Below are 54,443 nucleotides of genomic sequence, written 5' to 3'. Positions count from 1 at the left end.
ATGGTGCCGCAGCGCCGGGGTCAGGAAGGCCACCGTCTCCAGCGCCGTGTCGCGCAGCACCGGCACGCCGAGCCGGGCAAGGAAGCCGCGCCAGTCGCGCAGCAGGTCGTCGTAATGCACCACGGCGCGCGGCAGCCCTCGGCTGCCCTGTTCGGCGGCCACCACATGCGACAGCCATAGCAGCAGCGCCTGTGCCTTCGGCATCTGCTGCCGGGCCTCCAGGGACCGCACGACCTCCAGCGGGTTGCGCACCGGCAGCAGGGCGAGTGGCGCGGCGCCGAAGCGTTCCAGCGCCGGGCGCCACACATCCAGCAGGCGGCAGATGCGCGGGTCCTTCAGCACGAAGGGATCCGTGCCGGGGAATTCGGTGCCGAGCAGGGCCAGCGCCTCGGCGATGAAGGCCTCCCGCTCCGCATCCGGCAGCAGGCCGGGGGGCAACGGGCGCGGGTCGTCGTAGCGGCTGCCGGCGGCGGCCAGGATGCGGTCATCCAGCGCGGCGACGGCCGCCGATTCCCAGAAGCCGCGCGGATTGTCCGGCGCCGGCTGCATCACCCTGGCGGGCAGGGTGAGGCCGTGCAGCGACAGCACGCGAGTCAGGGCGGAGGTGCCGGAACGGTGCATGCCCAGCACGAGCACGGCCGGTCGGCGGGTGGGGGAGGCATCTTGCATCGCCCCCTACATGCCACGGCGCCACCCCCTGCTGCAAAGCAACCTGCTGCAAGGCTAATGGGGCGGCGTGGCTTGACGTCGGGCGCCAGGGGCTGCGCCATGCCTGCCCAACTTTGCCGGACACCCGAGATGACGCCATCTGCCGCCACCCGCCCCCTGCATGTCCTGGTCCTCGGCGGGGACGGCATAGGGCCGGAGGTCACTGCCCAGGCGCTACGCGTGCTGCGCCACATGCAGGCGAAATACGCCTTGCCGATGCAGATCGAGGAACAGCCCTATGGCAACGCCACCTGGCGCGCCACCGGCAGTCTGATGCCGGCGGCCACCCATGCCGCGGTGGATCGCACCGATGCCGTTCTGTTCGGCGCGGTGGACAGCCTGGACCGCGCCGGCATGCCGGCCGAGGAACGCGCCCGCGGCAGCCTGCTGTCGCTGCGCCGCCGCCTCGGCCTTTTCGCGAATCTGCGCCCGGTGCGGACGGAGCGCGCGCTGGACGAGGTCTCCCCCTTCAAGCCGCGGACGCTCGCCGGGGTGGATCTGGTCTTCGTGCGGGAGCTTTCGGGCGGCGTCTATTACGGCGAGCCGCGCGGGATCGAACGCGATGCGGATGGCAGGCGGCGCGGCATCAACACGCATATCTATGACGAGGACCAGATCATCCGCGCCGCCCGCTTCGCCTTCGCCCTGGCACGCGGCCGGCGTGGCGTGCTGACCAGCGTTGACAAGGCCAATGTGATGGAGGCCGGTGCGCTGTGGCGCCAGGTGGTGACGGCGCTGCACCACGACGAGTTCCGCGACGTGAAGCTGGACCACATGCTGGCCGATACCTGCGGCCTGATGCTGAACCGGGACCCGAAGCGCTTCGACGTGATCCTGACCGACAACCTGTTCGGCGACGTGCTGTCGGACGCCGCCGCGGGAATGGCCGGCAGCCTCGGCATGCTGCCCAGCGGCAGCCTTTCCGTCCCGAAACCGGATGGAAGGCGGCGGGCGCTGTATGAGCCGGTGCATGGCTCGGCACCGGATATCGCGGGCAAGGGGGTGGCCAACCCGCTCGCCGCCATCCTGTCCGTGGCGCTGCTGCTGCGCTGGTCGGCGGGCGTCGAGGCGGCGGCGCGGGAGGTGGAGGCGGCGGTGACCGCGGCGCTGGATGCCGGCGCACGGTCTGCCGATATCGCATTGGCGGGCGAACCGGCGCTCGGCACGGAAGCGATGGGCGACGCGGTGCTGGCCAGGCTTTAGCAGGTTTGCAAAAGCCCTCCCCCCCCTGCGGGTGGAGAGGGCTTCCAGCGCCTACCCCGGCTTGGCGAGGCCCGTCGCCTCGTCATGTCCACCCTGGCCGGTCAGTGCCGCCCAGGCCCGGAAACGCGGGCTGGCGGGCAGGGTGCCGTCGGCGATCAGGCCGCGCCAGTGGCCACAGGCCTCGACGAAGCGCGGCACGCTGCCGGGGAACATCGCCAGGCTGATCGCCTCCGCCATCGCCTCCTCCTCCACCCCATCGGCATAGGCGGCCTGGAGGTGCCAGCCGAAGGGGCGCCAGCGGGCGCGGCAGACCTGCACTGCGAGCCCCGCCAGGTGCACCAGCCGGATCGGCGCGGCGGGGGCCACGATGCGCAGCGTCGCCACATAGCTTGCCTGCGGGTCGAAGGGGGCCAGCTGGCGGCCCCAGTCGCGCGCGGCGAAGTCGAAGGCTTCCGCGCCGATGGCCAGGGCCGCCGCCGCGAAGGTGGCCCCGATCATCTCGTCGGTGCCGCCGGCGGCGCGGAACTTGGCGATGTGGTGCGTCGCCAGCGCCTCATCCGTCGCGGCCAGCACCGCCATCCAGACGAATTCGCGGTCGTGATGGCTCAGCACCCGGTCATCGAGCGCGAGGGCCGTATAGGCCGCGTCGTAGCCGGCCAGCAATTTGGGAAAAGCCAGCGCCATCAGCCCGTGATGCGGCAGCAGGTAGCCGCGCTTGGCCTTCACCTCGGCCAGGCGGGCTTCCAGCTCCGCCGTCGTCTCGCCGCTCATTCGACGCGGATATTCGCGCTGCGGGCGATGTCGGCCCAGCGGGTGACTTCGCTCGACACCATCTCGCTGTACTCGGCCGGGCTCATCCGGTTGGGCGGCGCGCCGAGCTGGGCCAGGCGCTCGATCATCGCCGGCGTATTGAGGCCGGCGACCACGGCACGGTTGATTTCGGCGGCCTGCTCCGCCGGCATCCCGGCGGGGCCGGACAGGCCGAACCAGTTGGTGGCGACCAGCGTCGGGAAGCCCGCCTCCACCACCGTCGGCACGTTCGGCCACCGGGTCGCACGCTCCGGCAGCGTGATGGCCAGCAGGCGCAGCCGGTCGTTGTTGCCGATATCCGGCACCGCCGCGATCAGCCCCTCCACCTGGCCGCCGATGACATCCGTGGTGGCCGGCGCGCTGCCGCGATAGGGCACATGGGTGATGTCCACCCCGGCGGCGCGCTTCAGCAGTTCCAGCTTCACATGGGAGGAGGTGCCGATGCCGGTGGAGCCGAAGCGCACCGCGCCGGCCTGCGCCTTCGCCCGCGCGACGAGGTCCGCCATGGTGCGGATCGGCCCGTCGGCCGCCACGGCGATGGCCGACGGAACGGCCGCGACCAGCGCGATGTGGCGGAAATCCGTGACCGGGTTGTAGGGCACGCTGCGGTTCACCGCCGGGCCGATCGCCTGGCTGGCGATGTTGGACAGCAGGATAGTGCCCTCCGCCGGGCCGCGCGCCACGGAATCCGACCCGATGGCACCGCCCGCGCCGGCCCGGTTCTCCACCACCACGGGGCTGCCCAGCCCCGCCTCGATCTCGCGCGCCGCCAGCCGGCCCAGCAGGTCGGCGGTGCCGCCAGCGGGGAAGGGCACCACCAGCCGCAGCGGGCGGCGGGCGGATTGGGCACAGGCGGGGGCGGCCAGGGCCAGGGCGGCGGCAAGGGCTGGGGCGGCAAGCAGGGTGCGGCGATGCATGGCGGGGATCTCCAACTTGTATCCCACACCTTAACGCACGCGGTCCGTTCGGCCAGAGGGGGCGGTGTGCTGGCATGAAACACCTGCCGGAGGCGCCCATTCAGAAAGATAACTCTCCTTTTCGCTTGCCTCGTGAAAAAATTCGCGTCTAGATTTGCCTCAGAAGAGGACAATCCGCACGCCCATGACCTTCATCCGCACCCGCCCCGCACGTGAGACCATGCTTGCCGGCGTCGCCGCCGCGGCCCGCATGCCCCTGGTGGACCGGCCGCAGGCGGTGGGCGCCGCGCTCCAGGCCTTCGCGGCGGACCCAGCGTTGCTGGAGGGCCTCGCCTGTCCCTGCTGCCCGGACCGTTATGTGCGCCACCTGCTGCACAGCGACCCGGAGGGTGGCTATGCGGTGGTCGCGCTGGTCTGGCGCCCCGGGCAGATGTCCCCCGTGCATGGCCACAAGGCCTGGTGCGCCTTCGCCGTGCACCAGGGCACGCTGACGGAAACCTGGTACAGCCCGGCCGAGGCGGCGGAGGATGGCCCGCAACCCCACGCCACGCATCTGCTGCGCCCGGGCGAGGGCAGCCATGGCGCGGCGGACCCGCTGCTGATCCACCGCCTGGCCAACCTCTCCTGCCGCACCGCCATTTCCATCCACTGCTACGGCATCGGCTATGACCGCTTCGGGCAGGATCTGAACGAGATCCACGCCGCCTGACGCCAGGCGCCCCCCTGGGAAGTCGCGCCGCGGCGGCGTAGGGTCGCGCGGTGAATCCTGTCCCCTCGCGCGCGTGAGCCTTCCGGGCCGCAACATCGTCATCGGCCTGCTGTTCGGCCTCGCCGCGGCGCTCATCTGGGGCGGACAGGCGGTGGTCGCGCGCAGCGGTACCGTGGCGGGCTATTCGCCGCTGGACCTGGCCGTGCTGCGCTACAGCGCCGCCGCGCTGGTGCTGCTGCCCTTCGCCTGGCGGGCACGTCGCGTGCTGGCCGAAATCGGTCTGCCGAAGCTGCTGGGCCTGGTCGCCACCGGCGGCGCGGCCAATGCGCTGCTATTCGGCTGGGGGCTGGTGCATGCGCCGGCCAGCCATGGTGGCACCATCGCGCCGATCACCTCCGCCGTCATGGGCGCCGTCATCGCGATTCCGCTGCTGGGCGAATGGCCGACGCGCGGACGGGCGATCGCGCTCGGCTTCATCGTCTCCGGCATCCTGATGATCGGCTGGGACGGCATCGGTGGCAGCCATCCGGGGGCCTGGCGCGGCGACCTCATCCTGATGTGCGCCGGCTCGGTCTGGGGCGCCTTCACGGTGCTGCTGCGGCGCTGGCGGATTCCGGCGCTGGCCGGCAATGCCGCCATGTGCGTGCTGTCGGCCCTGGTGCTGCTGCCGCCCTGGCTGCTGCTGGGCGGCGGCGTGGTGCCGGAGATGCCCTGGCAGACCAACCTGCTGCAGGGCTTCGCGCAGGGCGTGCTCTCCTCCGCCATCGCGACCACGCTGTATGCCCGCGCCGGGGAGATGATGGGCGCGACGCGCACCGCCTGCCTGACCACCATGGTGCCGGTGGCCGCGGTGCTGCTGTCCGTGCTGATCCTGAACGAGCCACTGGGCTTGGCCAAGCTGGCCGGGGTGATGGTGGCCGTGGGGGCAATGCTGGTCGCGGTGCTGGTCACCGGACGGCGGAGCTGAAGCAGGGCATCTTCACGCCCTGCGGCTTCGCAAGGCGATCGAAAATGCATGCACATGGATGGATGGAGCCGTTTCGCCGTCTTCGCTTGCGGTGAAGCGGCTCTAGCTCGCGCCATCCTCCCGCGCCCAGCGTGGCATGCCGCAGCCGCCGAGGGCGGCCATGCGATCCTTGGCCAGCAGCTTCTCCCGGCTCAGCCGGCGGATCAGCGCCGTATCGGGCGCGGATCGCGCCTGTTCCACCGCGATCAGCCGCTCCAGGTCGGAAAGCCTCTCGACCAGACGCAGCTTCAGCGCACCACCCGACGCGCTGCTTACACCCTCCATGACGCCCTCGACCTCCGCTTTCCGTCGCTGCGCGGGGGCGCGGCGGTTGGGAGGCCCGACATCGCGGTGACCGGGGGGACACCGCCAGAGGGACCCGGGCCTCTTACTGGAGCGTGGTCCCGGTTCTTGACGATTTCAAGACAAAAGCCGGTCGCGAAGCCGTCATCAGCGCCGAGCCAGCGCCGCCGCCACCAGCGATTTCAGTGCCAGATCCGGAACCGCATCGAAGCGCGGCGCGGCGGCGCCCAGGAAATGCGCCGCGTTCATCCGCACCCAGCCATTGCTGGCCAGCAGGGCGGGCTGGCGCGGCAGCTGGTCGACATAGGCGTAGTCGCCGATACGTCCCGCCAGGGGCACCGCCTCATCCTGGTTCAGCCGCGGCGCCATGCTGGCCAGCGCTGCGAGGTCGGCGTTGCCGCGAAACACCGGTCCGTCGAAGCGCAGGAAGGCGTCGAAATCCAGCCGCCGCACGGGCCCGCCCGGCAGGCCGGTGCCGAAGCCGGTATGGCCGAGCAGCCCGGCCCGGCTGCCGGTGGCGCGCGCCAGCGCGGCGCAGGCGGCGCGCGCGGCCTGCGGCAGGGGCAGGGGGGCGGGCAGGTGGAACAGCACCTCCGCATCCTCCGGCGCCAGATGGTCGGACGTGACCTGCCGCACCAGGGCGGCATGGGCGGCATCCTCCGCCTGGCCCGGCTCCACCGCCACTTCCCGCACCTTGATCTGCGGCGTGGGACCGCCGAGGCCCAGCCCGACCACGGTCAGCGCGCGGTTCCAGGATCCGCAATGCAGGTAGCGCGTGGCGCCTTCCGCATGGGCGAAGCGCAGATGCTCATGCCCGCCCACCAGCAGCGTGCCGCCGGGCAGCAGCGGCAGGATGGCACGATCCGCGGCGACGCCGGCATGGCTCAGCAGCACCCGCGCCTCGGCCTCCGCGAACAGGCCGTGCAGGCGTTCGCGCGCCCAGGCCACCGGCTCCGGCATGTCGATCAGCGCGCGGGCGGGGGCGCGGTAGGTGGCGGCCGCGTCGGTGGCCAGGCCGACGACACGCAACCGCCGCTTGTCCGGCAGGCGAAAGCCGGCGGAGACTTCCGCGAAGGGCAGGCCGGTGCGCCAGTCGCGCAGGTTGGAGACGACGCGCAGATCCAGCGCACGGGCGCGCGCCACCACCTCCGCCAAATCGTCGATCAGCGCCGTCTCGTGGTTGCCGATGTTCAGCACCACCGGCGCGCGACGGCGCAGCGCGGCGAGGAAGGCCCAATCCGCCGCCCCGTCGCTGCGAAGCGCGACCGCATTGCCCCGCTCGAACACATCGCCATTCAGCAGGATGAAGGCCGGCACGCCGCGATTCGCCGCCAGCACGGCATCCATGGCGCCGAGCATGGCGGCGGCACGTTCCATGGCGGAGTGCAGGTCGCTGAGGACCAGCAGCAGCGCGTCCGCGCCGGTCAGTGCCGTGTCGGCGCGGGCCGCAGGCGGCGCGACGAGGCCCGCCGGCAGGGCGAGCACGGCGCGGCGCGGCACGCGCGGCCCCTGCATCAGCCGGCCACCGCGTCCAGCGTGGTCTGCTCCACCTTCATGTCCACGCCGCGCACGCCGGAGATGGTCTCCGCCAGCACCTTCAGCCCGCGCAGCACCGCGTCGTTGCGGCAATAGCCGTGGAAGGACACCACGCCATCCTTCACATCGAAGAAGATGGCGAAGGCGTCGATCCAGGGCTGCTCCTTCATCGCCTTCGCCAGCGCGCGGCGGATGCGTTCATCCGGCGCATCCGCCACCAGCTCCTCCTTCGGCTGCAGCAGCGCGCGGATCAGGTCGGCGCGGGAGACGATGCCGACGAGGCGCCCGTCGCGCAGCACGGGGATGCGGCGGATGGCGCGTTCCTCCATCGCCTTGGCCAGCGTTTCCACCGGCGTATCCTCCGTTGCCGTCACGGCGCCGCGGGTCATCGCATCGCCGGCGGTCTGGCCATGGGCGCGGGCGAAGCGGTCGGCCTGCGCGCTGGCCGATTGGAACAGGCCGGCGATCCAGGATTGCGGCGCATCGGCCGGCGCGGCCAGGCGGCGCAGCAGGTCGCCTTCCGTCAGCATGCCGAGCAGCCTGCCCTCCGCATCCACCACCGGTGCGCCGGAGAAGCCGCGTTCCGCCATGGCCCGCGCCGCCACCGCGATCGGCGTGCCGGGCTGGAAGGTGACGGGCTCAGGGGTCATCAGGTCGCGTGCGCGCATGGTGTTCTCCTTGCTTGGCCATTCCGGGGCTTGGCCCTTCCGGGCTGGCGGAGAGGTGGCGCAGGCGGGGGCGAAAGTGAAGAGGTTTTCACCTTGCCCGTGTGGCAGCCCAGCTCGTGGTGACATGTGCGCAGGGTTGCGCCGCGCCTTCCGCGCGCAGCATGACCTCCCCATAGGACAGGGTCCGCCCGCGCTTGATGACGCGCGCCTCCGCCAGCACGGCGGTGGCCGGTGGCGGGCGCAGGAAGGTGATGGCGAGGCTCGCCGTCAGGCTCTCATCCCGCCCTTCCGTCAGCGACAGCAGCGCCACCCACATCGCCACATCCGCCAGCCCCATCAGCGCGGGGCCGGAGACGGTGCCACCCGGCCGCAGCAGATCATCCTTCGCCGGCAGCCGCAGCGTGGCGAGGCCCTCGCCATAGGACAGCACCTCGATCCCCCAGGCCCCGGCGAGCGGCACGCCTTCGCGCACCCGGACCTGCATCGCTTCGATATTCATCGGCCGGCGACCACGCGGCCGAGGCAGGGGTTCCGGCCGATCCAGTAGCAGAGCTCCGCGGGGCGGGAGATGCCGTAGAGCGCCAGGTCGCAGCGCAGCCCGGGCGCGAGTGCGCCACGGTCGGCAAGCCCCAGGGCGGCGGCGGCATGGGTGGTGACGCCGGCCAGCGCCTCCGCCACCGTCAGGCGGAACAGGGTGCAGCCCATGTTCAGCATCAGCAGCAGCGATGGCGCGGGGCAGGAGCCGGGGTTGAGATCGGTTGCCAGCGCCATCCGCAGCCCGGCCGCACGCATCGCGGCGACGTCGGGGAAGTGGGTTTCGCGGATGAAGTAGAAGGCGCCAGGCAGCAGCACGCCGACGGTGCCGGCGCGCGCCATGGCGGCGATGCCCTCGGGGCTGGCATATTCGATGTGGTCGGCGGAGAGCGCGCCGTAGCGCGCGGCGAGCGCGGCGCCGCCATCGTCGCGCAGCTGGTCGGCATGCAGTTTGGTTCGCAGCCCGGCTCGCTGCGCGGCGTCGAAGACCCAGGCGGTCTGCTCGGCGGTGAAGCCGATGGCGCTGTCGGTGAAGGCGTCCACCGCATCGGCCAGGTTTTCGGCCGCGATGGCGGGCACGATGTCCTCGGCGACATGGCGTGCGTAGTCGGCGGTGCGGCCGGCATAGTCCGGCGGCGTCGCATGGGCGGCGAGCAGGCTGGTCTGCAACGACACATCGCGCAGCCCGGGCAGGCGGCGGGCGGCGCGCAGCATGCGGGCTTCCGTCGCGAGGTCCAGGCCGTAGCCGGACTTCACCTCGATGGTGGTGACGCCCTCGGCCAGAAGCTGGTCGAGGCGGGGCAGGGCGGCGTTCACCAGCGCGTCCTCGGAGGCGTCGCGCGTGGCGCGGACGGTGGAGAGGATTCCGCCGCCGGCCTTGGCGATGGCCTCGTAGCTCGCGCCCTCCAGCCGCATCTCGAATTCGCGGGCGCGGTCGCCGGCGAAGACCAGGTGGGTGTGGCAATCGATCAGCCCGGGCAGGATCCAGGCGCCGTCGCAGGCCCGCGTCTCAGCCGCCTGGCCGGGTAGGTCGGCGCGCCGGCCGACCCAGGCGATGCGCCCGTCCTTGGCCGCGATGGCGCCATCCTCGATCGCCCCGAGCGGATCGCCATCGCGCGGCACCATGGTGCAGAGATTCGCATCCAGCCAGACGCGGTCGAAGATCATGCGGGCAGCTCCACCAGACGGGCGAAGGCGCCACCCTGCACCAGCAGCCGAACCGCTTCCATATCGGGGGCCATGAAGCGGTCCGCATCCCAGGGCGCTGCCACGCCGCGCACCAGGGCCTGTGCGGCTTGCAGAGGTGCGGAGGTCGTCAGCGGCCGATGGAACTCCAGCCCCTGCGCGGCACACAGCAACTCGATGGACAGGATGGAGGAGAGGTTCTCCGCCATCTCCATAAGGCGCAGCGCCGCGCCGGTGGCCATGCTGACATGGTCTTCCTGGTTCGCGCTGGTCGGCAGGCTGTCCACGCTGCGCGGCGTGGCGAGCGCGCGGTTTTCCGCCGCCAACGCGGCGGCGGTGACCTGGGCGATCATGAAGCCGGAATGCAGCCCACCCTCCGCCACCAGGAAGGCCGGCAGGCCGGACAGCACCGGGTCCACCAGCAGGGCGATGCGGCGCTCGCTGATGGCGCCGAGCTCGGCCAAGGCGAGGGCGATGGTATCGGCGGCGAAGGCCACCGGCTCCGCATGGAAATTGCCGCCGGAGAGGATGTCGCCATCCGCCATCACCAGCGGGTTGTCGGTCACGGCATTCGCCTCCCGCTGCAGCACCGTGGCGGCATGGTCGAGCAGGTCGAGGCAGGCGCCGGCCACCTGCGGCTGGCAGCGCAGCGAATAGGGGTCCTGCACGCGGGTATCACCCTCCCGGTGGCTGTCGCGGATGGCGCTGCCCGCCATCAGCCCGCGCAGCGCGGCGGCGCAGCGGATCTGCCCGGGCTGTCCGCGCAGCGCATGGATGCGCGCATCGAAGGGCGTGTCGGAGCCGCGCGCCGCATCGACGCTGAGCGCGCCGGCCACCAGCGATGTGTGCAGCAGACTTTGGGCCGCGAAGAGGCCACTCAGCGCGATGGCGGTGGAGACCTGCGTGCCGTTCAGCAGCGCCAGCCCCTCCTTCGGCCCGAGGGTGAGCGGCGCGATGCCTGCCTCCGCACCCGGCCGGCGCGCGCCATTCACGAAGACTTCGCCCTCGCCAACCAGCACCAGCGCAAGATGCGCCAGCGGCGCCAGGTCGCCGGAAGCGCCGACCGAGCCTTTCGCGGGAATCACCGGCAGCGCATCCGCCGCCAGCAATTGCAGCAGCGCCTCCACCACCGCCACCCGCACGCCGGATGCGCCGCGCGACAGCGACAGCGCCTTCAGCGCCAGCACCAGCCGCACCACCGGCGCGGGCAGCGGTGCGCCGGTACCGGCGGCGTGGCTGCGCAGCAGGTTGAGCTGGAGCTGCGCCAGTTTCTCGGGCGCGATGCGGGTGGAGGCCAATTTGCCGAAGCCGGTGTTGACGCCATAGATCGGGCCATCCTCGGCCAGCCTTGCGGCCAGCACCGCGGCGCCCTGTTCGGTGGCGGCACGCCAGCCTTCCGGCATGGCCAGGGGCGCGCCCGCCATCACGGCGCGCAGGGCGGGCAGGGCGATCATCGCAGGATGCCCGGCAGGTCGAGGCCCTTTTCGCGCGCGCAATCCAGCGCGATGTCGTAGCCCGCATCGGCATGGCGCATCACGCCCGTCGCCGGGTCGTTCCACAGCACGCGGGCCAGGCGCCGCGCGGCGGCTTCCGTGCCATCGGCCACGATCACCATGCCGGCATGTTGCGAAAACCCCATGCCGACGCCGCCGCCATGATGCAGCGAAACCCAGGTGGCGCCGGAGGCCGTGTTCAGCAGCGCATTCAGCAGGGGCCAGTCGGAGACGGCATCCGATCCATCGCGCATCGCCTCCGTCTCCCGGTTCGGCGAGGCCACGCTGCCGGAATCGAGGTGGTCGCGGCCGATGACGATGGGGCCGATCTCGCCGCGCGCCACCATCTCATTGAAGGCGAGGCCGAGCCGGTCCCGCTGCCCGAGCCCCACCCAGCAGATGCGCGCTGGCAGGCCCTGGAAGGCGATGCTCTGCTGCGCCATGTCGAGCCAGTTGTGCAGATGCCGATCCTCCGGGATCAGCTCCTTCACCTTCGCGTCGGTGCGCCGGATGTCCTCCGGATCGCCCGACAGCGCCGCCCAGCGGAACGGCCCGACGCCGCGGCAGAAGAGCGGCCGGATATAGGCCGGCACGAAGCCGGGGAAGTCGAAGGCATTGGCCAGGCCTTCCTCCTTCGCCATCTGCCGGATGTTGTTGCCGTAATCCATCACCACGGCGCCGCGCGCCTTGAAGTCGAGCATCGCCTGGACATGGGCCACCATGGAATGCTTCGCCGCGGCCGCGACGGCGGCGGGATCGCTTTCCCGCATCGCGGCCCATTGGCCCAGCGACCAGCCGGCGGGCAGGTAGCCATTGGCCGGATCATGCGCGCTGGTCTGGTCCGTGACGATATCCGGCACCACGCCGCGCCGCACCAATTCGGGAAACACCTCCGCCGCATTGCCGAGCAGGCCGACGCTGATGGCGCGCTTCTCCGCGCAGGCCTCGCGGATCATCGCGAGCGCCTGGTCAAGGTCGTCGGCCTTGTGGTCGAGGTACTTCGTCTCCAGCCGCTTCTCGATGGAGGAAGGCTGGCACTCCACCGCCAGCACGCAGGCGCCGGCAAAGACGCCCGCCAGCGGCTGCGCCCCGCCCATACCGCCGAGGCCACCGGTCAGGATCCAGCGCCCCGCGAGATCCCCGCCGAAATGCTGGCGGCCGGCCTCGGCAAAGGTCTCGTAGGTGCCCTGCACGATCCCCTGGCTGCCGATATAGATCCAGGACCCGGCGGTCATCTGGCCGTACATCATCAGCCCCTTGCGATCGAGCTCGGAGAAATGCTCCCAGCTCGCCCAGCGCGGCACCAGATTGGAATTGGCGATCAGCACGCGCGGCGCGTCGGCATGGGTGCGGAAGACGCCGACAGGTTTGCCGGACTGGACCAGCAATGTCTGGTCCTCCTCCAGCCGCTTCAGCGTGGCGACGATGCGCTCATAGCTGTCCCAATCCCGCGCGGCGCGGCCGATGCCGCCATAGACGACGAGCTCACCCGGCTTCTCCGCCACCTCGTCATCGAGGTTGTTCATCAGCATCCGCATCGCCGCTTCCGTGGTCCAGTGGCGGCAGCTGAGCTCCAGCCCGCGCGGGCTGCGGATGTGGGGGGCGTTGCGGTGGCGCGGATCGGTCATGCGGGGCTCTCCGGTGCTGTCGCCAGCATTGCGGCTGCGCTGGATTATGTCTAGACATAATCGTATGACCCGCCACGCCGCCATCCGCGCCCAGATCGAGGCGCGCATCCTGTCCGGTGCCCTTCGCCCCGGCGACCGCCTGCCATCGGAGGCGGAGCTGGTGGCGGAACATGGCGTGGCGCGGATGACGGCGAGCCGCGCGCTGGCGGATCTTGTCGCCGCCGGCCTGGTGGTGCGCCGCCGCAAGGCCGGCAGCTTCGTGGCGGAGCCGCGGGCGGAGGAAACGCTGCTCGGCATCCCCGATCTGCGCGCCACCATCGGCCCCGGCCACCGCCATGCCGTGCTGTCCCGCACGATGCGCGCCGCGACGGCGGAGGACCGCGCCCGTCTCGGCACGCTGCCGCGCGGTGCGAAAGTGCTGGCGCTGGCGGTGCGGCACGAGGCGGGCGGCCTGGCCGCGGCGCTGGAGGATCGCCTCATCAGCCTGCACTCCGTGCCGGAAGCGCGGGCCGAATCCTTCGCCACCACGCCGCCCGGGTCCTGGCTGCTGGACCGCGTGCCCTGGACGGAGGCCGAGCACCGCATCCAGGCGCTGGCCGCCGATGCCGGAACCGCCTCCCTGCTCGGCATCGCGGAGGGCGCGCCTTGCCTGGTGCTGGACCGCCGCAGCTGGCGCGGCGAGGAATCAGTGACCGCCGTGCGCCTGACCTATCCCGGCGATCGCCACGCCTTCACCGGACGGTCCCGACCATTGCGCGAGAACTCGCAACAGGGCATGCGGGAGGCATGATGCGATCCTTCCTCGCCACCGCCGCGCTGCTGCCGCAAGGCTGGGCGCGGGACGTGCTGATCGAGGCCGATGCCGCCGGCTTCATCACCGCCGTCACACCGGATGCCACGCCGCACGGCAGCACCCGCCGCCTGTCCGGCGCCGTGCTGCCGGGCGTGCCGAACCTGCACTCCCACGCCTTCCAGCGCGCCATGGCCGGCGGCGCGGAACGCCGCAGCCCGCAAGGCCAGGACAGCTTCTGGACCTGGCGGGAGACGATGTACCGCTTCGTCGGCCGCTTCGCGCCGGAGGATGCGGAAGCCGTCGCCGCGCAGCTGCATGTCGAGCTACTGGAGCACGGTTTCACGGGCCTCTGCGAGTTCCACTACCTGCACCACCAGCCGGATGGCACCCCCTATGCCGACCGGGCCGAGATGGCGCGGCGCAACATTGCGGCGGCGCGGCGCAGCGGCATCGGGCTGACCATGCTGCCCAGCCTGTACCGCCATGGCGGCATCTTCGGCCTGGCACCGCATGCGGGCCAGCGGCGCTTCCTGAACGATCTGGACGGCTTCCTCGCCATCGTGGAGGCCACCCGCGCCGCGATCGGCGACGACCCGCAGATGGCGCTCGGCCTCGCCCCGCATTCGCTGCGCGCGGTGACGCCCGAGATGCTGCGCGCGATCCAGGATTTCGCTGGCCCGATTCATATCCATGCCGCGGAGCAGCCGAAGGAAGTGGCCGAATGCCTGGCCGCCACCGGCGCACGCCCGGTGCGCTGGCTGCTGGACCATGCGCCGCTGGATGCGCGCTGGGTGCTGATCCATGCGACGCATATGGACACCTCCGAGATCGAGGGCCTGGCCCGCTCCGGCGCCGTCGCCGGGCTCTGCCCGAGCACGGAGGCCTCGCTCGGCGACGGCACCTTCGCGCTGCCGGGCTACCTGGCCGCCGGCGGGCGCTTCGGCATCGGCACGGACAGCCATGTCGGCACTGCGCCGCGCGAGGAGCTGCGCCAGCTGGAGACCAGCCAGCGCCTGCGGGACAACGCCAGGTCCGTCGCCACGGCGGACCAGAACCCGCACCCCGGTCGCACGCTGCTCGACGCCGTGCTCGCCGGTGGCGCCCAGGCCTGCGGGCGGCCGATCGGCGCCATCGCGCCGGGGATGCGCGCGGATCTCGTGGAGCTCGACACGCAGCACCCGACCCTGCTGGGGCGGGAGGGTGATGCGCTGCTCGATGCCTGGGTGTTCAGCGGCCAGTCCAATCCGGTGAAGACGGTGGCGGTGGGTGGCCGCGTGGTGGTGGAGGCCGGACGCCACCTCCAGGCCATGGCGATCCGGGACGAATTCGGCGCGGCGATGCGGAGATTGATGGCATGAGCGGGCAATTGGCGGGGCAGGTCGCCATCATCACCGGCGGCAGCCGCGGCATCGGCCGCGCCATCGCGCTGCTCTTCGCGCGGGAGGGTGCGGACATCGCCTTCTGCCACCTGGATGACGCGGAAGGCGCCGCCCCCGTCGTCGCGCAGATCGAGGCACTGGGCCGCCGCGCCCTCGCGGCCTCCGTCGATGTGGCGGATCTTCCCGCCCTGCGCGGCTTCATCGCGGATGCGGAGGCGCAGCTCGGACCCTGCGACATCCTGGTGAACAATGCCGGGCTGAACCTGCGCGGCGCGATCACCGAGGTGACGGAGGAGATGTTCGACCGGGTGATGAATGTCCACGTCAAGGCCAGCTTCTTCGCGGCGCAGGCCGTGTGGGACGGCATGGCGGCGCGCGGCCGCGGGCGCATCATCACCACGGCCAGCCAGCTCGGGCTGAAGGGCGCGCCGAATATCGTGCCCTATTGCATGGCCAAGGCCGCGCTGATCGGCTTCACCCGCGCGCTGGGGCATGAGGGGGCGCCGAAGGGCATCCTGGTGAACGCCATCGCGCCCGGGCCGGTCGCGACCGACCTGACCGCGCAGCTCGGTGCCGACTGGGCCGCGCGCATCGGCGAGAAACTGCCGATCGGCCGCGTCGGCCAGCCGGAGGAGATTGCCGCGGCGGCGCTGCTGCTGGCCTCATCCCCCGGCGGCGATTTTTTCGTCGGCGCGACGCTGTCGCCCAATGGCGGGGACATCATGCACTGACATGGCACGCCTCATCACCCTGAGCGCGGCGCAGGCCGCGACCGCCGTCGAATGGGCCGCCGCCGAGGGCTGGAACCCCGGCCTCGCGGACCTGCCCTGCTTCCTGACGCAGGACCCCGGCCTGTTCCTGGCCATGGAGGAGGATGGTGCGCTGCTCAGCCTGATCTCCGCCACGCGCTACGGCGCCGATTTCGGCTTCATCGGCTTCTACATCGCACGGCCGGACCTGCGCGGGCAGGGGCATGGCATGGCGGTGTGGCGCGCCGCCATGGCGCAGCTGGAAGGCCGGCTGGTCGGGCTGGATGGGGTGGTGGCGCAGCAGGACAACTACCGCAAATCCGGCTTCGTACTGGCCTGGAACACCATCCGCTTCGGCGGCGTGCCGATCCGCCCGCCCGTGCCGGCGCAGGGCATCCGGCCGGCCGCGGAGGTGCCCTTCGCCGCCCTGGCCGCGCTGGACCGCAGCGTCTTCCCGGCAGAGCGGGAGGCCTATCTCCGTGCCTGGATCGCCCAGCCCGGCCACATCGCCCTGGCCCATGTCACGGATGGCAGCGTCACCGGCTTCGGCGTGATCCGCCCGGCGCGGGAGGGGCACAAGATCGGCCCGCTCGTCGCCGAGACGCCGGAGGTCGCAGAGGCCCTGGCCGCCGCGCTGCTGGCGCGGGTGCCGGAAGGCCCGGTGTTCCTGGATGTGCCGGAGCCGCACCGGGCCGCCGTGGCCTTGGCGGAAAACCTCGGCCTGACGCCGGGCTTCGAGGCGGCGCGCATGTACACCGGCCCCGCCCCGCAGATCCGGGCTGAGCGGCTGTTCGGCGGGATGAGCCTGGAGCTGGGCTGACGCCTCAGGCGGCGCGCGGCGTGCCGCCGGCGCGCGCGGCCTCCAGCATCAGCATCTCGCCCAGGTTCTCATGCGTCAGCACGCCGATCAGGCGGCCCATCGCATCCACCACGCCGATCGGGCCGGCGGCGTCCTGCATCACCCGCAGCGCATCCTCCAGCGGCGCGCGGTGCGGCACCACCGGCACCTCCCGCCGCATCGCCTCCAGCACCGGCGCATCCGGGCCGTCCTTTTGCAAGGCGCGCACCAGGTCGCTGCGGGTCAGGATGCCGCGCAGGCGGCCGCCGCCATCCACCACGGGGAAATCGGTCTGCGCCGTGCGGATCAACAGCTCCGCCGCATCGGCGATGCGCGCCGTCACCGGCAGGCTCTCGAAGCGGCTGATCATCGCATCCTCCGCCATCATGCCGCGCGACAGCTCACGCAGTTGCACCGCCTGCGCCTCCGCCTGCGCGCCGAGCCAGACGAACAGCGCCACGAACACCATCAGCGGCGCGCCGTTCAGCAGCCCGATCAGCCCCAGCACGAAGGCCAGCGCCTGGCCGATCTGGGAGGCGATCTCCGTCGCGCGCCGGCTGCCGAGCCGCATGGCCAGCAGCGCCCGCAGCACGCGGCCGCCATCCATCGGGAAGGCCGGCAGCAGGTTGAACACCACCAGCGTGACATTCACCCAGAACAGCCGCGCCAGCATGCCATGCGCCGGGTTCTCCAGCCCGGCCATCGCCTCCACCGGCGGCAGTCCGCCGAGGGCCAGGAACAGCAGCAGGGCGATCACCACATTCACCGCCGGCCCGGCCAGTGCCACCACCAGCTCCTCGGAGGGCTTTTCCGGGATGCGTTCCAGCCGGGCGACGCCGCCGATCGGCAGCAGCGTGATATCGGGCGTTCGCACGCCATAGCGGCGGGCCGCGATGACATGGCCGAATTCATGCAGCAGCACGCAGCCGAACAGCAGGCTGATGAAGGCCACCCCCTCCACCGCCGCCGCCATGCCGCCCTGCAACCCATGCGCCACGCCGATCCAGGCGAGCAGCAGCAGGAAGGTCAGGTGCAGCCGTATCTCGGTACCGGCGATGCGGCCGAGCGGGATGGACCAGGACAAGGGCTTTACTCCTGCGGCGTGGGGCGCAGCCGGCTGACCTCGAAACCCTGCATCGCGGCGGTGATGACCGCCTCAGCATAGTCACCCGGCGCCAGCTCCGGCCGGCGGGCCAGGACCCAGAGATAGTCCCGCCCGGGCGCCCCCACCACCGCCCAGCGATAGGAAGGATCGAGCCCCAGCACCCAGTAGTCGCCATAGAAGGGCCAGAAGAAGGTCACGCGCAGCTTCGCATTGCCGCTCTCCGGCACGACATGGGCGGTGCCCTCCGCCACGCGCGGCGCGCCATCCGCGCCGCGGCAGCGATTGACCACGCCGATCGTGCCATCCGGCCGCGGCGTGTAGGTGGCGGTGGTGTGGGTGCAGATGCGCCCGCCGCCATCCTGGAAGCTGTTGGGAAAGCGCGCGATCTCGAACCAGGTGCCGGCATAGCGCGCCAGGTCCACCTGGGGCACGGTCGCCACCGGGGCCCGCGCCGGGGTGGTGGCGCAGGCATTGACCAGCAACAGGACCGGGGCCAGCAGCGCCAGCAGCAGAAGGCGCCTCATGCCACCCACTCCGAACCCGGCACAACGCCCGGCGGCAGCGCCGCCACATGGTCGAAGATGGCGCCCGCGGTGGTGATCCAGACGGCATCCCGATGCTGGGCGATCTCGGCCAGCGCCCGGCGCAGATGCCGCATGCGGTGCGGCTGGCCGATGATATAGGGATGCAGGGCGATGCCCATGACCTGCGCCATGCCGTCCCGCACCTGGTGCAGTCTTTCGTGGAAATCATCCAGGATCAGGTCCGCGAAATCCGCCGCGCCATCCTTGCGGCCGGCGATGGCGGGGATGTCGTTCACCTCCTGCGGGTAGGGCATGGCGAGCAGGCGGCCGGCGCGGGTGCTCATCCAGATCGGCGCGTCATCGGCGCACCAGTTCATGGAATAGGTGTAGCCGGCCTCCACCAGCAGGTCCGGCGTTGCGCGGCTTTCGGCGATCCAGGGGCTGAGCCAGCCGCGAGGCGGGGTGCCCTCATGCCGGGTGATGGCAGCGGTCGACTCGGCGATCAGCTTCGCCTCATCGGCCTCAGGCAGGATCGACTGGCGTTCGGAATTGGTGCGGCCATGGCCCGCCAACTCGTCGCCGCGGGCGCGGTGCGCGGCCAGCAGTTCCGGCGCGTAGTCGTACATGGCGCTGTTCAGCAGCACGGTGGCGGGCAGGCGCAGCTCATCCAGCGCCTGCAGCAGGCGCCAAGCACCGACGCGGTTGCCGTAGTCGCGCCAGGCGAAGTTCAGCACATCCGGCTGCGGGCCGCCCGCCGCGAGCTCCGCGCCCAGCCCCTCGCCGAAGGCGAAATGCTCCAGGTTGACGCCCAGGTACACCGCCAGTGCGGCTCCCCCGGGCCAGGCATAGGGTGTGCGCCCAGGCCAGCCGGAATATTCGTAGCGTCCATGGGTGGGCAGCATGGCACCTCTCCGGCAGTCGATGCCGGCAGGTTGGGGATTTCGCACCACAGGGCAAGCCCGAAGCGCCAAGGAAGCGGCCAGGGGGTGATGACCGAGCGCATCGCCTGTCCTATCCTCCGCCCCGACATGCCAAAGGCGAGACGAGGGGGTGATGCGGCGTCCGCGCTGCTGCAGCGCGAGGCGCGGGCGGCACGCGGGCGGTTGCGCGTGCCGGTGGGTCTTGGCCTGTCGCAGGTGGCGGTGGGCATCGCCCAGGCCTGGCTGATTGCCGGGCTGATCGCCACCCTGCTCGGCTTCGGCGCCGCCGGCTGGCCGGCGCTGGGCGCCGTGGCGGCGCTGGCACTGCTTTCGGCCGGGCTGGGCGTGGCGCAGGAACGCGCGCTGCTGGCGGCCGGCGAGGCCGCCAAGGCCCGGCTGCGCGGCGCCGCCTTCGAGCGCCTGCTGGCCCAGGGCGCGGAGGATACCCGCGGCGTCGGCGACCGTGCCGCGCTGGTCGTGGACCGGATCGAGGCGCTGGAAGGTTTCCTCACGCGCTGGCTGCCGGCGGCCGCCCTTGCCATTGCCGGACCGCTGCTGGTGACGGGCGCCGCCTTCACGGTGGATGCGACCAGCGGCGCCATATTGCTGGTCGCCGCGCTGCTGGTGCCGGTTGCCATGGCCGTCACCGGCATCGGCGCGGCGCAGGCCAGCAAGCGGCAATTCGCGGCGCTGGACCTGCTCTCCGGCCGCTTCCTCGACCGCATGCGCGGCCTGCCCACCCTGGTGCTGTTCCGGCGGCAGGAGGCGGAGGCGCAGGCCCTGGGCCGGGCGGCGGAGGATCTGCGCCAGCGCACCATGCGCGTGCTGCGCGTCGCCTTCCTGTCCTCGGCATCCATGGAGGCGCTGGCCGCCGGAGCCATCGCCTGCCTCGCCATCCGCCACGGCGCAATTCTCGGCCAGAACCACCCGGACCCGGCGGGGGCGATCTTCTGCCTGCTGCTGGTACCCGCCTTGTTCACCCCGCTGCGCGCCTTCTCCCAGGCCTATCACGAACGCATGGGCGCGCGCGGCGCCGCCGCCGAACTGGCCCCGCTGCTGGAGGCGGAGGCACCGGGCGGCCTGAAGCTGGAGGAGATGCCGGCAAGGCTGGTGGTGAGCTTCCAGGATGTACGGCTGAGCTACGACCCGACCCGCCCGCCGGCGCTGGATGGGCTGACCTTCCGCGCCCTGCCGGGCGAGACGCTGGTGCTGGCCGGTCCCTCCGGCGCCGGCAAATCCTCCATCCTGCGGCTGCTGATGGGTTTTCGCAGGCCTGATGCCGGTCGGATTTCGTTGAACGGGCAGGACGCCACCAAGCTGGCGCCGTCCGAACTGCGCCGCCTTTCCTCCTATGTCGGCCAGCGGGCGCATCTGTTCCGCGGCAGCATACGGGAGAACATCGCGCTCGCCCGCCCCGGCGCCACGCCAGCCGAGGTGGAGGCCGCCGCCACCGCCGCGCGCGTGACGGATTTCGCCAAGGCGCTGCCGCAGGGGCTGGAGACGCTGGTGGGGGAGGGCGGCTACGGCCTGTCCGGCGGCCAGGCGCAACGGGTTGCCATCGCCCGCGCCTTCCTGCGCGACACGCCCCTGGTGCTGCTGGATGAGCCGACCGCGCATCTGGACCCGGGCACGGAGGCGGAGGTGCTGGACAGCCTGCGCCGCCTCTGCACCGGGCGCACGGCGATCATCGCCAGCCATTCCCGCGCGGCGCAGCGCAGCCTTGGCAGGGTGCTGGAAATCGAGGGCGGGCGCGTGCCGGGCTCGCGGATGGCGGGCGAATGAGCCCGAATCGGCCGGGCATGGCCTCCGATCTGCTGCGCGTGCTGCGCCTGTGGCATGGTCGCGCTGGCTGGCTGCTAGCAGGGCTCGCCATGGCCTGCGCCGCGGTGCTGGCGGGGCTTGCGCTGCTGGGCCTCGCCGGGCGCGGCGTGGCGGAGGGGGTGACGCAGGCCTCGATCTTCGCCGGCGGCGCCGCGGCGCTGATCTGGCTGCGGCCGGTCATCATCCTGCGGCCGGTCTTCCGTTACCTGGAGCGGCTGGTGACGCATGCCGCCACCTTCCGCGCCCTGGCCGATACTCGCATCTGGTTCTTCCGCCGGCTGGCGGAACGCCTGCCCGCTGGCCTCGGCTTCCGCCGCGCGGGGGATCTGCTGGGGCGGCTGGTCTCCGACATCGATGCGCTGGACCGGGTCTATCTCGGCGCCGTGGTGCCGGGCGTCGCGGGCGTGGCGGCGGTGCTGGCGATCGCGCTGGTGCTGGGGGCCATCGACCCGGCTTTGGCCGCGCTGGTGGCGCTGCCGCTGGCGCTCGCTTTGCTGCTGCCGCCGCTGCTGGCCCCGGGTGCCGCCGCCGCCGGTCAGCGCGTGGCGGAAAGCCAGGGCGCACTGCGCGCCGCGGTGGTCGATCCGCTGACCGGCATCGAGGATACCCTGGCCGCCGGCGCCGAGCCCCGCGCCGCCGCGCGCGTCGCCGCCGAGGGCGCGGGGCTCGCCGCCGCGCAGCGTGCCCTGGCGCAGCGCGGCGCCTGGGGCGGTGCGGCCGGCGCGCTGCTGAGCCAGGCGGCGCTGCTCGGGGCGCTGGGCTATGGGCTGGCGATGGGTGAGGCGGGGGTGGCCGCCGCCGTGCTCGGCCTGTTCCTGGCGATCGCGGCCGGGGAGGCGCTGGGGCTGATGCCGCGTGCCGGCGCCGCGCTCGCCGCTGCCGGTGCCAGCGCCCGCCGCCTGTTCGAGGCCGCCGACCAGGCGCCGCCGGTGGCCGAGCCCACCGCGCCGGCTGCCACGCCCAAGGGCCACGCCATCCGCATCCGCGACCTGCACTTCGCCTGGGCATCGGACCGGCGGGCAGTGTTCGATGGGCTGGACCTGGATGTGCCGGAAGGCGCGCGCATCGCGCTGCTCGGCCCCTCCGGCATCGGCAAATCCACCCTGGCCTCCCTGCTGCTGAAGCTGGCGGCGCCGCAATCGGGCAGCATCACCCTGGGCGGCGTGGATATCGCCACCCTGCCGGCGGATGCGGTGCGGTCGCGCATTGCCTGCCTGACCCAGGATGCCCGCCTGTTCGACGACAGCATCGAGGCCAATCTCCGCATCGGCCAGCCGGAGGCGGAGGAGGTCGCGCTATGGCAGGCGCTGGACCGGGCCGGGATCGGCGATGTGGTGCGCAGCCTGCCCGAGGGTCTCGCCACCCGCTGCGGCGAGGCCGGTGCCCGCTTCTCCGGCGGCCAGGCGCGCCGCCTGGTGCTGGCCCGCGCCCTGCTGTCCGAGGCGCCGGTGCTGATCCTGGACGAGCCCGCCGCCGGGCTGGACCCGGATACGGAACGCGCCTTCCTGGAAACCCTGGGCGAGGCGACGGCCGGGCGCAGCGTCATCCTGATCGTGCATCGTCTGATCGGTGTGGAGCGACCGACGCGCATCCTGCGCCTGGCCGCCGGGCGCGCCGTGCCGGCGATGGGCTGATCATCCGCCATGCGCCGCGCGGCTATCCGCCGGTGCCTGGTCCCGTTCCCGCATCCCGTAGTCGCGGCTGACCTCCGCCACCCGCAGCCGATAATTCGCGAAGACGCCGTCGCGCCCAAGTGCCTGGGTCGTGCGATGCGCGCTGCGGCTGCGCCAGGCAGCCACCGAGGCCTCGTCACGCCAGAAGGACAGCGACAGCAGCTTGCCCGGCTCGGCCAGGGATTCGAAGCGTTCGATGGACAGGAAGCCGTCCATTTGCAGCAGCTCCGCCCGCAGTGCCGCGGCCAAGTCCAGATAGTGCTGCCTTTCGCCCTCCGCCGGCCAGACCTCGAAGATCACCGCAATCATGCTGTACCCCATCCTGTCATCGCGAATCCTGCCCGTTGCCGCGTCGCGATGCTTCGGGGAGGATCGAAGCGAGGAGGCGCCGATGACCGCAGCGACACCCTTCGATCCGCTTGGCCTGCCCGAGAGCAACGCCACCGGCTATCCCGAACCCTACGCCGCCACGGCCCGGCTGCGCTGGAATCGCAGGCTCGGCGATGCGGCCGGGCTGACGCAGTTCGGCGTGAACCTGACCCGCATCGCCCCGGGCGGCCAATCCTCCCAGCGCCACTGGCATCTGAAGGAGGATGAGTTCGTCTATGTGCTGGAAGGTGAGCCGGTGCTGCACACCGATGCCGGGGAACAGCTGCTGCGCCCCGGCCAATGCGTCGGCTTCCCGGCTGGCCACCCGGATGGCCACTGCCTGATCAACCGTGGCGACCGCGACGTGCTGCTGCTGGTGGTCGGCAGCCGGATGCCGGGGGAGGTCTCCACCTACCCCGACATCGACATGCAGGTCGGCCCTGGCGCCGATGGCGTGCGTCGCTTCACGCGGAAGGACGGCACGCCTTACTGAAGATCAGAAGAAGGCTTCCTTCACGCCGCCCAGCCAGAAGCCGAGCGTCGCCTTGGTCTCGCTGGTCGGCACCGGCTTCTCGAAGACGATCTCGGTGCCGCCGACCAGGGCGCCGGTGCTGTCGGTGATCGGGTCGCTCACCTGCTCGATCAGCGCCTCCGCCTCCGCCACCGGGAGCACACCGAAATGGCCCAGCACGCGGGCCAGCACGCCGTATTTGGCGCGGGAGGAGCCATCGGCGATCTTGATGCAGATGCCCAGGCCCTTCTCCGGCACGATCGCCAGCACGAAACCCTCCGCGCCGCCCTTCACCACCACGCGCCCGCCCGTCGCCCGCACGATGCGGGAGGTGGCGATGTCGAGGCCGGAGACGTGGTCGGGGTAGGCGGCCATGGCGCCCAGCACCCGCTTCGCCGCCGCGCGCCGCGCCGTATTGCCGGAATAGCCGAGGCCGAGGCGGGCCGCCGCCGTCGCCAGGTTGCGCATCGGCACGGCGAGCGCCGGCAGCCCGCAGCCATCGCGCCCGGCGGGCAGCTTCGTGGCGTCGCGGCCCATGTAGTCGGACAGGATGTCGAGATACAGCTGCTGCGCCGGATGCGCGGCGTCGCCGTAGTTCAGCCCGGCGCCGAGATGCTTCGCCACAGTCAGGAAGCCGCAATGCTTGCCGGAGCAATTGTGGTAGATGCGGCGCGGGCCGCCCTGGGCGAAGGCATTGGCCTGGTCCGCCTCCCGCCGCGGCAGCGCCGGGCCGCAGACCAGCGCATCCTCGCCGAGGCCCAGCCGGCCGAGCCAGTCGCCGACCAGGCCGATCTGGAAGGGCTGCGCGTCGTGCGATGCGCAGGCCATGGCGATGTGTTCGTCGCTGAGGCCGAAGGCATCCGCCGCGCCGCATTCGACCAGCGCCATCGCCTGGAACGGCTTGAGGGAGGAGCGCGGGAAGGTCATCAGGCCCGCATCGCCCCAGCTTCCCAGCAGACGACCCTCGAAATTCGCCACCACCACGGTGCCGCGGTGCACGCTCTCCACCAGCGGGCCGCGCCAGATGCGCGCGAGCTCGACGAAATCGGTGCCGTCCGTCATGTGCTTTTCCTCCTGGACCCTTTTGCTATCTGAGGGCGAAACGGCCGGCACGCAAGCATAACCGCGCCCAGCCGCGGCGCGCGCGACGCTGCATGCCGGTGCCCGCGATTTCGCTGCCGCCACCGCATGCGTGATCCGCCGCAGCGACGCGCCGGCCGAGCGCAAGGTGCCCCGCATCGCGCGCTCCCCCCGGCACCCGGCGATCGCGCCGGCTGCAGCATTGCCGCGCGGGGTGGCGCCGGCCCCGGCTTGACGGGCGGCGCATGCTGCGGTGCATCATGCGGTGCGGCCAAACAAGATGGCGGCCTGACAAGCGGCGACCTGAAGAGCGGAGACCTTCCCCACGTCCGGATCCACGCCGCCTTCCGATGCGCGCCGCCCCGGCGCCGGCACCGTGCCGCTGCTCGCCATCGTGGCCTTCTCCAATGCGCTCGGCGCGGTGATCTTCTTTCCGCTCGGACCTTTCCTGGCCCGCGACCTCGGCATTCCGGTCGAGGATGCAGCCTATACCACCACCTTCTACACGGTCGCGGCCGGGGTGGGCGGGCTGCTCGGCGCGCTGCTGCTGGGCGGCGTCAGCCGGCGCGCCGCGGTGATCGGGTCGCTGTGCGGGCTCGGCGTGTTTTCGCTGGCCACCTTCCTGGCGCCCACCTACCCGCTGCTGCTTGCGGCGCGCGCCTGTGCCGGGGCCTGTGCCGGGCCGCTGATGGCCGCCGTGGTGACCAGCATCGCCGAATCGGTGCCGGAGGAACGGCGCAACCGCGCAGTCAGCAGCGTGACCGGTGCCTACGGACTGGCGCTGGTGGCCGGCCTGCCGCTGGCGCTGGTGCTGGGCGCCACGGCGGGTGGCTGGCGCACGCCGATCCTGGCGATTTCCGTGCTGTACCTGCTGCTGCTCTGGCCGGTCTGGCGCCTGCTCGGGCCGCGCCCGGGGCTGCCGCCACCGCCGCCGCGGGCGCGGGTCACCCTGGCCGGCCTGCTGCGCATGCTGTTCCGCGCCGAGAGCCTGACCGGGCTGGCGCTGATCGGCGCGGCGTCCTTCGCCACGCTGCTGGTCTCGCCGCATATCGCCGCCTATGCGCTGGGCAATGCCGGCATCAGCGAGGCCGGGCTGCGGGTGATCTACATGATCGGCGGCGCGCTGGCCGTGCTGACCACGCGGGCGACCGGCACGCTGATGGACCGCGTCGGCGTGCTGCCCGCCTCGCTCACCGTCGGCTGCGTGCTGACCACCGTGCTGCTCGCCGCCTTCGGCCTGTCCGGCCCGGCCTGGCTGGTGACCGGGCTGCTGGGCACCGTGCTGGCGGTGCAGCTTGCACGCAGCACGGTGGCGCAGGGCAGCGCGACGCGGGTGGCGCCGCCGGCGGAGCGGATGACCTACCAATGCCTGGTCGCCGCCACCACCAGCCTCGGCCAGGGGCTGGGTGCCGCGGCATCGACCCTGGTGGTGCGGGAACGGCCGGATGGCGGGCTGGACCATATGGGCTGGCTGGTCGCCGCCAGCATTGCCCTGGCCTGGCTGGCGCCGCTGCTGGTGGTGCTGTTGCACCGCCAGCTTGCGCGGCGCCAGGCGGAAGGCGGTTGATCAGCCGGTGGTGATGTTGGCGGCGCGCACCACCGGCCCCCAGCGATCGAACTCCGCGCGCACGAAGGCATCGGTCGCGGCCGGGTCCATCCAGATCGGCTCGCTGGCCAGTGCGGTCAGGCGGCTTTTCACCGCATCCGATTCGAGCGCCTTGCGCATTTCCTCCGCGAGCCGCGCCACCACCGGCTCCGGCGTGCCACGCGGCGCGAACAGGCCGGTCCAGCTCCGCACCGCGTAGCCCGGCACGCCCTGTTCGGCGATGGTCGGCAGGTCCGGGCGGATGCGGACGCGTTCGGCGGTGCCGACGCCGATGATCTTCAGCCCGCCCGATTGCGCCGGGCCGATCACCGTCGGCAGATTCATGAAGGCCATCGGGATGGTGCCGGCCATCAGGTCCGTCGCCACCGGCCCGCCGCCGCGATAGGGCACGTGCACCAGCTCGGTGCCGGTCAGCATGCGGAACAGCTCGCCCGCCAGGTGGTTCGAAGACGCGGTGCCGGAGGAGCCGAAGGACATGCCGCCGCGCTCGGCGCGGATCTTCACCAGCAATTCCTGCACGGTGGAGACGCCGAGCGACGGGTTCACCGCCAGCACGTTCGGCACGTCCACCATCATGGCGACGCCGGTCAGCACCTCGCGCACGTCGTAGCCGAGGTTGGGCGAGACCAGCGAATGGAAGACATGGTTGGAGGCGGAGGAGACCAGCAGCGAATAGCCATCCGGCCGCGCGCGCACGACCTGACCCATGCCGATGGAGCCGCCGCCGCCGGCGCGGTTCTCCACCACCACGGACTGGCCCAGCCCCTCGCTGAGGATCGGCGCGACCAGCCGCGCCACCACGTCGTTGGAACCGCCGGGGGCCCAGGGGACCACCAGCGTGATGGGACGGCTGGGCCAGGCGGCCTGCGCGCGTGCCAGGCCTGGGACCAGGACGGGCGCGGCGAGCCCCGCGAGAAGATGGCGGCGTTGCATGGAAGATCCTCCGGTTCGTTCTTCTGTTGCCAGAATGACGGGGCCGGGGGAGGGACGCCAGGGGGGAGACGCCCCCTGGCGTGAGCTTCAGCCGACGACGAGGAAGTCGGTCGACGTCATCGCCAACCCGGTCGCCAGGACGGCGAAGGCGACGGACTCGCCCGCGCCGCTGCCGTCCGCATCGAAGGCCAGGAAACCGGTCGCCGCATCATAGAGAATGCGGTCCTCCGCATCGCCCGCCGTCGCACCCAGGAAGAAGGCGTCGTCATCCAGAACACCGGTCGGCAGCGAACCGAATTGGCCGCTGGACAGGTGGAAAAGGTCCGACCCCGAGGTGAAGTCCGTGATGGTGTCGACGTTGTCGGCACCGAGCTCCGTGTAGAAGTGGAAGACGTCGGCATCCGTGCCGCCGGTCAACTGGTCTGATCCCGCGCCGCCCACCAGGGTATCTGCGCCCGCGCCGCCCAGCAGCGTGTCGTCTCCGTCCAGGCCGATCAGGTGGTTGTCCGCACCCTGCCCCATGATCCGGTTGTCCTCGCCGTTGCCAATGCCCCTGGCGGCGGTACCCAGTAGGTTGAGGTGCTCCACATTGGCCACGAGCGTGAAGTTGACACTGGACATCACCAGATCCGCGGTGCCGCCGTCGGCCAGCTCGATCACCTCATCACCTTGGTAATCCACCACGTAGCGGTCATTGCCGGTGCCGCCTTCCATGCGGTCGGGCCCGGGGCCGCTGCCGCCGTTCAGCGTGTCGTCGCCCGCGCCGCCCAGCAGCGTGTCGCGGCCGGCGCCGCCACTGATCAGGTCGTTGCCGCCGCCGCCGTCGAGCACATTGATCTGTGCATTGCCGACCAGGCGGTCCGCATGGGCGCTGCCCAGCACATTCTCGAAACCGCTGAACACATCGCCGGTCGCGTCGCCGCCCGAGGCGACTCCCGTCGCGAGGTTGATCGTGACGCCGGCGCTGCTGCCGGTGTAGCTCAGCGTGTCGCGCCCGGCGCCGCCGAGGAAGACATCAAGGCCGGCGCCGCCCTGCACAAACACGCCGTTGGCAGCCGAGAGCGACGATGCATCCACGGTGTTGCCCATGGCGCTGCTGAAGACGGTGATCTGCGCGTCCGGCAGGCGGACGAAGTTCGCGTCGGTCAGCGTCATGCTGTTCGGCCCCGCCTGGGACAGGCGGAAGAACTCGAAGCCGCTGACGCCGGTGATGCCGACGAGGCCGGCGGTGGTGACATTGATGGTGTTGCCGCTGCCATCGCCGGTCTCCAGGCCGCCGCGGATCGAATCCGTGCCGAGCGCCTCGGCGGAGACCGCGACGATGTTACCACCGCCGCCGGCGCTCAGATTGTTGGCCGTGCCCTCGCCGAGCACGATCCGGTTGGCGCCGGTGCCGACCGTGATGGTGTTGCCGTCGCCGTCGCCGACCAGGATCCGGCTGTCGCCGTCACCGCTGGTGATGGCGTTGACGCCGTTGCCCGCGACGATGCGGTTGATGCCGTCGCCGGCCGTCAGCGTGTTCATGCCGTTGCCGGCCTGGATGATGGCCGGGCCATCGGCGACGGAGACGGTGTTGTTGCCGTCCTTCAGGATGATGCGGCTGGCGCTGAGGCCGGAGACGGTGATGGTGTTGTTGCCGCCGCCGGCCGAGATGCGGTCGTCGCCGCCGGCCAGGGTCAGGGTGTTGTTGCCGTTGCCCAGCGTCAGGGCATCCTCGCCGCCACCGAAGGTCAGCGTATTGTCGCCGTTCTGGCCGGTGACCACGTGGTCATCGTCGCCGAAGGTGATGGTGTTGCTGGTATTGCCGAGGTTCACGAAGACGGTTGCCATGATTTCTTCTTTCTCGCCGTGGGCAGGTCTTGCGAACTTCGTCCGGACCCTTGCCACGCGGGGCAAGTGACGTCGTCGCATGACGCCCGTGAACGCGCGGCGGGGTGGCCGCGCGATACCGGGCGACGTGCTGTCGCATGAACCAGACTGGGAATGGGGGGAGCTGGGGGCCTGCCGTCCGGCTGGAGGGCAGGGACAGGAAACGCGCCTTACGTTGCGTCAGCCTGTTCGTATTTAAGTAAATACCGGCCTGCGGCGAAGAAAGCCAAACTATTCGGTCTGTTGGAGAAAGTATTTTTGCTGGATGCCGCGATAGTGAGATGGGGTGCCGGGGAACCCGAGGGGCGCTGGTGTGCGCCCCTCGCGCCGCGGCCCCGTGACCGTTGAGAATGCCGGCGGCTGAGGATCCGCAGGAGATTTTTCGTCCCTGGAAGGCGCCGAATGCCGCCGATGCTGATTGCGTCGGCAAGTTCGGCAAAGCTCCAGGGGCGGAAAAGACCCGCGGAGCCGACCCGCAGGCGTTTTCAAACGGTCACTCAGCCCAGTGCCGCCGCCACCTTGGCGCAGAACGGCCCCACCGCATCGGGGTGCACCCAGCGCAGCACCGCCACGACCTCGCCCTGCGGCCAGATCCAGGTGACGTTGCCGCCGGCGCCCATGGCGAAGACGGAATCGCGTGGCGCCTCCGGCCAGCGCCCGGCGCCGTTCAGCCACCACAGGAAGCCATAGGCCGGGTTCAGCGCGCAGGGGACCAGCGACTGCGCGATCCAGGATTCCGGCACCACCTGCCTTCCGCCCCAGGCGCCCTTCTGCAGCACGAGCTGGCCGATGCGGGCCTGGTCCTCGGCATGGATGCGCATGCCCGCACCCCAATGCGTGCCGCCGGGGACGGAGGGCAGGCGCTGGCCCTCGATCTCGACCCAGGCATTGTCATAGGGGTACCAGGTCCAGTCCCGGCTGCCGCCGATCGGGTCCAGGATGCGCTCGGCGAAGACCTCCGGCAGCGGGCGGCGGAACAAATGCAGCAGGCACAGCGACAGGCGGTTCACGCGGACGTCGTTGTACTCCCAATGGGTGCCGGCGGGTTGCAGCGGGCGGTCCATGCGCTTCTGCGCGCCACCCTCCCGCGCCAGTTCGCGGCCGCGATCGATGCGGTCGGATTTGCCGAACAGCTCGCCTTCCCACTCGCTGGTATTGGTCAGCAGGTGCCGCCAGGTGATCGACGCGTTCTGCGGCGACTCGAAGCCGCCATCCTTCACCAGCTCGCGCACCGGCGCGTCGATATCAGGCAGCAGGCCATCCGCCTGGGCGATGCCGGCGAGCAGGGAGAGGTAGGATTTGGCGGCGCTGAAGGTCATGTCCGCCTGGCGCGTATCGCCCCAGGACGCCAGGCGCTGGCCGCGCTGGATCACCAGCCCGTTCGGCGCGCCGCGCGGGAAGACCGGGCCGAGCACGGTGTTGTAGGGCGGCGGCTCGAAATGCCCGGATTCCAGATGCGCCAGAAGGTCGCGGGGAAAGGGGGATTCCTGGGCGGCGGCGAAGGCGGTGGCCTCGGCGAGGCGCGGATCTTGGTCGGTCATGCCGCGCAGCCTGCCCAAGCCGGGCGTCCAGCGGAACCCCCTGCACCCGCGCGGCGAAGCGCCCATATAGCGTGGCAACCAAGGAGAGACCCCATGACCACCGAAACCGCGACCCGTGAAACCGCGACATTGGGCGGCGGCTGCTTCTGGTGCATCGACGGCGCGCTGCGCCATGTGAACGGCGTGACCCGCGTGGAAAGCGGCTATGCCGGCGGCCACGTGCCCAACCCGACCTATGAGCAGGTCTGCGGCAAGCAGACCGGCCATGCGGAGGTGGTGCGCGTGGAATTCGACCCCGCCGTGCTGTCCTATGCCGACCTGCTGCGGATGTTCTTCACCCTGCACGACCCGACCACCAAGGACCGCCAGGGCAATGATGTGGGCCCGCAATACCGCAGCATCATCCTGCACCACTCGCCGGAGCAGGAGCAGACGGCGAAGGCGGTGATGGCGGAGATCGAGGCCGCCGGCATCTGGGGCGCCCCCCTGGTGACGGAACTGGAGCCCGCCGCCGACTACTGGCCCGGCGAGGCCGAGCATCAGGACTACTTCGCCCGCAACCCCTGGTCCGGCTATTGCCGGGTGGTGGTCGCCCCCAAGGTCGCCAAGTTCCGCAAGAGCTTCGCCGACCGCCTGAAATCCGCCGCGGCTTGAGGAGAAACACATGAGCCTGTTCAGCAAGGACAAGCCGGCCGAGACCTTCCCGGTACAGAAGTCGGACGCCGAATGGCGCGCCGAGCTCTCGCCCGAGGCCTTCAAGGTGCTGCGCCAGCACGGCACCGAACGCCCCGGCACCAGCAAGCTGCTGACCGAGAAGCGCCCCGGCACCTTCGCCTGCGCCGCCTGTGGGCACGAGCTATTCGACAATGCGACCAAGTTCGAGAGCGGCACCGGCTGGCCGAGCTTCTTCAAGCCGCTGCCCGGCGGCATCGCCACCACCACCGACCGAAGCTTCTTCATGACGCGGACGGAGGTGCATTGCGCCAATTGCGGCGGCCATCTGGGCCATGTCTTCCCGGATGGCCCGGCACCGACCGGGGAGCGCTACTGCATGAATGGTGTGGCCATGGTGTTCCAGCCCGCCGAATAAGCCGTGATCAGCCGCTCCGCCGCTGGACAAGCGGCGGGGCGGCGCGGATTCTAGGCGCCACCCCGCAGCCTGGAACCTTTGCCTTGCACTGGCGCCGTCTCGCCCTGCTTCTCGCGCTGACCCTGCCGGCCGGTGCGCGGGCCGATCTGGTCTATGTGCTCAATTCCGGCGAGGCCAGCATCTCGGTGCTCGATGCCGCGACGCGCACGGAACGCGCCCGCATCCCGGTGCTGCGGGAGCCGCACCACCTGGTGCTGACGCCGGACGGCACGCAGCTTCTGGTGGCGGATTCCGGTGGGAACGAGGTGTTCTACCTCGACCCCGCGACCGGCGAGGTGCTGCGCCGGGCGCCGATCTCCAACCCCTACCACCTGGAATTCAGCCCGGATGGCCGCTTCCTGGTGGTCGCCAGCCTGCGCCGCGGCCAGGTGGATGTGCTGGATGCGCGGACGCTCGACCTGCTGCATCGCTTCCGCCCCGGCGACAAGCCGAGCCATGTCGCCTTCAGCCCGGACAGCCGCATGGTCTATGTGACGATCCAGGGCGACGGCCTGGTCGCGGCCTTCGACCTGGAGCGGATGGAGCAGGCCTGGAGCCAGCCGGTGGGGCCGGAACCCGCGGGCATCATCTGGCATCGGGGCCAGCTTCTCGTCGGCATCATGGGCAGCACGCATTTCGTGGCGCTGGACCCGGCGAGCCAGGCGGTGGTGCCGGTCTTCACCCTGGGGCGGGGCGCCCACACCATCTACCCGGCGCCCGATGGCCGCGCGCTGTACGCCACCAGCCGGGTGGACAGCCGCGTCGCGGAGATCGACCCGGACACGCTGGCGGTGCGCCGCTGGTGGGCGATTCCAGGGGGGCCGGACTGCCTGGCCTTCGACCCGCAGGGCCGCGTCTGGATGACCCTGCGCTGGTCCCGCCGCATCGCCATCCTCGACCCGGTGGCGGATCGGTGGGAAACGGCGCGAGTCGGGCGGTCGCCGCACGGCATCTTCTTCAAGCCGCTCGGCCGGGGCGCGGATTTCGCCCTGGCGATGCCGGGCGCCACCTCCGGCACGCGTCCGCTGCCGGCGCCACTGCCGCAGCGGCCCGCCACTGCACCGCCGCCGCCGCCGGGCCTGGTGCCGGGCAGCATCCCGGTGGCGCCGCCGGTGCTGCCGGCCTCGCTGCGGGGGGCACCATGATGCGCCCGTCCCTTGGTCGCCGGGCGCTGCTCGGCGCCGGGCTGGCAGGCCTGGCGGCGCCCGCCTTGGCGCAGGTGGCGCCGCAGGGCTGCCGCGGCCCCGTCTACCTGACCATCGATACCGGCTGGAGCCGGGAGGCGGAGGCGATCGCCGCCATCCTGCGTCGCCACGCGGTCACCGCCACCTTGTTCATCGCCGACGAGCCCACCTTCCGTGGCGACTCGACGCTGTCCGATGCCTGGGCACCGTTCTGGCGCGCCCGCGTCGCGGAGGGCCACAGCTTCGCCAGCCACACCTGGCGGCACTGGTACTTTGCTGGTGACCCCGGCCCGGGGCGCACCACCTTCCGGTCACGGCGCGGGCAGGGGCAGGTGGTGCTGGACCAGACGGCGATGTGCGCCGAACTGGACCGCCCGATCGACGCGCTGCGCCGCTTCGCGCCGGAAGCCCGGGTCCTGCCGCTGTGGCGGGCGCCGGGCGGCATCGTCACCCGAAATGCCGTGGCACTCGCCGCCGGGTGCGGGCTGCGGCACCAGGGCTGGACCCGAAACGGCTTTCTCGGCGACGAGCTCGACAGCGCCGCGCATCCCAATGCCGCCCTGCTGCGCCGTAACCTCGCCAATATCCAGCCGGGCGAGGTGCTGGTCATGCATTGGGGCGTCCGCAGCCGGCGCGAGCCTTTCGCCGGCATCATGGAGGCGCTGGTCACGGGCCTGCTGGCCCGCGGCCTGTGCTTCGCGCCGTTGCCGCCCCAGGGCGTCGCCTGATCTACCTGTAGTTCGGCCGGTAGCCGGCGGGCGGGGCGCCCTGGTGCCAGTTGCCGTACTGGTCGTACCAGCCGCCATAGCGCGGGTCCGTCGGCTGCGCGACATAAGGGTCGGGCGGAATGCGGTCCGGCTCCGGCGCCGGGGTCAGCGCGCCGCCGACGGCGCCCAGGGCACCGCCGATCAACGCGCCGCGCCCGGCGCTGCCGGTGACGGAGCCGACCAACGCGCCCGCGCCGGCACCCAGCGCACCGCCGGCCAGGGCCCGCTGGTTGCGGTCGTTCGGGTCGCTGCACGCCGCGAGCAGCGCCAGCGGAGCGGCGAGCAGGGCAAGGCGGGGATTGGGCATCGGCGATCTCCTGTCAGTCCGGAAGTGGCGTACCACGTTGGTCACAACGCCGCCGTGCTACGCCGGTTCGCCTCGCTTCAACTGGCTGAGATCAGGCGGGACGGCCCTGCTTGCGCGCCGCGGCGTCATTCGCCGCACTCGGCGGTGCGCCATGCGTGCCCTGTTCCTGCTGCGCGCCGGAATCCGGCCGGGGTGCCGCCAGCGACGGCTCGCCACCCAGCGGCTCGCTCCGCATCGAGGAGAAGGTGCCCTTGCCGTCCAGCGAGGCGCCCTCGGTCCAGCGCCCGCTCGGCACCATGCCGGAGACGTCATGGCCGAAGAAGGCGTAGCTGAAACGCGCATGCTCCGCGCTGTCCGGATGCGAGTTCGGAATCGGAAGCTGCGCCTGATGGCCGCCCAGCTCCTCCACCACCGCCAGCCATTGCTGCTGGTGCATGGTGTCGCGTGCCACCAGGAAGCCCAGCATGTCCTTCATGCCCGGATCATCCGTCATCCCTTGCAGCCGTACCGCCAGCGCGCGGCCGCTGGATTCGGCCGTGGCATTGGCCAGCATGTCGGCGGCGATGTTGCCGCTGGCATAGACGTGGCTGGCGTTGAAGGGCACGCCATTCGCATCCTCGGCCGTCGCCGCAAGGCCGCTGGACAGGATGTGGCGCAGGTTCATGCCGTTCAGCACGGCACCGGCGATCGGGTTGGCGGCGGCGTCTTCCTGCAGGGAAAGCGGCGCCTTCTCCAGGTTCAGCGCGACGGCGGTGGCCAGCATCTCGATATGGCCGATCTCCTCCGTGCCGGTGTTCAGCAGCATGTCGCGGTACTTTGCCGGGCCACGGCAGCCCCAGGCCTGGAACATGTACTGCAGGCAGACGCGGATCTCGCCTTCGACCCCGCCGATGGCCTGTTGCAGCGCGCGGGCGAAGATCGGGTTCGGCTTCTCGACTCGCACCGGGTATTGAAGCTTTCCGTCCATGTAGAACATATTCGGCTCTCCTGGGTTGGAGGGACCCTCCGTTCGGCCCCGGCAGCCAACGGATGGGCAGTGGCCGGGTTTGGCCGCAGTGGCGGAACGAGGCAGCGAGGGACCGACAGATGCACAGGCGGATGATGCTGGGCGGCGGCACGGCCCTGCTGGGTGGTGCGGCGCTGGGCAGGGTGGCGGGCGCGCAGCAGGCGATGCCGCACCATGGCGTGCCGATCCCCGCAGACCGGATGGCGCCGCTGCGCGGGCAGGGGCCGGTGGTGCTGACGCCCGCCCAATACGCGCAGCGCTTCGTCGACAGCCCCGCGCCGGCCGGCCCGCCCGGCCGGTGGGTGAACCGCGCGCCGCTGCCGCTGCCGCGCACCGAGATGGCCTGGGCGGCCGAATGGGACGGCAAGCTGCATGTCGTCGGCGGCTATGCCGAGCAGCAGGTCAACAACACCTGGCACCATATCTATGACCCGGCCACGGATAGCTGGAAGGAAGCCGCCCGCCTGCCGCGCGGTGCCAACCATGTGGGCGTGGTGGCGCATGCCGGGCGCGTCTATGCCTTCGGTGGCTTCAGCAACCAGAACCGCGGCGCCGATACGCTGGCCTTCGCCTATGACGTGGCGGCCGATCGCTGGGACCGGCTGGCCCCCATGCCGAGGCCGCGCGGCGCCGGCGCGCTGGCGGTGATCGACGGCAAGATCCACCACATCGGCGGCGCTTCGGAGCCGGAGCGGGAACGTGCCTCGGTCGGCTGGCACGAGGTGTATGACCCGCAGGCGGACAAATGGGAGATGCGCAAGGCGCTGCCCGGCGCGCGGGACCATGCCGGCGTTCTGGCGCATGACGGCGCCATCCACATCATCGGCGGCCGCTTCAACACCTTCGAATATAACACCGGCCTGCACCACGTGTACCTGCCGGCGCAGGACACCTGGGTGGAGCGCGCGCCGCTGCCGACGCCGCGGTCCGGCCACGGCCTGGTGCTGTATCGCGGCCGCTTCTTCGCCATGGGTGGCGAATCCGGCTGGTTCGAGAACCGCGTGCTGACCGGCAAGGTGCATGGCCAGGTGGAAAGCTACGACCCGACCTCCGACACCTGGCAGCACCACGCGCCGATGCCGACGCCGCGCCACGGCATGGGCGCGGTGACCATCGGCGACTTCATCTATGTTGCGGGCGGCGGCCCGGTGGTCGGCGGCGGCATCAAGACGGCGGTGCATGAGGCCTTCACCCTCGGCTGATGCGGCGCCGCGGATTTCTCCTCCTGCCAACCCTGCTCGCGGGGGGCGCGCAGGCGGCAACGGTACAGGGCGATGCCGCCGCCGCGCTGATGGCGCGGCTGCGGCGCGGTGGCGTGGTGGTGGTGCTGCGGCATGCCATCACGGATCGCAGCCAGGCGGATCGCGGCTACCTGTCGGATCGCGCCGGCCAGCGCAACCTCTCCGCCGCCGGGCGGGCGCAGGCGCGCGCGCTCGGCCAGGCCTTCGCGCGGCTGCCGCTCGGCCAGGTGCTGACCAGCCCGGTGTTCCGGGCGCGCGACACGGCAGAACTGGCCTTCGGCGCGCGGGCGGTGGTGGAGCCGCGGCTGACGGCGGATGACTACACGCCGGATGCGGCACTTCTGGAAGCCAACATCGCCTGGCTGCGCGACCGCATCCGCAGCCCCTCCGCCCCCGATGCGGTGGATGTGCTGGTCGGGCATATCGTGCCGCTGGGCATGGCGCTGGGGCGCGGCTTGGGCCAGGCGGACTATCCGGAAGGCGCTTCCGCCATCTTCGCGCCGGGCGGCCGGCTGCTGGGCGTGCTCGCGGCAGGGACGCTGGGCGCGGCCTGATCAGCCTGCCGGCTTCGGCGGCTCCCGGATCGTGGCCTCGGAGGATTTCAGCACGCTGGGCACCAGCCTTTCGGAGAAGCCGGAGAGGAAGGTCCAGACCACCAGCAGCGCCAATTGGGCATTCGGTAGTACCAGGCGCAGCGGCGTGATGCCTTCCCGGCCCGGGCTGGGATGGCTGAACTGGTCGAAGCTCATCTCGGCGAATTTCGGAATCAGCGCGCCACCGATGACGCCCGACAGCAGGAAGAAATAGACGATCACGGCGCCGGTGGTGCCGACGGCCCCGCGCAGCAGGATCGAGGTGAGGTCCCGCGCATCGTTCAACTCGCCCAGGGTCATGGCGCCGCGCTTGGCCTGAAGCGTCAGCAGGCGGCTGAACATCGCGCCGAAGAAGCCGGTGGTCGCCGCGGTGTACAGCGGCAGCCAGGCCCAGCCCGAAAAGGACATCTCGCCCGGCGGCGCCGGCCGCGGCGTGAGGTAGATGACGACATAGGGCAGCAGGAACAGGATGCAGCCGACGATCCCGACGCCCGCCACCAGCCTCGATGCACGCTTCTGGATCGGCCGCGCGTGGAACTTGCGTTGCAACGTCCAGTGGATTTCTTCCAGCACCGCCAGCAGCAGGGCGCGCAGACGGACCGCGCCACCCGGCTTCAGCCCTGGCGGATGCTGCGCCGTATCGGCCACCAGCGGCAGCGTCGCCTCGAAATAGCTCTGCAGCCGCGGCGCGCTTTTCACCTTTTCCTCGACCGCCTCATCCAGCCGGCGCCGGATCTCGGCGACCAGCGTGTCCTCGGGCTCCAGCAGCGCCAGGCGCCGCTCGACCTGGTAGGCGCGGCTCCAGATCAGGTCTTCGGAGGTCGCCGTGCCGTTGGCGCTGTCGGCCTGGATGGCCTGGATGGCGGCCTTGATGTCGGCGATTTCCGCGGGCGTCGGGCCATCGGCCGCCAGGCGCGTGCCCAGGAAGTCGGCCCGCACCTCAAGCTGGGACAGGAAGTTGTGCAGCATCGTGAAGTGCTGAACGGCGGGCATGGCCGACCTCCCCCCAAGGCGCCGCGCTCCCGGCGGGCAGGATCAGGACATGCCGCGGACAGTTTCACAACGAAAATGCCGCGCGCTCAGCCCAGCATCGCCCGCATCAGGAACCCCGCCGCGGCGGTGATGCCCAGCGTCCGCAGCAGGCCGAGCTTCAGGCCGAACAGGCAGGCGGCCGCCAGCACGCTCAGCAGCAGCGCATCCGGCTGCAGGCTGGTCGCATCGGGCAGGTCCAGCCGGAGCGGGCCGAGGCTGGTGGCCTCGACCCGCGCGAAGATCACCCGCAGGCCGAACCACAGCGCCAGGTTCGCAATCACGCCGACCACCGCCGCGGTCACCCCGGCCAGCGCCGCCTTCAGTCGCGGCTCCGCATGCAGCCTCTCGACGAAGGGCGCGCCGAGGAAGATCCAGGCGAAGCAGGGTGCGAAGGTGACCCAGAGTGCGAGCAGGGAGGCCAGAACCCCGCCCCACAGCCCGTGTCCACCGTGGCCCGCCAGGAAGCCGACGAATTGCAGCACCAGGATCAGCGGGCCGGGCGTGGTCTCCGCCAGGCCGAGGCCGGCCAGCATATCCGCGGCCGTCAGCCAGCCGTAATTCTCCACCGCCTCCTGCGCGACATAGGCCAGCACGGCATAGGCGCCGCCGAAGGTGACCACCGCCATCTTCGAGAAAAACCAGGCGACGTCGCCCCAGGGCGCGCTTCCCATCAGCAGCGCCACCGGCCAGGCCCAGAGCGCCAGCGCCACCAGGCCCGCCGTGCGCGCCCGGCGGGCCATGCGGGGAATGCGGTCCGGGTCCTGCAGGATCAACGCATCCAGCAAGGCCGGCGGGCCGTCCCGGGCATCGCCGTGGCCGGTTCCGTTGAATGCATGCGGCAGCGCGTAGCCGATGGCCGCCGCCGCCAGCACCACGATGGGGAAGGGCAGGTCCAGCGCGAAAAGCGCGAGGAAGGCGGCCACCGCCAGCGCCCAGGGCAGGGGGCCGCGCAGCGCGCGCTTCGCCACGCGCAGCAGGGCTTCCACCACCACCACCAGCACGGCGCATTTCAGGCCGAAGAACAGCGCCGCCACCAGCGGCACGGCGCCGAGCGTGACATACAGCACCGACAGCGCCAGCATCACCGCCGCGCCCGGCAGGATGAACAGCAGCCCCGCCACCAGCCCGCCGCGCACGCCATGCATCAGCCAGCCGAGATAGGTGGCCAGTTGCTGCGCCTCCGGCCCCGGCAGCAGCATGCAGAAATTCAGCGCGTGCAGGAATCGCGCATCCGAGATCCAGCGGTGCTGCTCCACCACCTCCCGGTGCATCAGCGCGATCTGCGCGGCGGGGCCGCCGAAGGACAGCAGGCCGATACGCAGCCAGACGCGCATCGCCGCGCGAAGGGTGGGAAAATCCGCGCGCTGCGGCATGTCCATCAGGTGAGTCCCTGGGCCGGCCAATTGTGAGTCTCCCCTGTGGCATCGCGGCACCACAAATAGAAGGCGTCATAGAGCGACAATCCGGCATCGAGCTGCGCCAGGTCGTCGCCATGCAGCCGGGACAGGCCGAGCGACGCGGCCAGCAGCCCGGCTGCTTCCGGTGCCAGGTCGGGCCGCGCCGTATCGGCGCCGCGCACCAGCAGCGCCAGGCGCTGCAGGGCCGGGCTTGCCAAGCCGAATTCGGCCAGCATCGTGTCGAAGGTGCAGGTCTCGCCGCGATGGCTCCAGAACACGCCGTCGATGTCGAAGGGCGTCGCGCCGTAATGGGCGGCGACGGCAGCGACCTCCGACGCCGCGACGAACAGGAACACCGCCTCGCGGTCGATGAAGCGCCTGATCAGCCAGGGGCAGGCGATGCGGTCCACCTTCGGCCGCGCCCTGGTGACCCATAGCGTGCGGCCCGCCGCGTCGGGTGGCGGCAGCGGCGCGTCCCGGAACAGCGGAAGTCCGGCGGCGCGCCAAGCCTCGAAGCCGCCTTCCAGCACCCTGGCCTCCGCGCCCTCGTGCCGAAGCCAGGCGGCTGCGCCTTCGGAAAGCTTCAGCCCGCGCTGGCAGATGACGACCACCTCACGGCCCCGCTGTGCCGGCGCCCAGGCGGTGATCTGGCGATGGTCCTGGCGCCGCGCCGCGGGCAGGCTGCGTGGATCCGCGGCGGCATCCTCTGCCAGCCGCACATCGACCAGCAGCGGCGCATCAGCGAGGCCGATCCTGCGGGCGAGATCATCGGGTTTGATCGAAGGTAACTCAGGCATGGGCGTCCACTCCCTGGCGGGTGGTTGGACGCGATGCTTGGGCACATGCCTGGCCCGTGACTGAGGGTGGCCGGGCAGGTGACTGATGGGGCGATCGCGGTGGCCCCGGGCGGAGACTAGGATTGGCCGGTCGTGCCGGTCAACCGGCGCGCCGCGTTGCCTCAGCGCGGGCCGCGCGGCGAACTCGGCACGCCGCAGCCGCAATCTTCCTGCGGCGGTGGGCCGGCGGGCTGCCCCAGGGCCGGCAGAGCGGCCAGGAAGAAAAACAGGATGATCAGCTTCATGCCCGGCAGCTCCCTCACAGCAACAGCGAAAGGCCGGAGGCCAGCAGCAGCCCCAGCAACACCAGCCGGAAGCCCTGCGCCGGAATCCAGCGATAGGCGATGACGCCAAGCCAGCCGCCCAGCGCCAGGGCCGGCAGCGCCACCAGCAGCATGCGCGCACTTTCCTGCCCGAAGAAGCCGCCGGCCAGCAGGCCGACCGCGGCGGCCATCTGCATCGCCACGATGAAGGGCTGGTAGATTGCCCGCCCTTCATCCTTCCGCACCCCCTTCAGATCCCCCCACATCGCCAGCAGCGGGCCGGAGAAGCCGCCGAGTCCGCCCAGGATGCCGCTGGCGAAGCCCACCGTGGCATCCGCCGAGACCCCCGCCTGCATCGAACCGGCGGGTCGCGCGCGGGCGATGCCGATCAGCGCCCAGGACGAGTAGCCCACCAGCAGCAGCCCGACTCCGGCGGCGACCGCGCCCGGATCTACCCGCGCCAGCAGCAGCACCCCGACCGGCGTGCCGAGCAGCCCGCCGATGATGTAGGGCCGCAGCACCTGCCAGCGCACCGCCGGCCATATCGCGCCCAGCGTGGCGAGCTGGATCATCAGCGAGCCCACCACCAGCACGGGCGCCGTCTGCTGCGGCGGCAGCCAGTGGAACAGGATGCCGGCGGCCACCAGGTTGAAGGCGAAGCCGGCCATGCCGGAAGCGAAGGCCGCGACGAAGCAGCCGCCGAGCAGGATCAGGTATTCGAAGGGCATCGCGTTTCCAGGTCTCGGCGCAGATCCAGAACCAACCGCACTAACGTGCCGCGCGCCAGCCCCCCCGCTTTCTTGGAACCCGCCTTGTGCGGACCCGTCTCGCATGGTCCTTTCACGGCAATACGGGAGCTTGGAAACGATGGCGCAGCGCGGTGCGGATGTCCTGGTCAGTGGCCTCAAGGCCGCCGGGGTAACGCGGATCTTCACCCTGTCGGGCAACCACATCATGGAGGTGTTCGACGCCCTGGTCGGCTCGGGCATCGAGCTGGTGCATACGCGGCACGAGGCCGCCGCGGTGCATATGGCCGATGCCTATGCGCGGCTGACCGGGCAGGTCGGTGTCGCTATGGTCACCGGCGGGCAGGGCCATGCCAATGCCACCGCCGCGCTGTGCTCCGCCTTGGCCGGCGAGGTGCCGGTGCTGCTGCTGTCCGGCCATGCGCCGCTGGCCGATATCGGCAATGGCGCCTTCCAGGAACTGCCGCAGGCGGCGCTCGCCGCGCCGGTCAGCAAGGCGGCCTGGGCGGCGCAGACCGCCGCCGGGCTGGCGCAGGATGTGGCGCGCGCCTTCGGCATCGCGCTCGGCGGCCGGCCCGGCCCGGTGCATCTCAGCCTGCCGACCGATGTGCTGGAGGCGAAGGTGGAAGCCGCGCCGGTGCCGCAGAACGGCGCCTTCGCCCGCAGCGCCATGCCGCTGGGCGCGGAAAGCGCGCTGCTGGTGGCGCAGGCGGTGGCCGCCGCCGCGCGGCCGCTGCTGATCGCGCCGCCCGCGCTGTGCACCCCCGCCGGCCAGGTGGCGATGGCGGCGCTGGAGGCGTCCTCCGGTCTGCCCGTGGTCGCCATGCAATCGCCGCGCGGCCTGGCGGACCCCTCGCTCGGCGCCTTCCCGGAGGTGCTGGCGGAGGCCGACCTGGTGGTACTGATCGGCAAGCCGATGGATTTCACCCTGAAGTTCGGCCGCAGCCCGGCGACGGCCGCCGGCTGCCGCTGGATCGTGCTGGAGCCGGAGGGCGCGCTGGTGGCCCGCGCGCAGCGGCTGGTGGAGGACCGCCTGGTCTTCGCCGCGGTGGCCGATGCGGCGGCCAGCATCGCGGCGCTGGCCAGCGTGATGCGGCCCGTCGCGGCGCAATCCGGCTGGGCGGACCGGGTGCGGCAGGCGGTGGCCTGGCGCCCGGCGGAATGGGCGGCGCTGGCCGGCGCGCCGGCGGGGCCGATCCGGTCCGCCACGCTGGGCCATGCGGTGAATGCGGCCGTCGCCGCGCATGGCGCCACCTTCGTCTGCGATGGCGGCGAGATCGGGCAATGGGGCATGGCGATGGTGCGCGCCGGAACCCGCATCGTGAATGGCGTGGCGGGCGCCATCGGAGTCGGCATCCCCTTCGCCATCGGCGCCCGCGCCGCAAAGCCGCAGCCCACCCTGGCGCTGATGGGCGATGGCAGCTTCGGCTTCCACATGGCGGAACTGGACACCGCCGCCCGGCACGACCTGCCCTTCGTCGCCGTGGTGGGCAATGACAGCCGCTGGAACGCCGAGCACCAGATCCAGGTGCGCGACTATGGCGCCAACCGCGCGCATGGCTGCGAGCTGGCCCCCGGCACGCGCTACGACCTGATCGCCACGGCACTCGGCGGCCATGGCGAGACGGTGGAACAGGCGCAGGACCTGGCGCCCGCGCTGGATCGCGCCTTTGCCAGCGGCAAGCCGGCCGTGGTCAATGTGGTGCTGGACGGCCAGCCGGCGCCGACGCTGCGACGTTAGGAGGTTCCAGGAATGAGCGATCCGCATGCGGTGGAAAGCCTGGCGGCGCTGGAGGCGTTGTACGGCGCGGCGGTGCCCGGCTCGCTGTTGAAGGTGCGGCGCGACATCGATGCGCCGAGCCGCGACTTCATTGCCCGAAGCCCCTTCTGCATCCTGTCCACGCGCGGCGCCGATGGCGCCGTGCATGGCACGCCGCGCGGCGATGCGCCGGGCTTCGTCACCGTGCTGTCCGGCACCGAGCTCGCCCTGCCGGACCGGCGCGGCAACAACCGGATCGACGCGCTGCGCGACATCGTCGGCGATCCGCAGGTGGCGCTGCTGTTCCTGATCCCCGGCGTGGGGGAAACGCTGCGGGTGGCGGGCCGCGGCACCATCACCACGGACCCGGCGCTCTGTGCGCGCCTGGCGGAACAGGGCAAGGCGCCCGCGACCGTGCTGCGGATTGCGGTGGAGGAGGTGTTCTTCCAATGCGCCCGCGCGCTGCTGCGCTCCGGCCTATGGGGCGATACGCCGCGCCCGGCTGGGGTGCCGACGGCCGGCCAGTTCCTGAAATCCGCGACCGCCGGCGCCTTCGATGCGGAGACCTATGACCGGGAGGCCCCGGCGCGCCTCGCCGCCAACCTCTACTGAAAGGCCCCCTCGCCCGCAGGGCGGGAGAGGGGGGTCCATCCGCGTGCCGTGCCCAAGGCTAACGCGCGTCGGGCGGGTTGCGCCGCTGCATCCAGGTGATCAGCCCCATCACCACCCCGATGACGCCGGCGACAAGCGCCACGCCGAGCAGCGCCAGCGAGACGCCGAGTTGCAGCACCCGCGCCACAAGACCCAAGGCCGCCAGCAGGACGGCGATACCGATCACCCATCGAAGCATTCTGTGAAGCATCCCCTCGGCCGAGCCCTGACAGCGCGCCGAGGGTCGAAGGGTTCCGATACCTTCAGTTGATCCGGCCGAGCATGCCGCGCACGATCACCTGCGCCTGGATCTCCGCCGCACCCTCGAAGATCGACAGGATGCGCGCGTCGCACAGCAGGCGGCTGATGCCGTATTCCAGCGCATAGCCGTTGCCGCCATGGATCTGCAGCGAGCAATCCGCATTGGACCAGGCGACGCGCGCCGCGAGCAGCTTGGCCATGCCGGCCTCGATGTCGCAGCGCCGGTCGGCGTCCTTCTGCCGCGCGGCGAAGTAGGTGAGCTGGCGGGCCATCATCGTCTCCGCCACCATCCAGGCCAGCTTGCCGTAGACACGCGGGAAATGCTGGATGGTCTTGCCGAACTGGTTGCGGCCCGCGGCGTAGTAGGCGCCGTGCTCGATGGCGTTGCGCGCCACGCCCAGCGCCCGCGCGGCGGTCTGGATCCGGGCGCTTTCGAAGGTCTCCATCAGCTGCTTGAAGCCGCGCCCCTCGACGCCGCCCAGCAGGTTGGCGACCGGCACCTCGAAGCCATCGAAGAAGATCTCGTATTCCTTCATGCCGCGGTAGCCGAGCACGGGAATCTCGGTGCCGCCCATGCCCTCGGCGGGAAAGGGGTTGCCGTCCGTGCCGCGCGGCTTTTCCGCCAGCAGCATGGACAGGCCCTGGTAGCCCGGCGCATCCGGGTCGGTGCGGACCATCAGCGTCATCAGGTCGGACCGCGCGCCGTGGGTGATCCAGGTCTTCGCGCCATATACCTTGTAGACGTCGCCGACGCGCACCGCACGGGTCCGCAGGCTGCCGAGGTCGGAGCCGGTGTCCGGTTCCGTGAACACCGCCGTCGGCAGGATCTCGCCACTGGCGATGCCGGCCAGGAACTTCTGCTGCTGCTCCGGCGTGCCGGCCAGGCGGATCAGCTCGGCCGCGATCTCGGACCGCGTGCCGAGCGAGCCGACGCCGAGATAGGCGCCGGACAGCGCCTCCGACACCAGGCACATCGCCACCTTGCCGAGGCCGAGGCCGCCATGTTCCTCCGGCACCGTCAGGCCGAACACGCCCATCTCGGCCAGCTTGGCCACGGTCTCGATCGGGATCAGCTCGTCGTTGCGGTGCCAGGCCTGGGCGAAGGGCTCGATCTCGGCGGCGGCGAAGCGCAGGAAGGTGGCCTGCGTCGCCTCCAGCATCTCATCCTCCAGATGGTCGGCGCCGAGCTGGTTCTCGGTGGCGGATTTCGCCAGCAGGCGGCGCGCCGCATCCAGTGCCGCCAGGTCGGACAGCGCGGCCAGCGCCGGCTCGGCCTGGAAGCGGGCCAGTGCCTCGGCCGGAACGCCCATGTCGGCCGGGCGGATGATCTCCGCCTGGCTCATCGGGATGCCGCCGGCGAGCTGCGCCAGGTATTCCGCGAAGCCGAGATGCAGGATGGCCTGTTCGGTGGCGCCGAAGCGCCCGGCCTGGTCCAGCCGCTCCGCCCAGCGCAGCGTCTCCCGCAACGCCGCCACATAGGTGGCCTGCCAGGCGAGGCCATGGCCGGCCAGTTGGTGGCGCTCGAGCAGGGCGCCGCTGACCTTGCCCTGGGGGGCGAGCAGCGCGGCGAGCGCGGCGCGCGTCACCTCATGCAGGCGCTCGGCGGCGTCCAGGCCGGCGGAGGCGCGGGCGAGCAGGTCGCGGGCGTTGCTGGTGTTGGCCACGATCTGGTCCATCCGTATCACTCCTTCGGGCCGGCTATGGTGCCGGCGTCATGCAGCTTGCCGATTGCGCAGGTGGTGAGGCCGAGCACTTCCGCCAGCACCTGCTCGGTATGTTCGCCGAGCCGGGGCGCCGGCGCGGCGGGCGCGCGTTCGGCGAAGCCGAGCGGCACGGCGGGCGCCAGGATCTCGCCGACGCCAGTCTGCGCGATGGTGGTGAACATCGGGTTGGCGGTCGAGCACCGCGCATCCTCCCGCACCAACTGCCCGAAATCCTGGTAGGGGCCCCACAGCACGCCGGTGCCGGCGAAGGCCTCGCCGATCTCGGCCAGCGTGTGCCTGGCGAACCAGGGGGCGAGCACGGCATTGATGGCGTGGCGCGCCTCGAACCTGCCGCCCTCGTCGTTCAGGTCCACGTCCAGCATCGGGCCGATCATGGCGATCTTGTCCGTCAGGCCCGTCGCCTTGCCCACCGCCTGCCATTGCCGGTTGGAGATGGCGCAGACCATCACGCGGCGGCCATCCCTGGTCGGGAAATCGCGGCCCCAGGCGCCATACAGGTCGTTGCCCATGGCCGGGCGCACCGAATCATTCACCTGCACATCGGCGACGTAGCCGAGCGTCGCGACCGAGGCGAGCATCACATCCGACAGCGCCAGCGTGACTTCCCGGCCGCGGCCATCCTGGCGGCGCGCGCGTTCGGCGCCGAGCAGGCCGGTGGCGAGGTACAGGCCCGCGGCGATGTCCCAGGCCGGCAGCACATGGTTCACCGGATCGCCGCCGGGGCCCGTCGCGGTGGGGAAGCCGCTGGCGCAGTTCACCGTGTAGTCCACGGCGCCGGAGCCATCATGGTTGCCGGTCAGGCGCAGCATGATCAGGTCCTCGCGGTGCTTCGAAAGCTCCGCATGGCTCATCCATCCGCTGGCCGGCAGGTTGGTCAGGAGGATTCCCTTGCCCTCGCCGGGGGCACATATCAGCGCGCGGGCAATCTCCCGCCCCTCCGGCTTGTGCAGGGCCAGCGCCACGCTGCGCTTAGATTTGTTGAGGCCGGTCCAGTAGAGGGAGGTGCCGGTGGGGGCCAGCGGCCAGCGGCGGTAGTCGATGTTGCCGCCGATCGGGTCGATGCGGATCACCTCCGCCCCCATCTGCGCCAGCGTCATCCCGCCGATCGGCGCCGCGATGAAGGCGGAGACTTCCACCACCCGAAGATCGCTGAGAAAGCCCGCCATGTGATACCTCCGGATGTGCGGGGGTCGGTCTAGACCATTTTCCGATCCGGCGGAATCGCCCGGGGTCCGGTCCGGCGCGATGGAACCGACCCGAAAGGATTAGCCCTTATCCGCCGGATGTCCGCAGTATTGCTGCGCCGCAATCATGCTAGGCTTGCCCCGCGAAAATATCCGGGGCCGGACATCATGAATGTGGCTGCACCCAGCATCCCAATGACTTCTCCCTTGCGGGATGCAGTCGCCACACATCAGATTGAACGTATCGCAGCATTGGATTCGATGCGCGGCATCGCGGCGATCATTATCATCGTCTACCATTGTATCACCGTGTATCCGGGAATATTTCACGTCCTCGACGGTTATGGGCGGAACGCCTTCGATGGCGGTGGCCTCAGCGTGTTCCTGCTGACCACGCTGCCGCCAAGCCTGCTCTGGTCGGGGCGCGAGGCGGTGCTGTTCTTCTTCACCCTGAGCGGCTTCGTGCTGACGCTGCCCTTCCTCACCACGCGACCGCCGAACTATGTGCCCTTCCTGATGCAGCGGATGGTGCGGCTGCTGCCACCCTGCATCTTCATCGTCCTGCTCATCGCGGCCCTGCTGCCGATCATTCCCGTCGGCGCGAGGAACGCGACGCCGATGACCATCCTCGACTATTGCTGGTTCGAGGCACCGAACCTCTGGATGGTGCTGCGGCAGGCGCTGCTGTTCGGCGATTTCTACTCGCTCAACCCTGTGCTCTGGACGCTGCACTACGAATGGCACGCCTCCATCGTGTTTCCCCTGCTGGTCGCCGTGACGGCGCTGGGCACGCGGGTGGCGGTGCCGCTGTTCCTGATCGGCGCCGCGATCGCCTATGGGGAACTGCGGCTGACGGGTGCCACCGGCTATGCGATGACGTTGTACTACCTGCCTTATTTCGCCTTCGGCAGCCTGCTGGCGCGCCATCGTGCGGCAATCCGGGCCTGGATCGGCGGCCTGTCCGGCGGCGCGCGGCTCGGGCTGTGGGTGGGCTGCTACATCCTGCTGAAATTCCGCTGGCTGGCCCCGGCGCCGGCCGTGCTGGATGACCTGGTGAATGGCGCCGGCGCGGCCCTGCTGATCGCGCTGGTCATCTCCTCCGCCACCGCGCAGGCGTGGCTGATGCGCGGCCCACTACCCTGGTTCGGCAAGGTCTCCTTCAGCCTGTACCTGGTGCATGTCCCGGTCATCCTTCTCATGGTGGAGCTGATGCCGGCGGTGGTCCCGCTGCCCGTGACGCTGCTGGCCGCGGCGCTGCTGTCGCTCGGGCTGGCGCAGGTGATGTTCCGGACGGTGGAACTGCCTTGCATCCAGCTCAGCCGCCGCATCGCCAAGGCGCTTGCGCGACCGGTGCAACCCGCCGGCCTCAGAACCGAATCAGCAACCTCGTGAAGACCGCGCCGGCATCCAGTTCGCGCACGCCGGCGCCATCCGGCTGGCGGGTGATGCGGCGCAGGCCCTCCAGCTCGACCTGGGCGCGGTCGGACAGTTGCAGCCGCACCCCGCCGCCCCAGGAGGCGAGGCGCCGCGCGCCGGCATCGCTGGCATTGTCGGTGGCGCGGGCCTCGTCGCGGAACAGGTACAGCTGCAGGCCGCGCGGCTCCGCCGACCAGGGCAGGGGCAGCTGGGTGGCGGCCTGGATCTCCAGGCTGCCGGCGATGGCGCGGTCGCCGGCCAGCTGCCCGGCGAAGAAGCCGCGTCCCAGGCGGTTGCCACCGAGGTAGAATTTCTCGGCCGGCGGCAGCGCATCATCGCTCCACTGCACCGCCCCGGCGACATGCGCCGAGACCATCCAGCCTTCCGCCGGCTGGAATAGCGGCTGCGTCCGCGAGGCCTCCGCCACCGCCCGGAAGAAGCCGAAATCGCTGCCGAGCCGTGCGCTGGTGCCATGACTGCCGGTGCTCGCGCCCAGCGCCTCCAGCCCGCGATGCAGCCGCAGGCTGCCGGTGCTGACCGCGGCGGCGGGGGCGAAGCCGAGCCTGGCGTCCCGGACCTCGCCCTCCACTCCCAGCCGCAGGGCGCGGACCGCATCCCGGCTGGCGCGTTCCCGCGGCGCGCCATCGCCCGGGCGCAGCCGCACCAGGCTCTCGAAGGCATCGAGCTGCGCCGTCAGGGTCAGGTTGCGCGGGCGGGACCGGATCAGCGGCTGGCTCAGCGCAAGGCCCGCCACCCGCGTCTCCCCGGCATAGCCCAGCGCCGCCAGCGCCCCGCCCGGCGCCGCCCGCCCGGCGCCTGCGAAGCCGCGCAGCCGCAGGCCGGAGGCGCCGAGGAAGACCTCGTGGCTCAGCTGGCCGAAGCTCTGGCCGTGCTGGTCGGATTGGAACAGCGCCAACTCGCTGCGTTCGCCGCGATGGGTGAGGGCATTCAACTGGCCCACCAGCAGCCCCTGCCAGGCGCCGGTCGCGGTATTGCCGCGATTGTCCAGGCTGGCGAAGCCGGACACCGCCTGGCGTTCCAGCCGCACCAGCAGCTCCAGCGCGCCCGGCTCCCCCTCCACCGGGCGCAGGAGGCCGCGGGCGGTGACGCCGGGAATGTCGCCGGCCAGCAGCAAGGCGCGTTCCAGCGCCGCATGGGGCAGGGGGCGCTGGCCGACCAGCGGTTCCAGGAAGCGGCGCAGCTGCCGTGCCGCCGGGCCGATCTCGCCCTCCAGCGCCAGGGTGGCAACGAAGCCCTCCGTCACCGTCAGCAGCAGGTCGGCACGGCCTTCCGCCCCAGCCGAGAGGCTGGCGCCGACGGCGACATAGGCGAAGCCCGCGGCGCGATAGGCGGCCAGCGCGGCCAGGCGCGCGGCCTCGATCTCGGCCAGCGTCGCGTCCTGCCCGGCCAGGCCCGGCGGCAGCAGCACCACAGCCGGCAGCGCCGTGTTGCCGGCGACCCGCACCGCGCCCAGCGCCACGCGACGCAGGGCGCCGGGGCCCGTGGTGGGCGGCGGCTCCGGCGGCAGCAGCGCCGGGCCGAGGCTCGGGGTGGGGGCGGGGGCGACGCGCTCGATCAGGCCGGGCTGCGGCGGCGGCGCAGCCTCCTGCCCAAGCGCCGGCCCGGCCAGGACACTGGCGAGGAGGACAGCGCAGGCACGGCTTCTCGCATCGCCCTGCAACGCCCCCGCCTTCACCTGACCTCCGCAACCTGTGCGCGATCACCCTGGCGGAACCTCTACCCCGGCGTCAACGCGCCTTCTGCAAGCAACGGGATCGGGCCCAGTCCGGGCAGGTGGCGGAAGGGCAGGCCGTAGACCCGCTCCAGCAGCGCCGGGTCCAGCGCGACATCGGGTGGGCCGCAGGCCAGCAGCCGACCCTGTTCCAGCAGGGCCACGCGGTCCGCCACGAAGGCGGCCTCCTGCAGGTCGTGCAGCACCACCAGCACCGCCAGCCCCCGCCCGGCCAGCCGGCGCAGCAGGCGCAGCAGCGCGGCGCGGTGGCCCGCATCCAGGCTGGCGGTGGGTTCGTCCAGCATCAGCGCGGCGGGCATGCCGGCGCCATCGAGCTGCGCCAGGGCGCGGGCCAGATGCACCCGCTGGCGCTCGCCGCCGGACAGGGTGGCGTGGGCGCGGGGCGCCAGATGCGTCACCGACGCTTCCGCCTGGGCCGCGGCGATCGCCTCGGCATCGCGCGCCGTCTCGGCGGGGTGGCCGTGCCAGGGCAGGCGGCCGAGCGCCACCACGTCCCGCGCCAGCATGGGAAACGCCACGCCGACATGCTGGCCGAGCACGGCCCGGCGCCGCGCCAGGTCGCGCGGGTGCCAGGCCGGCAGGGGCCGGCCTTCCAGAGTCACCTGGCCGGCGCCGGGCGTGACCTCGCCGGCCAGGATCTTCAGCAGGGTGGACTTGCCGGCGCCATTCGGCCCGGCCAGCACCAGGACCTCGCCCGGCCGCATTTCCAGCGAGACATCCGCCAGCAAGGACCGGCCGCCGGCCTTCAGCCAGATGCCCCGCGCCGCGATCATGCTCCGGCTCCCTCGCACCCGAGGAGCGCCATGCCTGCGCTCCCGCGGCTTCGCACGTCTGCGCGCCTGCGGTTTGTCATGTCTGCGCGCCTGCGGCTTGGCATGTCTGCGCGCCTGCGGCTTGTCATGCTTGCGCGCCTGCGGCCTGTCATGCTTGCGCGCCTGCGGCGCGACGCAGCAGCCACAAGAAGAAGGGTGCGCCGATCAGCGCGGTGACGACGCCCACCGGCAGTTCCGCCGGTGCCGCCAGGCTGCGCGCGGCGAGGTCCGACAGCACCAGCAGCGCCCCGCCGAGCAGCGCGGAACCGGGCAGCACCAGCCGGTGGCCGGAACCGAAGCCGAGCCGCAGCAGATGCGGCACCACCAGGCCCACGAACCCGATCAGCCCGGTGAAGGCGACACCCGCGGCGACCGCAATGGCCGCCAGCGTCACCGCCACGCGCTTCACCGTCTCCACCCGATGGCCGAGGTGGAAGGCCTCCGCCTCGCCCAGCAGCAGCGCATCCAGCGGGCGGGCCAGGGCGATCAGGCCAAGTGTCGGCAGGCCGACCAGGGCAGCCACCACCGGCACCTGTTCCCACCGCGCCCCGGCCAGGCTGCCCAGCGTCCAGAAGGTGATGTCGCGCACCTGGCGGTCATCGGCGGTGAAGATCAGCAGGCCGGTCAGCGCGCCGGCCAGCGCATTCACCGCGACGCCGGCCAGCAGCAGCGTGGCCACGCCGGTGACGCCGCCGACATTGCCGAGACGCGCCATCAGCAGCGTCGCCGCCAGCCCGCCGAGAAAGGCCGCCAGCGGCAGCATCCACAGGCCGAGCGCCCCGGCCGCCACGCCGAACAGCGTGGCGCCGAAGACGATGGCGGCCACCGCGGCCAGCGCGGCCCCGGCGGAAACCCCGATCAGCCCGGGGTCCGCCAGCGGATTGCGGAACAGCCCCTGCATCGCCGCCCCCGCCGCGCCCAGCCCGGCGCCGATGATGGCCGCCAGCAGCACGCGCGGCGCACGGATCACGCCCAGCACTGCGGCATCGCGCCGGAAGGCATCCGGCAGATCGGCCAGACCCAGCGCATCGGCCAGCACCGCGCCGAGCCCGCCGGGCGAGATGCGGGCCGGGCCGAGCAGCACGCCGGCCGCCATCGCCGCCAGCAGCACGACCAGGCCGCCGGCCAGCACCCACGGGGTGCGGTCGATGCCGACCCGCATGGCAGGTACGACGCGGGCGATATGCATCACACCCAGGGCCGCGCCGGCAGGGCGGGCAGGTTGGCAGCCGGATGCAGTCGCGCCGCCAGGTCGCGCCGCGCATGCGCCGCGCGCGGGCCGAAATTCAGCATGTAGGAGCCCTCGAGCGCCACCACGCGGCGCGTCGCGGCGGCGGGGGTGACGGACAGCGCGGTGGCGCGCAGCACGCCATCGATGCCGCCGGCCTCGGCCAAGGCGTGTTCCATCATCACGATCACCTCCGGTGCGCGCTGCGCGGAAGATTCGGCGGAGAGCGGGCGATAGCCCTGGAACTCCGTCACGCAATTCTCCGCCCCCACCGCGGCCAGCAGCGCATCCGCATGGGTGTTGCGGCCGGAGACCAGCGGCGCGCCGCGCGCCGCGGACAGCACGAACAGCGCCCGCGCCGGGCGCAGCGCCGCGATCGGCGCATCCAGCGCCGCCCAATCCGCCGCCACCGCATCCGCCAGCCCGCTGCCATCCTGGCCGAGCGCCTGGGCGATGGCGGTGATCTTGCGCCGCACCGCCGCCGCGCCGGCGCCATCCGGGATCATCGCGACGGGCGCGCCGGCGGCGCGCAGCACCGCGATGGATTGCGGCGGCCCGGCCTCATCCGACAGCAGCAGCAGGTCCGGGTCGAGCGAGATCAGACCCTCCGGCGCCAGGGACCGCAGATAGCCCACCTGCGGCAGCGCGCGCGCGGCGGCGGGGAACAGGCTGGTGCTGTCCACCGCCACAACCTGTGCGCCGGCACCCAGCGCGAAGACGGTCTCCGTCACCGCGCCACCCACCGTGACGATCCGCGACAGCTCCGCGCGCGCCGGGCGCGCGAGCGGTAGCGTCGCGGCCAGGCCGAGCAGGGCGCGGCGCTGCATCACGCGGCGCGCTCGGCGGGCCAGGGCGTGCCGGAAACATCGGCGACAACCGCGCGCCAATCCTCACGCTCCGGCTGGCCCGGCTTGCGGGCGCCGAACATCATCGCGATCGTCTCGCCCGTCGCATCCAGCAGCTCGATGCTGGTCACGTCGCCATCGGCGGTGGGCTTCACCACGCGCCACGCCTCGGCCACACCGGCCTCGCGCAGATGCAGGTTGAAGGCCGGGTCCAGCACGTTGAACCAGCCCGGCGTGGCGCGCAGTCGGGCGACCGGGCCAGTGTGGATCTGGATGGCGCCGCGGTTGCCGACGAAAACCATGATCGGCACCTCGGCGCTGGCCGCACGCTGCAGCGTGGCGACCGCAGCGGCAGACGGCAGGCGCAGCGCCAGATCCTCCCCCGCCAGCCGAAAGGCCTGGCGGCGGCTGGCCTTGTGCCGGCGCAGCAGGGTGATGAAGTCGTGCGTGTCCTGCAGCGCCTTCCATTCCTCGCGCAGCTTCGCTTGGTCCACCGGGGTCTCGGTGGCGGGCGCAGCGGGCTCGGCGGCGGTCATCGGCGGCAGCGCGGCCGCCGGCGCGGCGAATTCGGCGATCACCGCATCCCAGCCCGCCGTGTCGGTCTCGCCGGTGGCGAAGACCTTGTGCACCGCGTTGCCGTCCTTGTCGAAGATCTGGATCGAGGGGCGGTCGCCGCCCAGCGCATAGGCATGCGCCCAGCGGCCCGGGAACAGCCGCAGGTCGATATCCGGGCCGAGCACCAGGATGTGCCCGGGGCCGGAGGAGACATCGACGAAACGGCCATGCCGTTCATGTACCGCATGCTCGTTCCGCGTCAGGCACATGATGCCGCCGAGGCGCGGCATAGCGGCGAACAGCGCGCCCCATTCCGGCTTCAGCGGTGTCGCCGGCCCGGTGACGCCGGCGGCGACCAGCGCCGCCTCCGTCGTGTTGAGGCGCTGCGCCGCGTCGCGCACCCGCACCGGGCCGGCTTGCATCAGGTCCGCGTAGCGTTCGTTGAGGCTGGGCATGTCCTGGTTTCTCCCCTGGGTCAGAAGCTGACGCGCAGCGCGCCGCGGATGTTCCGGCCGACATCGTAGAAGGGCGGCGACGGGTCGCTGTTCCAGTTGGCGCGGCGGTAGGCGTGGTCGAAGACATTGTCGATCGCCAGCGAGAGCCGGACATTCGGCGCGAAATTCGGCGTCCAGGCGGCGTGCAGGTCGAGCAGCCCGTAGCCGCTGGTCTGCTGCGCCACGCCGGCGACATTGGGTGCGCGGTCCTGTTCCGCCGTCGCCGTGATGCGCCCGCCGACCACGACGCCGTGATCCAGGAAGCGGTAGCCGGCGGAGAGCGTGACGCGATGCGCGGGGATCGAGGCCAGCGGCTGGTCGGTGACGCGGTTGTCGCCCTTCAGCGCCGCGGCGCCGAGGCCGGCGTACCAGAGGCCCGCATCATACTGCGCCTCCGCCTCCACACCCTCGATCCGCGCCTCGGCCACATTGGCGGAGACGGTGGTGGTGCGCAGCACGGTCTGTTCGATGAAATCGTCCACGTCGTTGCGGAAGGCGGCGACGCGGATGCGCAGGCGGTCGCCGCCCTGGAAGACATCCGAGAAGCGGAGGTTGGCGCCCACTTCCTTGTTGCGGGAGACTTCCGGCCGCAGGTTCGGGTTGGGCACGAAGCTGTTGCCCGGGAAGTGCTGCCCGCCGACATAAAGTTCCGTCAGCGAGGGCGCCCGAAAACCTTCCGCATAGCTGACATAGGGCTGCAGCCAGGGCGTGACCTGCCAGGCCAGCGACACGCGCGGGGAGGCACGCTCGGAATCGCGATCGTTGCGACCATCCGGGCTTTCCTGCTCGAAGCGGTCGAGGCGGACGCCCGGCGTCAGGGTGAAGTTGCCCAGCCCGATCTCGTCCTGG

54 protein-coding genes (2 of these 54 running past the window's edge) are annotated in these 54,443 nt (G+C 71.7%); 20 read left to right on the top strand and 34 right to left on the bottom strand.

The window, feature by feature from the left end; all coding sequences use genetic code 11:
* Positions 1–669: the 5' portion of a sulfotransferase family protein gene (locus HB662_RS22495; RefSeq protein WP_168052988.1), read on the bottom strand. It extends 147 nt beyond the left edge of the window; 669 of the gene's 816 nt are visible here — the first part of the coding sequence; its start codon is at positions 667–669; its stop codon lies off the left edge, out of view.
* Positions 670–798: 129 nt separating this feature from the next.
* Here HB662_RS22495 and leuB point away from each other — a divergent pair, with 129 nt between their 5' ends.
* The gene (leuB, locus tag HB662_RS22490) at positions 799–1,911 is read left to right on the top strand and encodes a 3-isopropylmalate dehydrogenase (protein ID WP_168052986.1); all 1,113 of its coding nucleotides are present in this window, start codon (positions 799–801) and stop codon (positions 1,909–1,911) included.
* A 51-nt stretch (positions 1,912–1,962) separates the two neighbouring features.
* On the opposite strand, the gene HB662_RS22485 is transcribed toward leuB, so the two are convergent.
* A complete protein-coding gene (locus HB662_RS22485) occupies positions 1,963–2,682 on the bottom strand; it encodes a carboxymuconolactone decarboxylase family protein (RefSeq protein ID WP_168052984.1) in 720 nt (239 codons plus the stop codon).
* Positions 2,679–3,638: a Bug family tripartite tricarboxylate transporter substrate binding protein gene (locus HB662_RS22480; protein ID WP_168052982.1), complete on the bottom strand. Its 960-nt coding sequence runs from the start codon at positions 3,636–3,638 to the stop codon at positions 2,679–2,681. The genes HB662_RS22485 and HB662_RS22480 overlap by 4 nt, the downstream gene beginning before the upstream one ends.
* 184 nt (positions 3,639–3,822) lie before the next feature.
* Here HB662_RS22480 and HB662_RS22475 point away from each other — a divergent pair, with 184 nt between their 5' ends.
* Both HB662_RS22475 and HB662_RS22470 read left to right on the top strand, forming a co-directional pair.
* Positions 3,823–4,347, top strand: coding sequence for a cysteine dioxygenase family protein (locus HB662_RS22475; protein ID WP_168052980.1), 525 nt, complete (start codon positions 3,823–3,825; stop codon positions 4,345–4,347).
* A 73-nt stretch (positions 4,348–4,420) separates the two neighbouring features.
* Positions 4,421–5,314, top strand: coding sequence for an EamA family transporter (locus HB662_RS22470; protein WP_168052978.1), 894 nt, complete (start codon positions 4,421–4,423; stop codon positions 5,312–5,314).
* A 102-nt stretch (positions 5,315–5,416) separates the two neighbouring features.
* Here the strand turns inward: HB662_RS22470 and HB662_RS22465 are convergent, their stop codons facing one another.
* The 7 genes from HB662_RS22465 to hutU all read right to left on the bottom strand — a co-directional run bounded on the left by HB662_RS22465 (position 5,417) and on the right by hutU (position 12,700).
* The gene (locus HB662_RS22465; RefSeq protein WP_168052976.1) at positions 5,417–5,638 is read right to left on the bottom strand and encodes a YdcH family protein; all 222 of its coding nucleotides are present in this window, start codon (positions 5,636–5,638) and stop codon (positions 5,417–5,419) included.
* 165 nt (positions 5,639–5,803) lie between these two features.
* Positions 5,804–7,171 (bottom strand): metallophosphoesterase, encoded by a 1,368-nt coding sequence (locus HB662_RS22460; RefSeq protein WP_168052974.1) that lies wholly within the window; start codon positions 7,169–7,171, stop codon positions 5,804–5,806.
* On the bottom strand, positions 7,171–7,860 hold the full coding sequence (locus tag HB662_RS22455; protein WP_245185807.1) for a CBS domain-containing protein: 690 nt from the start codon (positions 7,858–7,860) through the stop codon (positions 7,171–7,173). The genes HB662_RS22460 and HB662_RS22455 overlap by 1 nt, the downstream gene beginning before the upstream one ends.
* 88 nt (positions 7,861–7,948) lie before the next feature.
* Positions 7,949–8,359: a PaaI family thioesterase gene (locus tag HB662_RS22450; RefSeq protein ID WP_168052970.1), complete on the bottom strand. Its 411-nt coding sequence runs from the start codon at positions 8,357–8,359 to the stop codon at positions 7,949–7,951.
* On the bottom strand, positions 8,356–9,561 hold the full coding sequence (gene hutI, locus HB662_RS22445) for an imidazolonepropionase (protein ID WP_168052968.1): 1,206 nt from the start codon (positions 9,559–9,561) through the stop codon (positions 8,356–8,358). Before hutI ends, HB662_RS22450 begins: the two co-directional genes overlap by 4 nt.
* Complete coding sequence (gene hutH / locus HB662_RS22440; protein WP_168052967.1) at positions 9,558–11,033, bottom strand: histidine ammonia-lyase; 1,476 nt, start codon at positions 11,031–11,033, stop codon at positions 9,558–9,560. Before hutH ends, hutI begins: the two co-directional genes overlap by 4 nt.
* Positions 11,030–12,700, bottom strand: coding sequence for a urocanate hydratase (hutU, locus tag HB662_RS22435; protein ID WP_168052965.1), 1,671 nt, complete (start codon positions 12,698–12,700; stop codon positions 11,030–11,032). The genes hutH and hutU overlap by 4 nt, the downstream gene beginning before the upstream one ends.
* Positions 12,701–12,764: 64 nt before the next feature.
* On the opposite strand from hutU, the gene HB662_RS22430 reads away from it, so the two are divergent.
* The 4 genes from HB662_RS22430 to HB662_RS22415 are packed head-to-tail and all read left to right on the top strand — an operon-like array spanning position 12,765 to position 16,441.
* Positions 12,765–13,490: a UTRA domain-containing protein gene (locus HB662_RS22430; RefSeq protein ID WP_168052963.1), complete on the top strand. Its 726-nt coding sequence runs from the start codon at positions 12,765–12,767 to the stop codon at positions 13,488–13,490.
* Complete coding sequence (locus HB662_RS22425; protein WP_168052961.1) at positions 13,487–14,851, top strand: formimidoylglutamate deiminase; 1,365 nt, start codon at positions 13,487–13,489, stop codon at positions 14,849–14,851. The genes HB662_RS22430 and HB662_RS22425 overlap by 4 nt, the downstream gene beginning before the upstream one ends.
* Entirely contained in the window at positions 14,848–15,603 is a 756-nt protein-coding gene (locus HB662_RS22420) for an SDR family NAD(P)-dependent oxidoreductase (RefSeq protein WP_168052959.1), read from the top strand. Before HB662_RS22425 ends, HB662_RS22420 begins: the two co-directional genes overlap by 4 nt.
* A 1-nt stretch (position 15,604) precedes the next feature.
* Positions 15,605–16,441 carry a GNAT family N-acetyltransferase gene (locus HB662_RS22415; protein WP_209443413.1) on the top strand — a complete coding sequence of 279 codons (837 nt, stop codon included), beginning with the start codon at positions 15,605–15,607 and terminating at the stop codon, positions 16,439–16,441.
* A 4-nt stretch (positions 16,442–16,445) separates the two neighbouring features.
* Here the strand turns inward: HB662_RS22415 and HB662_RS22410 are convergent, their stop codons facing one another.
* The 3 genes from HB662_RS22410 to HB662_RS22400 are packed head-to-tail and all read right to left on the bottom strand — an operon-like array spanning position 16,446 to position 18,990.
* Entirely contained in the window at positions 16,446–17,543 is a 1,098-nt protein-coding gene (locus tag HB662_RS22410; protein WP_168052955.1) for a site-2 protease family protein, read from the bottom strand.
* Between the two features lie 5 nt (positions 17,544–17,548).
* Positions 17,549–18,088, bottom strand: a complete 540-nt coding sequence (locus HB662_RS22405; RefSeq protein ID WP_168052953.1) for a lipocalin family protein — start codon at positions 18,086–18,088, stop codon at positions 17,549–17,551.
* On the bottom strand, positions 18,085–18,990 hold the full coding sequence (locus HB662_RS22400; protein WP_168052951.1) for a polysaccharide deacetylase family protein: 906 nt from the start codon (positions 18,988–18,990) through the stop codon (positions 18,085–18,087). Before HB662_RS22400 ends, HB662_RS22405 begins: the two co-directional genes overlap by 4 nt.
* An 87-nt stretch (positions 18,991–19,077) precedes the next feature.
* Here HB662_RS22400 and cydD point away from each other — a divergent pair, with 87 nt between their 5' ends.
* Together cydD and cydC are read left to right on the top strand one after the other, a co-directional pair.
* Complete coding sequence (cydD, locus tag HB662_RS22395; RefSeq protein WP_245185806.1) at positions 19,078–20,790, top strand: thiol reductant ABC exporter subunit CydD; 1,713 nt, start codon at positions 19,078–19,080, stop codon at positions 20,788–20,790.
* Positions 20,787–22,463 (top strand): thiol reductant ABC exporter subunit CydC, encoded by a 1,677-nt coding sequence (gene cydC, locus HB662_RS22390; RefSeq protein WP_245185805.1) that lies wholly within the window; start codon positions 20,787–20,789, stop codon positions 22,461–22,463. The genes cydD and cydC overlap by 4 nt, the downstream gene beginning before the upstream one ends.
* Here the strand turns inward: cydC and HB662_RS22385 are convergent, their stop codons facing one another.
* On the bottom strand, positions 22,464–22,811 hold the full coding sequence (locus HB662_RS22385; protein ID WP_168052949.1) for an antibiotic biosynthesis monooxygenase family protein: 348 nt from the start codon (positions 22,809–22,811) through the stop codon (positions 22,464–22,466).
* 82 nt (positions 22,812–22,893) lie between these two features.
* Here HB662_RS22385 and HB662_RS22380 point away from each other — a divergent pair, with 82 nt between their 5' ends.
* Complete coding sequence (locus HB662_RS22380) at positions 22,894–23,364, top strand: cupin domain-containing protein (RefSeq protein ID WP_168052947.1); 471 nt, start codon at positions 22,894–22,896, stop codon at positions 23,362–23,364.
* A 3-nt stretch (positions 23,365–23,367) separates the two neighbouring features.
* Here HB662_RS22380 and HB662_RS22375 read toward each other — a convergent pair whose 3' ends face one another.
* Positions 23,368–24,444 carry an asparaginase gene (locus HB662_RS22375; RefSeq protein WP_168052945.1) on the bottom strand — a complete coding sequence of 359 codons (1,077 nt, stop codon included), beginning with the start codon at positions 24,442–24,444 and terminating at the stop codon, positions 23,368–23,370.
* A 394-nt stretch (positions 24,445–24,838) separates the two neighbouring features.
* Between HB662_RS22375 and HB662_RS22370 the strand changes: the two genes are divergently transcribed.
* Positions 24,839–26,029, top strand: a complete 1,191-nt coding sequence (locus tag HB662_RS22370; protein WP_168052943.1) for an MFS transporter — start codon at positions 24,839–24,841, stop codon at positions 26,027–26,029.
* Here HB662_RS22370 and HB662_RS22365 read toward each other — a convergent pair whose 3' ends face one another.
* From HB662_RS22365 to HB662_RS22355, 3 genes are all read right to left on the bottom strand, one after another.
* A complete protein-coding gene (locus HB662_RS22365; protein ID WP_168052941.1) occupies positions 26,030–27,001 on the bottom strand; it encodes a Bug family tripartite tricarboxylate transporter substrate binding protein in 972 nt (323 codons plus the stop codon).
* Between the two features lie 87 nt (positions 27,002–27,088).
* Positions 27,089–28,831 carry a beta strand repeat-containing protein gene (locus tag HB662_RS22360; RefSeq protein WP_168052939.1) on the bottom strand — a complete coding sequence of 581 codons (1,743 nt, stop codon included), beginning with the start codon at positions 28,829–28,831 and terminating at the stop codon, positions 27,089–27,091.
* A 536-nt stretch (positions 28,832–29,367) separates the two neighbouring features.
* Positions 29,368–30,411 carry a serine hydrolase domain-containing protein gene (locus tag HB662_RS22355; RefSeq protein WP_168052937.1) on the bottom strand — a complete coding sequence of 348 codons (1,044 nt, stop codon included), beginning with the start codon at positions 30,409–30,411 and terminating at the stop codon, positions 29,368–29,370.
* Positions 30,412–30,504: 93 nt separating this feature from the next.
* Between HB662_RS22355 and msrA the strand changes: the two genes are divergently transcribed.
* The 4 genes from msrA to HB662_RS22335 all read left to right on the top strand — a co-directional run bounded on the left by msrA (position 30,505) and on the right by HB662_RS22335 (position 33,452).
* A complete protein-coding gene (gene msrA, locus HB662_RS22350; protein ID WP_168052935.1) occupies positions 30,505–31,065 on the top strand; it encodes a peptide-methionine (S)-S-oxide reductase MsrA in 561 nt (186 codons plus the stop codon).
* 10 nt (positions 31,066–31,075) lie between these two features.
* Positions 31,076–31,501: a peptide-methionine (R)-S-oxide reductase MsrB gene (gene msrB / locus HB662_RS22345; protein ID WP_168052933.1), complete on the top strand. Its 426-nt coding sequence runs from the start codon at positions 31,076–31,078 to the stop codon at positions 31,499–31,501.
* A gap of 83 nt (positions 31,502–31,584) precedes the next feature.
* Entirely contained in the window at positions 31,585–32,685 is a 1,101-nt protein-coding gene (locus tag HB662_RS22340) for a YncE family protein (RefSeq protein WP_168052931.1), read from the top strand.
* Complete coding sequence (locus tag HB662_RS22335) at positions 32,682–33,452, top strand: polysaccharide deacetylase family protein (RefSeq protein WP_168052929.1); 771 nt, start codon at positions 32,682–32,684, stop codon at positions 33,450–33,452. Before HB662_RS22340 ends, HB662_RS22335 begins: the two co-directional genes overlap by 4 nt.
* Position 33,453: 1 nt before the next feature.
* Here the strand turns inward: HB662_RS22335 and HB662_RS22330 are convergent, their stop codons facing one another.
* Positions 33,454–33,798, bottom strand: coding sequence for a YMGG-like glycine zipper-containing protein (locus HB662_RS22330; protein ID WP_168052927.1), 345 nt, complete (start codon positions 33,796–33,798; stop codon positions 33,454–33,456).
* Between the two features lie 91 nt (positions 33,799–33,889).
* Positions 33,890–34,765 (bottom strand): manganese catalase family protein, encoded by an 876-nt coding sequence (locus HB662_RS22325; RefSeq protein ID WP_245185804.1) that lies wholly within the window; start codon positions 34,763–34,765, stop codon positions 33,890–33,892.
* A gap of 119 nt (positions 34,766–34,884) precedes the next feature.
* On the opposite strand from HB662_RS22325, the gene HB662_RS22320 reads away from it, so the two are divergent.
* The gene (locus tag HB662_RS22320; protein ID WP_245185803.1) at positions 34,885–36,006 is read left to right on the top strand and encodes a Kelch repeat-containing protein; all 1,122 of its coding nucleotides are present in this window, start codon (positions 34,885–34,887) and stop codon (positions 36,004–36,006) included.
* Positions 36,006–36,599 carry a histidine phosphatase family protein gene (locus tag HB662_RS22315; RefSeq protein WP_168052923.1) on the top strand — a complete coding sequence of 198 codons (594 nt, stop codon included), beginning with the start codon at positions 36,006–36,008 and terminating at the stop codon, positions 36,597–36,599. Before HB662_RS22320 ends, HB662_RS22315 begins: the two co-directional genes overlap by 1 nt.
* Here HB662_RS22315 and HB662_RS22310 read toward each other — a convergent pair whose 3' ends face one another.
* The 5 genes from HB662_RS22310 to HB662_RS22295 form a co-directional block, all read right to left on the bottom strand.
* Positions 36,600–37,631 (bottom strand): hypothetical protein, encoded by a 1,032-nt coding sequence (locus tag HB662_RS22310; protein ID WP_168052921.1) that lies wholly within the window; start codon positions 37,629–37,631, stop codon positions 36,600–36,602.
* A gap of 86 nt (positions 37,632–37,717) precedes the next feature.
* Positions 37,718–39,049: a chromate efflux transporter gene (gene chrA, locus HB662_RS22305; RefSeq protein ID WP_168052919.1), complete on the bottom strand. Its 1,332-nt coding sequence runs from the start codon at positions 39,047–39,049 to the stop codon at positions 37,718–37,720.
* Entirely contained in the window at positions 39,049–39,864 is an 816-nt protein-coding gene (locus tag HB662_RS22300) for a chromate resistance protein ChrB domain-containing protein (protein WP_168052917.1), read from the bottom strand. Before HB662_RS22300 ends, chrA begins: the two co-directional genes overlap by 1 nt.
* Before the next feature lie 161 nt (positions 39,865–40,025).
* Positions 40,026–40,148: a hypothetical protein gene (locus HB662_RS29810; RefSeq protein WP_280865243.1), complete on the bottom strand. Its 123-nt coding sequence runs from the start codon at positions 40,146–40,148 to the stop codon at positions 40,026–40,028.
* A 14-nt stretch (positions 40,149–40,162) separates the two neighbouring features.
* Positions 40,163–40,894, bottom strand: a complete 732-nt coding sequence (locus HB662_RS22295; protein ID WP_168052915.1) for a sulfite exporter TauE/SafE family protein — start codon at positions 40,892–40,894, stop codon at positions 40,163–40,165.
* 139 nt (positions 40,895–41,033) lie between these two features.
* On the opposite strand from HB662_RS22295, the gene HB662_RS22290 reads away from it, so the two are divergent.
* Positions 41,034–42,653 carry a thiamine pyrophosphate-binding protein gene (locus HB662_RS22290; RefSeq protein WP_209443412.1) on the top strand — a complete coding sequence of 540 codons (1,620 nt, stop codon included), beginning with the start codon at positions 41,034–41,036 and terminating at the stop codon, positions 42,651–42,653.
* 12 nt (positions 42,654–42,665) lie between these two features.
* Entirely contained in the window at positions 42,666–43,283 is a 618-nt protein-coding gene (locus HB662_RS22285; protein WP_168052911.1) for a pyridoxamine 5'-phosphate oxidase family protein, read from the top strand.
* Between the two features lie 58 nt (positions 43,284–43,341).
* Here the strand turns inward: HB662_RS22285 and HB662_RS22280 are convergent, their stop codons facing one another.
* The 3 genes from HB662_RS22280 to HB662_RS22270 form a co-directional block, all read right to left on the bottom strand.
* Positions 43,342–43,521 carry a hypothetical protein gene (locus HB662_RS22280; RefSeq protein ID WP_168052909.1) on the bottom strand — a complete coding sequence of 60 codons (180 nt, stop codon included), beginning with the start codon at positions 43,519–43,521 and terminating at the stop codon, positions 43,342–43,344.
* A 64-nt stretch (positions 43,522–43,585) separates the two neighbouring features.
* Complete coding sequence (locus HB662_RS22275; RefSeq protein ID WP_168052907.1) at positions 43,586–45,259, bottom strand: acyl-CoA dehydrogenase family protein; 1,674 nt, start codon at positions 45,257–45,259, stop codon at positions 43,586–43,588.
* Between the two features lie 5 nt (positions 45,260–45,264).
* Positions 45,265–46,473, bottom strand: a complete 1,209-nt coding sequence (locus tag HB662_RS22270; protein WP_168052905.1) for a CoA transferase — start codon at positions 46,471–46,473, stop codon at positions 45,265–45,267.
* Positions 46,474–46,590: 117 nt separating this feature from the next.
* Between HB662_RS22270 and HB662_RS22265 the strand changes: the two genes are divergently transcribed.
* Positions 46,591–47,883, top strand: a complete 1,293-nt coding sequence (locus tag HB662_RS22265) for an acyltransferase family protein (RefSeq protein WP_342449558.1) — start codon at positions 46,591–46,593, stop codon at positions 47,881–47,883.
* On the opposite strand, the gene HB662_RS29995 is transcribed toward HB662_RS22265, so the two are convergent.
* The 6 genes from HB662_RS29995 to HB662_RS22235 form a co-directional block, all read right to left on the bottom strand.
* Positions 47,858–49,603, bottom strand: a complete 1,746-nt coding sequence (locus tag HB662_RS29995) for a ShlB/FhaC/HecB family hemolysin secretion/activation protein (RefSeq protein WP_168052901.1) — start codon at positions 49,601–49,603, stop codon at positions 47,858–47,860. The two genes, HB662_RS22265 and HB662_RS29995, sit on opposite strands and share 26 nt — an antisense overlap.
* Before the next feature lie 41 nt (positions 49,604–49,644).
* Positions 49,645–50,433: a heme ABC transporter ATP-binding protein gene (locus tag HB662_RS22255; protein WP_168052899.1), complete on the bottom strand. Its 789-nt coding sequence runs from the start codon at positions 50,431–50,433 to the stop codon at positions 49,645–49,647.
* A gap of 148 nt (positions 50,434–50,581) precedes the next feature.
* Entirely contained in the window at positions 50,582–51,661 is a 1,080-nt protein-coding gene (locus HB662_RS22250) for a FecCD family ABC transporter permease (RefSeq protein WP_168052897.1), read from the bottom strand.
* Complete coding sequence (locus tag HB662_RS22245; RefSeq protein WP_168052895.1) at positions 51,661–52,527, bottom strand: heme/hemin ABC transporter substrate-binding protein; 867 nt, start codon at positions 52,525–52,527, stop codon at positions 51,661–51,663. Before HB662_RS22245 ends, HB662_RS22250 begins: the two co-directional genes overlap by 1 nt.
* A complete protein-coding gene (locus HB662_RS22240) occupies positions 52,527–53,555 on the bottom strand; it encodes a hemin-degrading factor (RefSeq protein ID WP_168052893.1) in 1,029 nt (342 codons plus the stop codon). The genes HB662_RS22245 and HB662_RS22240 overlap by 1 nt, the downstream gene beginning before the upstream one ends.
* A 20-nt stretch (positions 53,556–53,575) precedes the next feature.
* Positions 53,576–54,443, bottom strand: partial view of a TonB-dependent hemoglobin/transferrin/lactoferrin family receptor gene (locus HB662_RS22235; RefSeq protein WP_168052891.1) — the end only. 1,202 nt of this gene lie beyond the right edge of the window; only the last 868 of its 2,070 coding nucleotides appear in the window; the start codon falls outside the window, past its right edge — the gene reads right to left on this strand; the stop codon is at positions 53,576–53,578.

The sequence above is a fragment of the Falsiroseomonas frigidaquae genome, from assembly GCF_012163145.1.
Lineage (GTDB): Bacteria > Pseudomonadota > Alphaproteobacteria > Acetobacterales > Acetobacteraceae > Falsiroseomonas > Falsiroseomonas frigidaquae.
This window is presented reverse-complemented; position numbering and strand designations above follow the sequence as displayed.

What these genes read in the sequence shown, in the direction of transcription:
- leuB (WP_168052986.1), top strand. Translation starts at nt 799, where the DNA reads ATGACGCCATCTGCCGCCACCCGCCCCCTGCATGTCCTGGTCCTCGGC.
- HB662_RS22485 (WP_168052984.1), bottom strand. Translation starts at nt 2,682, where the DNA reads ATGAGCGGCGAGACGACGGCGGAGCTGGAAGCCCGCCTGGCCGAGGTG.
- HB662_RS22480 (WP_168052982.1), bottom strand. Translation starts at nt 3,638, where the DNA reads ATGCATCGCCGCACCCTGCTTGCCGCCCCAGCCCTTGCCGCCGCCCTG.
- HB662_RS22475 (WP_168052980.1), top strand. Translation starts at nt 3,823, where the DNA reads ATGACCTTCATCCGCACCCGCCCCGCACGTGAGACCATGCTTGCCGGC.
- HB662_RS22465 (WP_168052976.1), bottom strand. Translation starts at nt 5,638, where the DNA reads ATGGAGGGTGTAAGCAGCGCGTCGGGTGGTGCGCTGAAGCTGCGTCTG.
- HB662_RS22460 (WP_168052974.1), bottom strand. Translation starts at nt 7,171, where the DNA reads ATGCAGGGGCCGCGCGTGCCGCGCCGCGCCGTGCTCGCCCTGCCGGCG.
- HB662_RS22455 (WP_245185807.1), bottom strand. Translation starts at nt 7,860, where the DNA reads ATGCGCGCACGCGACCTGATGACCCCTGAGCCCGTCACCTTCCAGCCC.
- HB662_RS22450 (WP_168052970.1), bottom strand. Translation starts at nt 8,359, where the DNA reads ATGAATATCGAAGCGATGCAGGTCCGGGTGCGCGAAGGCGTGCCGCTC.
- hutI (WP_168052968.1), bottom strand. Translation starts at nt 9,561, where the DNA reads ATGATCTTCGACCGCGTCTGGCTGGATGCGAATCTCTGCACCATGGTG.
- hutH (WP_168052967.1), bottom strand. Translation starts at nt 11,033, where the DNA reads ATGATCGCCCTGCCCGCCCTGCGCGCCGTGATGGCGGGCGCGCCCCTG.
- hutU (WP_168052965.1), bottom strand. Translation starts at nt 12,700, where the DNA reads ATGACCGATCCGCGCCACCGCAACGCCCCCCACATCCGCAGCCCGCGC.
- HB662_RS22430 (WP_168052963.1), top strand. Translation starts at nt 12,765, where the DNA reads ATGACCCGCCACGCCGCCATCCGCGCCCAGATCGAGGCGCGCATCCTG.
- HB662_RS22425 (WP_168052961.1), top strand. Translation starts at nt 13,487, where the DNA reads ATGATGCGATCCTTCCTCGCCACCGCCGCGCTGCTGCCGCAAGGCTGG.
- HB662_RS22420 (WP_168052959.1), top strand. Translation starts at nt 14,848, where the DNA reads ATGAGCGGGCAATTGGCGGGGCAGGTCGCCATCATCACCGGCGGCAGC.
- HB662_RS22415 (WP_209443413.1), top strand. Translation starts at nt 15,605, where the DNA reads ATGGCACGCCTCATCACCCTGAGCGCGGCGCAGGCCGCGACCGCCGTC.
- HB662_RS22405 (WP_168052953.1), bottom strand. Translation starts at nt 18,088, where the DNA reads ATGAGGCGCCTTCTGCTGCTGGCGCTGCTGGCCCCGGTCCTGTTGCTG.
- HB662_RS22400 (WP_168052951.1), bottom strand. Translation starts at nt 18,990, where the DNA reads ATGCTGCCCACCCATGGACGCTACGAATATTCCGGCTGGCCTGGGCGC.
- cydD (WP_245185806.1), top strand. Translation starts at nt 19,078, where the DNA reads ATGACCGAGCGCATCGCCTGTCCTATCCTCCGCCCCGACATGCCAAAG.
- cydC (WP_245185805.1), top strand. Translation starts at nt 20,787, where the DNA reads ATGAGCCCGAATCGGCCGGGCATGGCCTCCGATCTGCTGCGCGTGCTG.
- HB662_RS22385 (WP_168052949.1), bottom strand. Translation starts at nt 22,811, where the DNA reads ATGATTGCGGTGATCTTCGAGGTCTGGCCGGCGGAGGGCGAAAGGCAG.
- HB662_RS22380 (WP_168052947.1), top strand. Translation starts at nt 22,894, where the DNA reads ATGACCGCAGCGACACCCTTCGATCCGCTTGGCCTGCCCGAGAGCAAC.
- HB662_RS22375 (WP_168052945.1), bottom strand. Translation starts at nt 24,444, where the DNA reads ATGACGGACGGCACCGATTTCGTCGAGCTCGCGCGCATCTGGCGCGGC.
- HB662_RS22365 (WP_168052941.1), bottom strand. Translation starts at nt 27,001, where the DNA reads ATGCAACGCCGCCATCTTCTCGCGGGGCTCGCCGCGCCCGTCCTGGTC.
- HB662_RS22360 (WP_168052939.1), bottom strand. Translation starts at nt 28,831, where the DNA reads ATGGCAACCGTCTTCGTGAACCTCGGCAATACCAGCAACACCATCACC.
- HB662_RS22355 (WP_168052937.1), bottom strand. Translation starts at nt 30,411, where the DNA reads ATGACCGACCAAGATCCGCGCCTCGCCGAGGCCACCGCCTTCGCCGCC.
- msrA (WP_168052935.1), top strand. Translation starts at nt 30,505, where the DNA reads ATGACCACCGAAACCGCGACCCGTGAAACCGCGACATTGGGCGGCGGC.
- msrB (WP_168052933.1), top strand. Translation starts at nt 31,076, where the DNA reads ATGAGCCTGTTCAGCAAGGACAAGCCGGCCGAGACCTTCCCGGTACAG.
- HB662_RS22335 (WP_168052929.1), top strand. Translation starts at nt 32,682, where the DNA reads ATGATGCGCCCGTCCCTTGGTCGCCGGGCGCTGCTCGGCGCCGGGCTG.
- HB662_RS22330 (WP_168052927.1), bottom strand. Translation starts at nt 33,798, where the DNA reads ATGCCCAATCCCCGCCTTGCCCTGCTCGCCGCTCCGCTGGCGCTGCTC.
- HB662_RS22325 (WP_245185804.1), bottom strand. Translation starts at nt 34,765, where the DNA reads ATGGACGGAAAGCTTCAATACCCGGTGCGAGTCGAGAAGCCGAACCCG.
- HB662_RS22320 (WP_245185803.1), top strand. Translation starts at nt 34,885, where the DNA reads ATGCACAGGCGGATGATGCTGGGCGGCGGCACGGCCCTGCTGGGTGGT.
- HB662_RS22315 (WP_168052923.1), top strand. Translation starts at nt 36,006, where the DNA reads ATGCGGCGCCGCGGATTTCTCCTCCTGCCAACCCTGCTCGCGGGGGGC.
- HB662_RS22310 (WP_168052921.1), bottom strand. Translation starts at nt 37,631, where the DNA reads ATGCCCGCCGTTCAGCACTTCACGATGCTGCACAACTTCCTGTCCCAG.
- chrA (WP_168052919.1), bottom strand. Translation starts at nt 39,049, where the DNA reads ATGGACATGCCGCAGCGCGCGGATTTTCCCACCCTTCGCGCGGCGATG.
- HB662_RS22300 (WP_168052917.1), bottom strand. Translation starts at nt 39,864, where the DNA reads ATGCCTGAGTTACCTTCGATCAAACCCGATGATCTCGCCCGCAGGATC.
- HB662_RS29810 (WP_280865243.1), bottom strand. Translation starts at nt 40,148, where the DNA reads ATGAAGCTGATCATCCTGTTTTTCTTCCTGGCCGCTCTGCCGGCCCTG.
- HB662_RS22295 (WP_168052915.1), bottom strand. Translation starts at nt 40,894, where the DNA reads ATGCCCTTCGAATACCTGATCCTGCTCGGCGGCTGCTTCGTCGCGGCC.
- HB662_RS22290 (WP_209443412.1), top strand. Translation starts at nt 41,034, where the DNA reads ATGGCGCAGCGCGGTGCGGATGTCCTGGTCAGTGGCCTCAAGGCCGCC.
- HB662_RS22285 (WP_168052911.1), top strand. Translation starts at nt 42,666, where the DNA reads ATGAGCGATCCGCATGCGGTGGAAAGCCTGGCGGCGCTGGAGGCGTTG.
- HB662_RS22280 (WP_168052909.1), bottom strand. Translation starts at nt 43,521, where the DNA reads ATGCTTCGATGGGTGATCGGTATCGCCGTCCTGCTGGCGGCCTTGGGT.
- HB662_RS22275 (WP_168052907.1), bottom strand. Translation starts at nt 45,259, where the DNA reads ATGGACCAGATCGTGGCCAACACCAGCAACGCCCGCGACCTGCTCGCC.
- HB662_RS22270 (WP_168052905.1), bottom strand. Translation starts at nt 46,473, where the DNA reads ATGGCGGGCTTTCTCAGCGATCTTCGGGTGGTGGAAGTCTCCGCCTTC.
- HB662_RS22265 (WP_342449558.1), top strand. Translation starts at nt 46,591, where the DNA reads ATGTCCGCAGTATTGCTGCGCCGCAATCATGCTAGGCTTGCCCCGCGA.
- HB662_RS22255 (WP_168052899.1), bottom strand. Translation starts at nt 50,433, where the DNA reads ATGATCGCGGCGCGGGGCATCTGGCTGAAGGCCGGCGGCCGGTCCTTG.
- HB662_RS22250 (WP_168052897.1), bottom strand. Translation starts at nt 51,661, where the DNA reads ATGCATATCGCCCGCGTCGTACCTGCCATGCGGGTCGGCATCGACCGC.
- HB662_RS22245 (WP_168052895.1), bottom strand. Translation starts at nt 52,527, where the DNA reads ATGCAGCGCCGCGCCCTGCTCGGCCTGGCCGCGACGCTACCGCTCGCG.
- HB662_RS22240 (WP_168052893.1), bottom strand. Translation starts at nt 53,555, where the DNA reads ATGCCCAGCCTCAACGAACGCTACGCGGACCTGATGCAAGCCGGCCCG.